Annotated in this window: 38 protein-coding genes and 3 pseudogenes; 18 read left to right on the top strand and 23 right to left on the bottom strand. The window is 68.6% G+C overall.

The features are described from left to right. Positions 1–123 precede the first annotated feature (123 nt). From AC16DP_RS31350 to AC16DP_RS31315, 8 genes are all read right to left on the bottom strand, one after another. Complete coding sequence (locus AC16DP_RS31350) at positions 124–510, bottom strand: peptidoglycan-binding domain-containing protein (RefSeq protein ID WP_329733582.1); 387 nt, start codon at positions 508–510, stop codon at positions 124–126. A gap of 230 nt (positions 511–740) precedes the next feature. Then, positions 741–1,562, bottom strand: coding sequence for an ATP-grasp domain-containing protein (locus tag AC16DP_RS31345; protein ID WP_329733581.1), 822 nt, complete (start codon positions 1,560–1,562; stop codon positions 741–743). Between the two features lie 3 nt (positions 1,563–1,565). Next, positions 1,566–2,072, bottom strand: coding sequence for an SMI1/KNR4 family protein (locus tag AC16DP_RS31340; protein WP_329733580.1), 507 nt, complete (start codon positions 2,070–2,072; stop codon positions 1,566–1,568). Positions 2,073–2,092: 20 nt separating this feature from the next. After that, the gene (locus AC16DP_RS31335; RefSeq protein ID WP_329733579.1) at positions 2,093–3,133 is read right to left on the bottom strand and encodes an HNH endonuclease; all 1,041 of its coding nucleotides are present in this window, start codon (positions 3,131–3,133) and stop codon (positions 2,093–2,095) included. Further along, positions 3,134–3,562: a hypothetical protein gene (locus tag AC16DP_RS31330; protein ID WP_329733578.1), complete on the bottom strand. Its 429-nt coding sequence runs from the start codon at positions 3,560–3,562 to the stop codon at positions 3,134–3,136. A 196-nt stretch (positions 3,563–3,758) separates the two neighbouring features. Beyond that, positions 3,759–3,884: a hypothetical protein gene (locus AC16DP_RS31325; RefSeq protein ID WP_329733577.1), complete on the bottom strand. Its 126-nt coding sequence runs from the start codon at positions 3,882–3,884 to the stop codon at positions 3,759–3,761. A 129-nt stretch (positions 3,885–4,013) separates the two neighbouring features. After that, entirely contained in the window at positions 4,014–4,412 is a 399-nt protein-coding gene (locus AC16DP_RS31320; RefSeq protein ID WP_329733576.1) for a hypothetical protein, read from the bottom strand. Continuing rightward, positions 4,409–5,107, bottom strand: a complete 699-nt coding sequence (locus AC16DP_RS31315) for a type VI secretion system amidase effector protein Tae4 (RefSeq protein WP_329733575.1) — start codon at positions 5,105–5,107, stop codon at positions 4,409–4,411. The genes AC16DP_RS31320 and AC16DP_RS31315 overlap by 4 nt, the downstream gene beginning before the upstream one ends. A 583-nt stretch (positions 5,108–5,690) precedes the next feature. Here AC16DP_RS31315 and AC16DP_RS31310 point away from each other — a divergent pair. The 3 genes and pseudogenes from AC16DP_RS31310 to AC16DP_RS31300 form a co-directional block, all read left to right on the top strand. Then, positions 5,691–5,945, top strand: a pseudogene (locus AC16DP_RS31310) (PAAR domain-containing protein); the annotation flags it as partial. Between the two features lie 6 nt (positions 5,946–5,951). Next, the gene (locus tag AC16DP_RS31305; protein WP_329733583.1) at positions 5,952–6,326 is read left to right on the top strand and encodes a hypothetical protein; all 375 of its coding nucleotides are present in this window, start codon (positions 5,952–5,954) and stop codon (positions 6,324–6,326) included. 169 nt (positions 6,327–6,495) lie between these two features. Next, a pseudogene (locus AC16DP_RS31300) lies at positions 6,496–6,930 on the top strand (GNAT family N-acetyltransferase); the annotation flags it as partial. A gap of 178 nt (positions 6,931–7,108) precedes the next feature. Here the strand turns inward: AC16DP_RS31300 and AC16DP_RS31295 are convergent. Beyond that, positions 7,109–8,206 (bottom strand): glycosyltransferase family 4 protein, encoded by a 1,098-nt coding sequence (locus tag AC16DP_RS31295; RefSeq protein WP_329733574.1) that lies wholly within the window; start codon positions 8,204–8,206, stop codon positions 7,109–7,111. A gap of 22 nt (positions 8,207–8,228) precedes the next feature. After that, positions 8,229–9,254 (bottom strand): NADP-dependent oxidoreductase, encoded by a 1,026-nt coding sequence (locus tag AC16DP_RS31290; protein ID WP_329733573.1) that lies wholly within the window; start codon positions 9,252–9,254, stop codon positions 8,229–8,231. Between the two features lie 150 nt (positions 9,255–9,404). On the opposite strand from AC16DP_RS31290, the gene AC16DP_RS31285 reads away from it, so the two are divergent. From AC16DP_RS31285 to AC16DP_RS31265, 5 genes and pseudogenes are all read left to right on the top strand, one after another. After that, positions 9,405–10,178: a hypothetical protein gene (locus AC16DP_RS31285; protein ID WP_329733572.1), complete on the top strand. Its 774-nt coding sequence runs from the start codon at positions 9,405–9,407 to the stop codon at positions 10,176–10,178. Positions 10,179–10,245: 67 nt separating this feature from the next. Continuing rightward, a pseudogene (locus tag AC16DP_RS31280) lies at positions 10,246–10,719 on the top strand (SDR family oxidoreductase); the annotation flags it as partial. A 727-nt stretch (positions 10,720–11,446) separates the two neighbouring features. Continuing rightward, a complete protein-coding gene (locus AC16DP_RS31275) occupies positions 11,447–11,761 on the top strand; it encodes a hypothetical protein (protein ID WP_329733571.1) in 315 nt (104 codons plus the stop codon). Between the two features lie 14 nt (positions 11,762–11,775). Next, positions 11,776–13,329: a hypothetical protein gene (locus AC16DP_RS31270; protein ID WP_329733570.1), complete on the top strand. Its 1,554-nt coding sequence runs from the start codon at positions 11,776–11,778 to the stop codon at positions 13,327–13,329. Positions 13,330–13,807: 478 nt separating this feature from the next. Beyond that, the gene (locus AC16DP_RS31265) at positions 13,808–15,535 is read left to right on the top strand and encodes a protein kinase domain-containing protein (RefSeq protein WP_329733569.1); all 1,728 of its coding nucleotides are present in this window, start codon (positions 13,808–13,810) and stop codon (positions 15,533–15,535) included. Positions 15,536–15,567: 32 nt separating this feature from the next. Here AC16DP_RS31265 and AC16DP_RS31260 read toward each other — a convergent pair whose 3' ends face one another. Then, positions 15,568–16,569 (bottom strand): GFA family protein, encoded by a 1,002-nt coding sequence (locus AC16DP_RS31260; protein ID WP_329733568.1) that lies wholly within the window; start codon positions 16,567–16,569, stop codon positions 15,568–15,570. Positions 16,570–16,745: 176 nt separating this feature from the next. On the opposite strand from AC16DP_RS31260, the gene AC16DP_RS31255 reads away from it, so the two are divergent. Then, on the top strand, positions 16,746–18,230 hold the full coding sequence (locus AC16DP_RS31255) for a hypothetical protein (RefSeq protein ID WP_329733567.1): 1,485 nt from the start codon (positions 16,746–16,748) through the stop codon (positions 18,228–18,230). 55 nt (positions 18,231–18,285) lie between these two features. Here the strand turns inward: AC16DP_RS31255 and AC16DP_RS31250 are convergent, their stop codons facing one another. Beyond that, a complete protein-coding gene (locus AC16DP_RS31250; RefSeq protein WP_329733566.1) occupies positions 18,286–18,993 on the bottom strand; it encodes a pirin family protein in 708 nt (235 codons plus the stop codon). A 31-nt stretch (positions 18,994–19,024) separates the two neighbouring features. Continuing rightward, a complete protein-coding gene (locus AC16DP_RS31245) occupies positions 19,025–19,936 on the bottom strand; it encodes an NmrA family NAD(P)-binding protein (protein WP_329733565.1) in 912 nt (303 codons plus the stop codon). Positions 19,937–20,005: 69 nt separating this feature from the next. Between AC16DP_RS31245 and AC16DP_RS31240 the strand changes: the two genes are divergently transcribed. The 5 genes from AC16DP_RS31240 (at position 20,006) to AC16DP_RS31220 (ending at position 25,570) form a co-directional block, all read left to right on the top strand. Further along, a complete protein-coding gene (locus tag AC16DP_RS31240) occupies positions 20,006–20,917 on the top strand; it encodes a LysR family transcriptional regulator (protein WP_329733564.1) in 912 nt (303 codons plus the stop codon). 216 nt (positions 20,918–21,133) lie between these two features. Then, positions 21,134–22,903 (top strand): DEAD/DEAH box helicase, encoded by a 1,770-nt coding sequence (locus AC16DP_RS31235; RefSeq protein WP_329733563.1) that lies wholly within the window; start codon positions 21,134–21,136, stop codon positions 22,901–22,903. Beyond that, on the top strand, positions 22,900–23,967 hold the full coding sequence (locus AC16DP_RS31230; RefSeq protein WP_329733562.1) for an RING finger protein: 1,068 nt from the start codon (positions 22,900–22,902) through the stop codon (positions 23,965–23,967). Before AC16DP_RS31235 ends, AC16DP_RS31230 begins: the two co-directional genes overlap by 4 nt. A 243-nt stretch (positions 23,968–24,210) precedes the next feature. Further along, the gene (locus tag AC16DP_RS31225) at positions 24,211–24,837 is read left to right on the top strand and encodes a hypothetical protein (RefSeq protein ID WP_329733561.1); all 627 of its coding nucleotides are present in this window, start codon (positions 24,211–24,213) and stop codon (positions 24,835–24,837) included. Between the two features lie 334 nt (positions 24,838–25,171). Further along, complete coding sequence (locus AC16DP_RS31220) at positions 25,172–25,570, top strand: hypothetical protein (protein WP_329733560.1); 399 nt, start codon at positions 25,172–25,174, stop codon at positions 25,568–25,570. Positions 25,571–25,676: 106 nt separating this feature from the next. Here AC16DP_RS31220 and AC16DP_RS31215 read toward each other — a convergent pair whose 3' ends face one another. Together AC16DP_RS31215 and AC16DP_RS31210 are read right to left on the bottom strand one after the other, a co-directional pair. Next, positions 25,677–28,772, bottom strand: coding sequence for a serine/threonine-protein kinase (locus AC16DP_RS31215; RefSeq protein WP_329733559.1), 3,096 nt, complete (start codon positions 28,770–28,772; stop codon positions 25,677–25,679). A gap of 11 nt (positions 28,773–28,783) precedes the next feature. Next, positions 28,784–29,305 (bottom strand): MBL fold metallo-hydrolase, encoded by a 522-nt coding sequence (locus AC16DP_RS31210; protein ID WP_329733558.1) that lies wholly within the window; start codon positions 29,303–29,305, stop codon positions 28,784–28,786. Positions 29,306–29,523: 218 nt separating this feature from the next. On the opposite strand from AC16DP_RS31210, the gene AC16DP_RS31205 reads away from it, so the two are divergent. Further along, entirely contained in the window at positions 29,524–30,339 is an 816-nt protein-coding gene (locus tag AC16DP_RS31205) for a hypothetical protein (protein WP_329733557.1), read from the top strand. 107 nt (positions 30,340–30,446) lie between these two features. Next, positions 30,447–31,592: a golvesin C-terminal-like domain-containing protein gene (locus tag AC16DP_RS31200; RefSeq protein ID WP_329733556.1), complete on the top strand. Its 1,146-nt coding sequence runs from the start codon at positions 30,447–30,449 to the stop codon at positions 31,590–31,592. A 144-nt stretch (positions 31,593–31,736) separates the two neighbouring features. Here AC16DP_RS31200 and AC16DP_RS31195 read toward each other — a convergent pair whose 3' ends face one another. The 6 genes from AC16DP_RS31195 to AC16DP_RS31170 all read right to left on the bottom strand — a co-directional run bounded on the left by AC16DP_RS31195 (position 31,737) and on the right by AC16DP_RS31170 (position 44,561). After that, complete coding sequence (locus AC16DP_RS31195) at positions 31,737–33,194, bottom strand: DUF4114 domain-containing protein (RefSeq protein ID WP_329733555.1); 1,458 nt, start codon at positions 33,192–33,194, stop codon at positions 31,737–31,739. A gap of 96 nt (positions 33,195–33,290) precedes the next feature. Then, positions 33,291–36,668: a PA14 domain-containing protein gene (locus AC16DP_RS31190; RefSeq protein WP_329733554.1), complete on the bottom strand. Its 3,378-nt coding sequence runs from the start codon at positions 36,666–36,668 to the stop codon at positions 33,291–33,293. A 137-nt stretch (positions 36,669–36,805) separates the two neighbouring features. After that, positions 36,806–39,544 (bottom strand): protein kinase domain-containing protein, encoded by a 2,739-nt coding sequence (locus AC16DP_RS31185; protein WP_329733553.1) that lies wholly within the window; start codon positions 39,542–39,544, stop codon positions 36,806–36,808. Positions 39,545–39,568: 24 nt separating this feature from the next. Further along, positions 39,569–40,498 carry an FHA domain-containing protein gene (locus tag AC16DP_RS31180; RefSeq protein WP_329733552.1) on the bottom strand — a complete coding sequence of 310 codons (930 nt, stop codon included), beginning with the start codon at positions 40,496–40,498 and terminating at the stop codon, positions 39,569–39,571. Positions 40,499–40,647: 149 nt separating this feature from the next. After that, a complete protein-coding gene (locus AC16DP_RS31175) occupies positions 40,648–43,020 on the bottom strand; it encodes a YncE family protein (protein WP_329733551.1) in 2,373 nt (790 codons plus the stop codon). 38 nt (positions 43,021–43,058) lie between these two features. Then, positions 43,059–44,561 carry an RCC1 domain-containing protein gene (locus AC16DP_RS31170; RefSeq protein WP_329733550.1) on the bottom strand — a complete coding sequence of 501 codons (1,503 nt, stop codon included), beginning with the start codon at positions 44,559–44,561 and terminating at the stop codon, positions 43,059–43,061. A 364-nt stretch (positions 44,562–44,925) separates the two neighbouring features. Here AC16DP_RS31170 and AC16DP_RS31165 point away from each other — a divergent pair, with 364 nt between their 5' ends. After that, positions 44,926–46,575: a peptidoglycan DD-metalloendopeptidase family protein gene (locus AC16DP_RS31165; protein WP_329733549.1), complete on the top strand. Its 1,650-nt coding sequence runs from the start codon at positions 44,926–44,928 to the stop codon at positions 46,573–46,575. A 118-nt stretch (positions 46,576–46,693) separates the two neighbouring features. Here the strand turns inward: AC16DP_RS31165 and AC16DP_RS31160 are convergent, their stop codons facing one another. Continuing rightward, positions 46,694–47,791 (bottom strand): amidase domain-containing protein, encoded by a 1,098-nt coding sequence (locus tag AC16DP_RS31160; RefSeq protein ID WP_329733548.1) that lies wholly within the window; start codon positions 47,789–47,791, stop codon positions 46,694–46,696. 254 nt (positions 47,792–48,045) lie between these two features. On the opposite strand from AC16DP_RS31160, the gene AC16DP_RS31155 reads away from it, so the two are divergent. Continuing rightward, positions 48,046–48,603: a hypothetical protein gene (locus AC16DP_RS31155; protein ID WP_329733547.1), complete on the top strand. Its 558-nt coding sequence runs from the start codon at positions 48,046–48,048 to the stop codon at positions 48,601–48,603. A 64-nt stretch (positions 48,604–48,667) separates the two neighbouring features. Here AC16DP_RS31155 and AC16DP_RS31150 read toward each other — a convergent pair. After that, on the bottom strand, positions 48,668–49,512 hold an 845-nt coding region (locus tag AC16DP_RS31150; RefSeq protein ID WP_483956909.1), incomplete at its 5' end, for a hypothetical protein.

The raw sequence follows: 49,512 nt of genomic DNA, 5'->3' as shown, positions 1-49,512 counted from the left end.
CTCGGCCGCCGCGCTGCTTCCAACCACGCCGGCTCCGTCTTCGTCGTCGCTGTGTTCGTCGTCATCGCGCCGCGCACTTTGCGGCCCCTCGCGCACCTCTACTACCTGGGCTGGATCGGAGGCTTACGGCGTGCCCTTGTAGCGGGGGATGGGCAGGTGCTGGCTCTGTCCACGCTGTCCCGGGGGCGGGGCGAGCGCATCGAGGGCGCGCAGGGTGGCGGCGTCCACCTTGCCGGTGGCCAATATCGCCGGGAAGGCCGGGCGGGCATGCACCTGGAAGTTGCGCACGGCCTTGGTCGACTGCGAGCCGAAGGAGCCATCCACGCCTCCGGGCACGCTGAAGCCCATGTCGGCGAGCGCCTGCTGCACGGCGCACACGCCCGGCCCCTTGGAGCCCACGCCGAGCGAAGTCTGTCCGGCGAGCACTCCCGTCAGCTCCGGTAGGTTGAGGAAGCGCTCGTTGCGCAGGACGGTGGGGGGAGTCGAGGATCCAGTGGAATCTGCGGTCATGGTGCACCCGGAGTCACAGGAGAGCGATGGCCCTTGAGCTTAGCCCTCCTGTCGTTGGCGGGGACACCTCCGTCTGGAGCCGCTGGCGATGGGCCATGCACCCGCACTGGCCGCAGTGACCGAGCCCGACATCTTCGAGTCGTTCAACGTGATGCTGCGCGCCGGTGGGCAGCCTTGCCTGGCGCCTCTTCAATCATGCTCGGCTCGCGAACGGTTTCCGGGTTTGTGTTCTAGAGGGGGATGCTTTCGATGCGCTCGCCGGAGGATGAATGCGCTAGGTAGCGGAACGCCGGGTCACCCCGGCCGATCTCGCTCCAGGTGAAGAGGCCGGCGTGCGTGGCGGCGCCAAAGGGATTTGTTTCGATGACGACGACCTCCTGACTTGCAGGGCTAGGCGTGACCGCGACATCCACGACCAGCTGTGCCATCGGCAGGGCCGCGGCAATACGGGCAGAGGCAGCGCTCAGCGCGGCAGCAAGTCGCGAGGCAGCGGGCGCTATTTCAGGAAAGAGGTCGCGGTAGTGGTATTGGGAAGCCGCCACGAGTCGCCGGCCGTAAAAGAAGAGCCGAAACTCGCTTTGCGGTGGGATGTCGCGCCATTCCCGGACAAAAAGTGAGACGGGCCGGTGATGGTGAAGGCAGAGGCTGGCGAGTCGAGCGACGCGAGGATGGGGGAGCATGAGGCGCTTGAGCGCCAACTCCGCTTTGAAGATCGGCCGCAGTAGGAATTCGTCGCTCTTGAAGCTGGCGCTACCCGTACGGAGGAAGACGCCAGCGGGAAACTCGCGGAGGGCGGTGGCGAGCGCGGAGCGGAACTCGCCGGAGAAGGTGAGCCGGCCATCCAATTCGAGGGGAGGACGTGCCTCGGGAGTCTGGGAAATGAGGGCGAGAAGATCCGGCTCGGCCAAGGGGATTTGCACCGAGCGAAAGGAGAGCCCATGGAGCGTGGGCGGCCAAGCTTCCATGAAGCTGGGCCAGACGTTGGCCAGCGGGGTACGAGGGCCCTGAACTCCCTGCTGGCTTTCCAGATCTTCATCCCCCGGCGAGCTCACGCGCTATTGCCGCTTCTGCAGGGAGTTGAGGAAGGTCTCGAAGGTGGGGGCGATGAGCTCGAGGCCCGCAGTGTTGTCGCCGCCAGCAGCATAGGGATCAAACGAAAGATGCCGGTAGTAGATACCTCCGGGGCGCGGTGCCTTGTCGCGTAGATCGCAAAAGATGCGTGCCTCGTCTATCTCATCCACGGCCGAGCCGATGACGATGATGCCGCGCGGCAGGGTAGGACGGCTCTTTTCGTCGTAGATGCTCGAATCCCAGAAGATCTTGGTTTGGGAGCGCATTTCATCGTGCGCGAAGATCCATTCCAGCCGTGGCTGCAGGAACTTGTCTTTTCGCTTCACACGGAAGCGATGCGTCTCTTCACCAAAAGCAGCGCCATCGCTCTGCTTGAGGAAGGCGCGCAGTTCCATCGGGAGCACGACGTCGAGCGCTTGCTCGAGTTCGAGGATGTCTTTGTCGTTCGCGGGATCGAGATAGCTGGCATCTGAATATTTTTTGAGGCTCATGGCATGGCTCGGCTTCGTGTCTAGAATTCGGGATTGCCCCACATGGAATCGCCGCCGACGTGCGGGGTGCCTGAGTTGGCGGTGCCATCGGCCTTGCGCATGGCGGTGTGGATGTCTCGATCAATCAGCGTCATGGTGACGCCATCTGGCTCATGATGCCAGGTGACGTTCTTTTCGTTCTTGCCCTTGTCCCATGCACCGTACTTCTTCTGGGCGGCCGCGCGGGCGCTGCTGAAGTCTGTATCGTTCCCCTTCATATCTATCTCCACCCGCACGGGTTTACCATCCGGCCCTTTCTGGGCGAAGCTGGTGAAGTCCGGATGGCCATCCTTGAAAGGAATACCTTCGTTTTCCTTGCCGTACTTCTTGAGTGCGGCGTGGAGGGACGGGTTCTTTTCCGGATCGGGAACGTAGTTTCCCGTGCCGGGCGGGACCGGCTTCCCCGTCTTGGGATCCACCCACTTGCCCTTGTCGGAGGAGGGCAGGCGGCCAGGATTCGCCTCGCCCTTCCGTGCATTGAGTGCATCCACCTTTTTCTTGGGGCATTTCTTGACGGCGCATTTCGCGAGTTCGTCATCCACCTTTTTACGGTTGGCCGCGACGACCTTGTCCCAATACTGCCGGGCTGCGGCTTTGCGAATGTTGTAGAGGTCGCCTGTGGCCTTGAGCGCCTCATCGAGGTGGCTCATGGTCTTGGCGGCCAGGAGTGATTTCTGGCGGGCGAGGGCGGTCTTGGCGGCACTGATGGCTTGGGCAACATCGTCCATCTTGGCCGCAATCTTGGTGCCGCGAATGCCGCCCTTGGCCACGATGTCCACGACGGGGATGAAGCCGACGATATCGAGGAGCGCCCCGCCCACATCTCCTTTGGCGACGGACTTGGCCAGACTGGCGATATCGGCCGCCGTGCCAAAAGGAGGCGGGGCAAAGCTGCCGGCGGTGAGGGCCGCATCCGCAGCCAGCTCGGCGTAGGCGGCGTCGAGTTTGCCGAGCTCTGCCTCGGCTTGGCGGACCTTGTCAGCGGCGTGTTTCTGCCCCAGCTCCTGGTAGACCTTTCCCACTTACTCACCTCCGCTGGTTTGCCCCGGCACGCGAAACCAGGCGCGATCATCGGCCTTGAGGATGACCTCGGACGCCACGGCTCCATCCACTTTGTAGAGGCGGTCAATTTTTTCCGTAGGCGAGAGCTTGGGATGATTGACGATGGCGGCGAAGACCGGGAACTCGAAAAAGTCCGCACCAACGGTCCACATGAAGGTGATGAAGTGCGCTTGGGTCGAGGGGTCGGTGAATCCCTTGGATACCGCGACGCGGCGTCCGTTCAAGACCATCCGGCGCAGCATGGCGTTTTCGATGTCGTGGTAGAAATGCGGGAGGTTATCCGGCATGAAGCTTTCGGTGTACCACTCGACGAAGGCTTCGTCGGGCTTGAGCAAGGCTAGTCTTTGCTGGCGGGAAATTTTCAGCACGTCGCGCTCCTTTGTTTCCACGACAAGCTCGATGAGGTGTTGCCCACCAGGAGTGAAGGGAGAGGCGGGGACGGTGTCTTGGTCCGTCTCCCTTCGGTGTAGCCGCCGTCAGGGCCTCCTGATGCGTCGTCTCGGCCCAGCTTTTCTTGCCGTGAGCTTGTGCGCAGGGGGGCCTGGGAGGTTTTGCTCGAAGATGAACACTCCGGTGACGGCGTGCTCAGCCCTTCCCGGCCAAGCGTAAGGGCACGGAGACCTGCGTGTTCTCCCACGAGATGTTCAGCGTGGATGCCTTCTCATCCAAGGCGATGGTGAGGGCCTGGGCGGTTTCCGTGCTCTTCGTCACCTTCATGTCCACGCGCGGATGTCATTGTCCTTGTTGTACTTGTAGGCGCCCCACTGACCGACGTCCTTGTTGATGATGAGCGTCCACTTGTCCTTGAGGAACGCAACAGAGCGACTGCGCATCACCGCCTCACCGATCGCGCGCGAGGAACTTCTTCAGTGCCGGCGAATGATAGAAGTCCATGCACTGTGCGAAGATCTTGTTGAACGGACCGACGTTACCCTCGTCCTTCATCGGCACTTCCGCCAGGTAGTAGTCGGCGGTAGTGGTCTTCACGAAGCTCTCCAGGCGCTGCCGTGCCTTGGGCCGCGAATTGTCCAGCGCGTACTGCAGCAGCAGGTAGGAGCGGTCTTTCTCGGCCCCCGGGCCGAGCGTGCCCACCTTGGCGTAATTGCTGTCCAGGCAGAGCTTCAGCGCATAGGCCTTGAGCGCTTCCGGATCTGGCGCGCGATTGCCGGCCGCGCCGCTCACCGTGGCACCAACGACCAGCGTGGCCAGCATCACCAGCGCGAGAAGACGTGCGTTCATTTCAACTCCCAGAACGAGACGGACGTGGTTTCGACCAGCTTTTTGCCATCGTCGGACGGCTTCACCAACCAGAAGTAGTACTCCGGGCTGGTTGGATTCTTCTCTGCGGTATTGGCACCGACGTACAGCAGGTTCTGCGTGGCGCCTTCCCACAGCGTGAAATGTCCGGTGGCATCGGACCATCCCGTCACATTGAACACCACGATGCCGTTCTTGTTGCTGATCTTGGACAGCAGCGTGTCCTGCGCCAGCTTCTGCCGTGCTAGGTATTCCGTGGGATGCTGCTGGACGTACGTCTCGGCGGTACGCGCCGTGCCACCCGGCTTCGGCATCGGCGTGGGATAGGTCAGAGTCAGGTCCGGCGCCTTGAACAGGCGGTTCAACTCGGCCGCCAGATCCTTGACCCGCAGCCAGTAGTTGAGCTTGTCATCGCCCTTGAGGTTGCCCCCCTTCGATGGCGCGGGCTTCAACTTCACACCGCTGTGGTTGAGCGCGTAGCTCATGCGCAGCGCGCAGGTATTGGCGTACGCCGGCTCGTCCGCGTCCTTGGCCAGCGCCTTGGAGATCTTCGGATAGAAGACATACCTGTCCTGCCCGTCCGGCGGGTAACTGGCCTTCATGTCCTTCCACGACGGCCGATGGACCACTACTGGCTTGGACGACGTGCCGCCTGCGCTTGCGACAATGCCCGTCATTGTTCCTCCTTCTCAGATATGGCCGGCCAGGATGTTGACCGTGCCCTTGTCGCGCAATTTGTTCTCGATGACCGCCTCGCCATCCTCGCCATCCTCGCCATCCTCGCCGACGACCGCGCTGAGTTCGAGCATCTGGCTCCGGCGAGCGGGCTGTCGTCGGCGACCTCGACCCGCACCGTCACCGTGTTACCGGGCGGATGGTTCTCGGTCAACACATGCGGGTTCAGATCGACGAGGAGCGTGGCAGCACCCGAGACGATGATCGCCGGGCGCTGGTGGCGTAGCCCCCACCCGCGCGCCCGCCTTGCCATCGATATACGTGAAAGGACATTCGGTCAGCACCCGGCCGCCACTGTCAGTGGCATCCCCACCACGATTCATGCCCAGGGCATGCCAGCTCCTTTGTTGTTGCGTCGTGGACGCAAATATCGCACTGGAGTGCGGGGTGGTCAAGCTGTGCGTGAAGGCGCGCCTTCCGCCCCGTTTGGCCTGCTGGCGAAACAATCGCGTGAACGCGCACCTCTCTGCTACATTCAGTGTCTCTCAGACGTCTGTCAGCCATGCTTGACGGGGAAAATACGCGATGCCTCCTGCCGCACGTATCACAGACCAGCACGTTTGCCCGAAAGTAAATCCAGGTCCAGTCCCTCACGTGGGAGGCCCCACGACGTCAGGTGAGGCGACCGTTTTTATCGGCTACCAACCTGCCGCAAGGGTGGGAGACTCCCTGTTGTGCGTTGGCCCGGGAGCGACAGATTCAATTTCTCAGGGTGAGCCAACAGTTATTATTGGAGGCAGCCCTGCTGCGCGGCTGGGGGATCCAACCTCTCACGGTGGCGTTCTCGTGGCGGGATGTCCCACCGTCCTTATCGGTTCATCAGTACAGTCAAACGTCATCCAACTTGCTGCCCGCGACGGCACACCATTCTGCGAGGAGTGTGAGAAGAAGCGGATCGTCCGGATGTATTGGACTTACGGCAAAGAGGAAATACCTCTGACCGACCAATCCCGGTTTTATGTCGATATGAATTTGCATATAGAAACAGAAAATTACGCACCAGGAGAGTCTGTCGCCGTAACAATATCCAGGGACGATGGCAGTGGTATTTCCGAAGGCGTCCAGGAACTGAGCTTCACCGCCATCGTCAAAGAGGGAGGAGAGGCGAAAATCGAAGACATCTTCAACAACAGCCGTGTTGACATCGTCATGAAAGATTGAGGCGAGGGAATTGGTACACGCTCACGCGACAGGGAAAAGGAGGAGTCGATGAGCCAGTGGAATCCGCGGTCATGGTGTACCCGGGGCTGCGGGAGAGCGGTGGCCTTCGAGCCTGGCGCTCCTGGCGGTGGCGGGGACATTTAGCTTGGTGTACGTGTCGCCCACCGACATGAGCTCGAACGATCCCATCCTCTACCGTGAGCCCACGCCACTCGTCGTTCCGCCGGTGACGATGGAGGGCCAGACCGTCCGTCTGGATCCGCTGGCGATGAGCCATGCACCCGCGCTGGCCGCGGTGGCCGAGCCCGGCATCTTCGAGCACTTCAACGTGGTGCTGCGCACGCTCGGGGACGTGGAGGCGTACATCGCCGACACGCTGGCGGTGGCGGAGCGCGGGGTGGAACGTGCCTTCGTCATCATCGAGAAGGAGACGGGCTCGCCAGTAGGTAGCACGCGCTACCTGGACATCCAGCGCAATCACCGCACCCTGGAGATTGGCAGCACCTGGTTGGCGAAGCTCGTGTGGCGCTCGCGGGTGAACACCGAGTGCAAGTACCTGCTGCTGCGCCATGCCTTCGAGGAGCTGAAGGTGATGCGGGTGCAGCTCAAGACGGACCGGAGCAACCTTCGCTCGCGGACGGCCATCGAGCGCATCGGTGCGCGTTTCGAAGGCATCCTCCGGCACCACATGCTGGTGCGCGGCGGCGTGGTCCGCGACACCGCCCTCTTCGGCATCACGGATACCGAGTGGCCCGAGGTGAAGACGCGCCTGGAGGCGATGCTCACCGGGCACTGCGCTCGAGGGTGTCCTCCAGCAGGCGCACCCGGATGGAGGGGAGGTAGAGGCTCTCCGCCCGCTGGCGGCCCGCGCGTCCCAGGGCCCGCCTGGCTCCGGGGTCCGCCACCCAGCGCGCGAGCACCTCGGCAATGGCGTCCGCCCGGGGCGCCACCCGGGCTCCACACGTCTCGTCGACGATCTCCCGCGCCCCGCCCATGTCCGTGGTCAACACCGGCAGGCCCGCGTACATCGCCTCGACGAAGACGATGCCGAAACCCTCGGGGACCACGTTGGGGTGGCAGAACAGGTCCGCTCCGGCGAACAGCCGCGGCACGTCCGTGCGCTGGCCGAGGAAGCGCACCCGGTCCGTCAGCCTCCCCTGCGCCGCCTGGGCACGCAGGCGCTCCACATAGGCCTGCTCCTCCGGACGTTGCGCGCCTCCCACCACCAGGCACTCCCACGCCGCGTCGCGCCTCAGCTTCGCCAGGGCCTCCAGCAACAGCGCATGCCCCTTGCCCGGCTCCATCCGGCTCAGCTGGAGGATGACCGCCGTTCCCTCGGCGATGCCCAACTCCCGGCGCACGGCCTCGCGCACCCCGGGCTCCTTGGGGGTGCGGTCCTCGACGGGACAGCCGGCGACGAGCGGCGTGGGCCGGGGCACCAGCGCCGAGACGGACCCGGCCGTGAACTCCGAGTTGGTGAGGAACGCATCCGGAGGAAACCGCGCCATCAACCGGTCCAACGGATGGTGCGGGTCCACCCGGCTGTGCACGAAGAGCGCCTGCCGGTAGCCGAGCAGCGCCGGGGCCGCGACGAGCTTCAGCCACGTGGAGTGGTACACTACCAGGTCCGGGCTCCACGCGCGCAGCAGCCGGCGCAACCTCAGCTGGGGCCCGACGAGCGTCCACGGCCGTCCCAGCCTCGCCGGGCCGAGCACCTCCACCGAGGCGCCCGCGGCCCGCAGCTCCGTGGCCAGCCGGCCCTCGAAGAACAGCGCGAAGCGGTGCTCCAGCCGCCGGGGCGACTTCGCCAGCGTCACCAGGAAGGTCTCCACGCCTCCGTACAGGTTTCCCGCCGCCAGATGGAGCACTCTCCCGGCCACATTGCCTCCTCGCCGCCGCGTCCTACCCTCTCCCCGAGGGCTCCGGCGCGACGCGAATCATCCGCTTGCCGATGTTGGCCCCGTGCAGCAGGCCCATCAAGGCCCGCGGCGCGTTCTCCAGCCCGTCGATGATGTCCTCGCGCACCTTCAGCCGTCCCTCGGCCACCCAGCCCGCCAGGGCCTGCTCGGCCTGGCTCCGGCGGCCGTAGAAGTCCATGACGATGAAGCCCTCCAGGCGCAGGCGGCGGATGGTGAGCAGTCCCGGAACGCCGAGCAGCCTCGGGGGTGGCGTGTCGGTGTCGTAGATGGACACGGCGCCGCAGCAGACGATGCGCCCGTGGGTCTTCATCCGGAACAGCGCCGCCTGGAACACCGCGCCGCCCACGTTATCGAAGTAGATGTCCACGCCCTCGGGGCAACAGGCCGCCAGCCGCTCGGAGAGGTCCCCGGACCGGTAGTCGAGGGCCGCGTCGAAGCCGAGCTCCTCCGTGAGCCATCTGCACTTCTCCGGGCCTCCGGCGATGCCGATGACGCGGCACCCGTGGAGCTTCGCGAGCTGCCCCGCGAACGAGCCCACCGCCCCCGCCGCCGCCGATACGAGCACCGTCTCCCCGGCGCGCACCTTCCCGACCTCCAGCATGCCGAAGTACGCCGTCTTCCCCGTCACCCCGAGCACGCTCATCCAGTGGGACAGGGGCCTCCGCGGCTCCAGTTTGTAGAGCGCGTCCCCTGGGAGCAGGGCGTAGTCCTGCCAGCCGCCATCGCACTCGACGAGGTCTCCGGGGCGGAAGCGCGTGTCCCGCGAGTCCACCACCTCGTTGAGCGTGAACCCGGCCACCACCTCGCCCAGGCCGATGGGCGGACGGTAGGTGGGGTCGGGGAACATCCACGCGCGGTTGGCCGGATCCATGGAGAGATAGACGGTGCGCGTCAGCACCTCTCCGGGACCGGGCTCGGGCACCGGGGTCTCGCGGTAGTCGAAATCGGACTCGCGCAACCGGCCCTCGGGCCTGCGCGCCAGGAGGAACTGGCGGTTGATGGCGGACATGCCGTGCGTCTCCTTCGCGGTTCCAGGAAGGAGTGCCCGGGACGCGGCATGTGATGGGCACCCGAGGGCGGGCTCGCCCGTCCGCCCGGCTGGCGCGGGAGATGGCGTCGTGAACCGGGCCATTCCCGAGGGCGGTGGTAGGGTGGCGCGATGGCTTCCGCTTCCTCTCTTCGTTTCGTCGTGGGCGCGCTCGCCGCGTGGGGGCTGCTCGCCGGCTGTGGCCGCACCGTGGCCCAGCCCGCCACCCTCGTGGACCTGAAGGACCGCACCCTGAAGTTCACCCTCACGGACGTGGACTCCCTCGAACGGGACTCCTCCGTGGGCGCGCATCGCTTCACCCTCATCTTCTCCGAGGGCCTGTCCTGTGTCCGGCTCGCGGACGGCGTCACCGCCACGCTCAATGGCCAGCCCATGAAGCTCGAGCCCGGGGGCGTGCCCGACACCGGTGTCGGCGGGCGCGAGGTATGCGAGCCGCCGCGTGCTACCTTCGACTTCGACCCCGAGCGCTGGGACAGCGAGCCCGTCGAGGACCTCCGCATCATCCTCCAGGACGACAGCCACTCGATGGTGCTCGTCCTGCGCGATGCCAAGGCCAAGCGGCGCTTCCTGCGCGAGAGCGGCTCGCCGGGCACCCTGCGGCGCGGACAGACCTACGCCTATGCGTGGCTGCCCGAGACGGATGTCCTCCAGGAGCCCGCGAAGGCCAGCCTCATCCACAAGAACAGCGGCGCGTTGGCCGTGCTGGACGTGCGGCAGGAGGGCAACACGGCCCGCTTCACCGTCCCCTCCGAGACGGTGGAGGGCCAGTACCTGCTGAGGCTGAGCGGCACCGCCGTGGCGCAGGTGCTCACCTGCGAGGGCGTGGCCGGCTGCGAGGGCGGCCTCTTCCACTCGGGGGACGTGGACGTGACCGTCAGCCCCTGAGCCCGCCCGCCTCCCTGGCGAGGGTTCCTCCTCCGTCGGTTGCCGGGGTTCCGCCCCCTCCCCACCGTGGCAGGGCAAGAAGGTGGAGAAGTTCGAGGCGCTCACGGCCGAGCGCGTCGAGCGCACCTTCCGCACCAACATCCTCGCGATGTTCCACCTGGTGCGGTACGCGCTGCCGCACATGAAGGCGGGGGCCTCCATCATCAACACGGCCTCCATCCAGGCCTACCAGCCGTCACCGGGTATCCTCGACTACTCGTGCACCAAGGGCGCCATCGTCACCTTCACCAAGGGCCTGGCGCAGGAGCTCATCGAGCGCGGCATCCGCGTCAACTGCGTGGCGCCGGGCCCGGTGTGGACGCCGCTCATCCCGCAGTCCTTCGACGCCGAGAAGGTGAAGAAGTTCGGCCAGCAGTCGCCCATGGGCCGGGCCGCGCAGCCGGTGGAGCTCGCGCCCTCGTACGTGTTCCTGGCCTCGGACGAGTCGCGCTACGTGAACGGGGAGATCCTCGGCGTCACGGGCGGCCAGGTCCTCGCCTGAGCCGCGGGGCCTCGCGTGGGGGCGGCGGGTTAGATTCCCGCTGCTTCCAGGAGAGGTTGCCCGCCGCCACGAGTCGAACACACTCCTAAAAAGGAGGCACGGCTCGCATCAGGGGACCAAATCGATCCTTGTCGGACCAAATTTGGACCAAATCCGGAGGCTTATAAGAGGGATGGGGGCCGTGTTGAGGGAGAGGGCTTGGAGCCGAGGGGTCGTGGGGGCTGTTGACGGGTGCCACAAGGGATGTGCGCCGGGCCGGTGCAGACGCGGTGCAGCCCCATTGGGCACACGCCGGCCCAGGTGGCCCCCCTCCAGGGGGACGCCGCAGGGGCGTGGGCGTCTGGGGTGGCGTGACTGCTTGAGGCTCAACACCACGTGTGCTGGGGTGGCCCCTGCGCTGCAGCCAGCTGAGCAGGTCGCGTGGACAGTGACAGGTGCTCCACAAGGGCGCGCACTCCATTGGGTGCTGTCAGGTACGCCAACACCCGGTGCTTGCCTCCACCGATCCCAAGTCGGCCATGCGCTCGCCCGCTTCATCCGCCACGGCCTTCAACTCAGCGCCCGCCTCCTTCTCGCCGAACGTGTCCCAAGCCATCCCTCTTTCTGCTCTAGCGTCAGCGCCCCGGTTGCTGGCTGCGGAGTGGGCACGTTATAAAGCGACAGCCCTTGACGATTCCACGAGTCCCGACGCTCTACTTTGCAGCCAATCTGGAAAGGTGAGTTCCGTATGGAAGAGGACGCTGAAATCATTGAGGAATGGACCTTGCGAGGCGTCGAAGCCGAGATGGTCGCAGTCCTCTCTGAGTTGCAGAAGGAGCATCCAGAACTCGGCATACATTGGGAGGTCCAGTCGGACGAAGACGCGGCTCTGACGCGTCGTGAGCCCCTGCGCGATCTCAACTTCGCCGAGATCCTGGTGACGGCCGTAGTTTCCCAGGCGGCGAAGACCGCGCTTGAGCAGGCCTTCAACTACCTGCGGAATCAGCTAGCCAAGGGACGTTCCAAGGTTGAGAAGCGCAACCGGCGGGACAAGAAGCGGTAGCAGGAGCAAGCGGAGTGACTGTTCCCAGGGCGGCCATTCTCTCCAGGAGAAGCCTGCGCTCCTCGTCCGATGAAGGTGAGTACAGTCCATACACTCAATACTTCACGCTCAACGGTCCCGGCTTCGAGGAGTGGGTCGAGGATCGCAGCGGCGGAAGGCGCCAGGTCGAGCTGAGCTTCGGTGCTCAGTCCATCCTCCATCACGAACTCGCTCATTGGATCCAGAGCCACGGAACGAGCATCGGCGCCTTGCTCTCGTCGCTGCGGGGCCTTCAAGCGGATCTGCTTTTCCGGAGTGCCAAGCGGCTGAGCCCGCAGCTCTGGCACTTCCTCATCTATAGACGTTTTGGCAAGGACGATCTGCCATTCATTCCAGTCGACAAGAATGGCATGGTGGATGATCCGCTAGCTCGAACCGACGAGGCGTTCGCCGCTTTTCGAAGCGTGTGGTGGGCGTTGCAGGTGACCCAGCGTGTGTTCGATGACCCGAGTGCCTTCAAGAAGAAGCACCTGCCGCTCGCCCAGGAGTTGCGGCACGCACTGTCGCTGCTCTGGAGCACCCGCTCGCGCGCGGTCCCCGATGCTCTGTTCGGGAGCGCTATTGCCGGAGCCTCTTCGGCTGAAGAGGAGTGCGCCATTCGGGAGCTGCTGTTCCGGACGGTCAGTGTCAGGTGTCTTCTTGAGGGCTTCGCCTCGGTTAACCAGTTCCTATACTACCGCCTGTATCGGAGCATCGACGATCCCGACTGGCTCAAGCAACGCGTCCAGCTGACGATCCAGTCCCTCTCTGAGACCCAATACGGCCTGGCCCTCCGCTCCTTCACGGACCTGTGTCCCGCCGCCAAGGCGAGCATGAGCGATGGCATGGCCAGCTTCTGCGTGCTCGTTGATCTGGCTCTGAATCCAGCATTGGACTCTGCGCTCGCGGAACTCGTGGGTGGTGGCGAACTGACGCGGTGTTTGTCCGACATCTACCCGGGAGCGAGATTCGAGCGGTTGTGCAGGGCAGCCGGGGAGTGCAGCTTCATCTCGATGAATGCCGACTGGGACGTCGTCCTCCAATACCAGGAGGATCTTCTGAAACGAGCCGGCCTCTCCGTCGCTGAAGGGGCTGTCGGCCGCTCCGAGCAGCCTCGACTGAAGTCCATCAACGCTCTCTCCTACAAGGCCGAGACGCTCGGGGGCTTCACGCTGGCGGATGTGGAAGCGTTCTGGCAGAGCCGAGCCACCATAGGACGTAAGCGCTACCCGACGCTGTTCGTGCTGCCCTCCGTGCAGTACCTCTATGGGAGAGACTGGCTGCGGGAGCTGAGCAATGATTCCGAACTCAATTTCTTGGTACAGCCACCGCTCTGGTCCGACCGTAAGCGGCACATCTATTTCGGGTTGGAGCACAGCCCAAGTCATTGCCTGATTTTCTGGTCGATCGTAGCCACGATCGCCTACGACGTGATCTGTGGGACGGGACGCATCGACCTGTCCGACTACCCGGAAGACACGCAGCACAGCGGAATCGCCCAAGACGCTCTCGGCGCCGTATTCAGGCATTTGGGCTTGGAGGTGAAGTGACAGCCCATTGTCACCGCTGAGGACTTCTCATCAACTGAATCCGCCATCCTACTCAAGGAGCAACCGATTGAAGATACGTAAGCCTCCGCTCCAGCCCAGGTTGAGATGGTGCTCGAGGAGCCGCAGAGTGAGCGGCGCGATGACGACGAACACAGCGACGACGAAGGCGGAGCCAGCGTGGTTGGAGGCAGCGCGGCGACCGAGGTGTGCAGCGCCCCCCGCGCACCAGCGCGCGTACAGCCTCTGACTTGGTGCAATTCAGGACCTGTTAGGTCCTGGCGGCCTTTCTGAGTATGGCGGTGCGCTTCGCCAGTGCCGAGGCTGGCCGCATTGGTAGCGCTGCACCTTGAGCTTCCATGCTTCCCCGGAGGGCCGCCTGCGTACCGTGCGGCGCCTTCGGGCTCCCACACATCCAGGGGACTGACCTCTCATCTTTTAGCAAGGGAGGGGTGTGCGTGAACGAGGCCCGGGAGGTCAGATGCGCGAGAATGCAGAAGAGAAGGACTCCTCCCTGTGCTCTGAGTCGGATGTCTCCTTCTTGAAGGAGTTGCTCCAGGGCGAACAGTGGTGGCGGTTGCCACTCCCCGGGGAGTGGCTCGGGGGGGTGGATGGCCGGCGCTTCGAACTGCTGGAGCCGATGGGATGCGGGGGCATGGGACAGGTCTTCCGCGCGCGCGACACAACCCTGGGACGCGAGGTTGCGCTCAAGTTCCTCTTGCCCCGTCCTGGCTTTGAGGAGTTGGTACTCGCCGAGGCACGTGCCGTGGCCCGGCTCGACCACGAGAACATCGTCCGCATCTTCGACATGGCGGAGTGGAGCCGCCCACCCGAGCAGACCCGTATTCCCTTCCTGGTCATGGAGTGCCTGGCAGGCAGGTCGCTCGCTCGGTTGCTCGAACACGAGCGCCCGGAGTTCCGGCGCGCGCTGGCATTCTTCGAGGCCATTACCACGGGTCTGGCCCATGCTCACGAGCGGGGCATCGTCCACCGGGACCTCAAACCGGGCAATGTCTTCGTTACCCGGGAGGGGTCGTTAAAGCTGCTGGACTTCGGCTTGTCACATCTGACTGTGGGGTCGGCCCGCGCTCCGCTCCAGCCCGCCGGAGGCACCCCGGCCTACATGGCACCAGAGCAGTGGCTCGGCGAGGCGCAGGACGCGCGCACCGATATCTGGGCTGCGGGTGTAGTGCTGTATGAGTTGCTCACCGGCGAGTTGCCCTTCCAGGGCGCCACACTGAAAGAGCTCCGCGAGCGGGTGGTGTCGCCGGAGCCCGTGCCTCCGGTGTGTCTACGCTACCCGGAACTGCCTCGGCAGGTGGAGGCGCTGTTGGCCACCGCGCTGGCTAAAGAGCCCGCCCGGCGATTCGCCTCGGCGCGGGAACTGCTCAAGGGTGTGAGCGAACTGCGCGAGCGGCTCTTCGGCACCGGGCGTGGGCGACCGGGCCCCACCGCCGGCTCTCCTCCTCGGCGGTGGGTGTCGCTGGTGTCCTGCCGGCTCTCGGGACTCGTCGAGGGCGAAACGCTACTCGATGCCAGAGAGCTGACCGAGTTGGAGCGGGCCTTCCACGGAGCATGCCTTGAGGTCATCGAGCGACATGGCGGCAGCGTGGTCCTCTCCACAAGTGGCGAGGTGCTCGCGAGCTTCGGTTGGACGCAGGGGCACGATGATGACGCGGTGCGCGCGGTGCGCGCGGGGTTCGAACTCTCCCAGGGCCTGCGCGATACCCTCCAGCACATACTGCCGCACCTGCCTCTCTCCCGACTGTCGGTGGGCGGTGGTGTCCATACGCAGCGCATGGCAGTGGGCACACTGCTCCCGGGAGAGTCCTCGAAGGTGGCTGCGGTGCTCGCACGCCAGGCGGCGCCCGGAATCCTGCTCGTCAGTCACAGCACCTGGAGGCTCGTGCAAGGCTCCTTCCTCGGCAGGTTTCTAGGGTTCCAATCCTTCGAGGAGCACTCAAGCCACGCGCTACTGGCAGCTCATCAGGTGCTGCGAGAGCGGGAGGGCTCCTCCAAGGTTGAGTCGGAGCAACCGTTCGCGTGGGTCGCGGGGGTCACGGCGGAGGCGACGGTGCGGAGCCAGGCACGAATAGAGAGAGCCGTTCAGGAGCTGGTGGCGAAGCAGGTAGATGGCATTGCCTCCCTCATCGAGAAGATGGTGCGCAGGGTGCTGGAGTCCACGTTCACGGCCTTGGAGCAAGACTGACTTGGGCAAGAGAGCGCACGAGAGCATGGGCTTCAGCGAGTGAACTCTTCTCGCCGCAGGAGGCCGTCTTCAGGTACTTCGTAATAGTCGCCTTTGCTCCCCAGGTAGATATGGGCCTTCGGCCTCAGCCCGGTCGGGGCATCGAGGGTCCCCGCGCAGATCGACATCTTCGGCGCGCCCTCTTCGTCCCAGAGCAAGCTCGAGCCACACTCGCCGCAGAAGCCTCTCCGCACGGTCGGCGACGCCGCGTACCACCTGAGCCCTCGCTGCTCGGTGAGTTGAAGACCGGGGCGGTCGACGGCGGTGTACGCCCCGACGTGTCCATGCCAGCGACGGCACTTCGAGCAGTGGCAGAACGTGACAGGGGTCAGCTCGAGGGTGAGCGCGTACCTCACGGCGCCACATGCGCATCCGCCTGTTTTCATCGCTCCACTATACCCACAGGTCCGAAGCTCAAGCTCCCATCTGGAGGAGCACGGTGCCCTGCTTGTGTCCGAGTCGACGCGGTGGTGGGTCTGGGCGCTGTCCTCCCAGGGATAACGGCCGTCGATGACCGCGCGGATCCGTCCCGTCTCGGCGAGCTCCTTGAGAAAGCACAGGTCCTTCTTCTTCTCGCCCGGCGGCTGCAGGCCGGTCAGCGCCAGGACCGCTCTCTTGTTGCCGAAGAGGCGCGTCCAGAGCATGTCCGCGAACACGAACATCCCCAGGGTGGGAACGGTGGAGAGGTAGATGCCCCCATTCGTCAGCGCCTCCTTGCAGCGAGAGAAGGCGCTCTTTCCCACGGCATCGAACACCACGTGGTAGGCGCCCCGGCGCCGGGTGAAGTCCTCCCGCGTGTAGTCGATGACCTCGTCCGCTCCGAGGGCTCGAACCCTGTCGACATTCCCCGTGCTGCAGACCGCGATGACATGCGCGCCGTAGTGTCTGGCCAGCTGCACCGCGGCGGAGCCCACGCTCCCGGAAGCGCCGTTGATGAGGACCGTCTGCCCGCTCCGCACGCGCCCGTGGTCGCGGAGGAAGGGCAGCGCCGTCATGGCTCCGTCACAGAGAGACGCCGCCGGAGAGGTGTCAAAGGACTCGTTCCGGCGCCTGGGGTTCCAGGGTTCCAGGGTTGATTGGACTTTCCGCGCGGTCACATTTTTCCAGAGCTGTCTCTACCCGGGCCGAGGGGCCTGCTTCCGGGCCCTCCTCTCTTTGGAAAGGTGTGGAAATGAAAGAATTGAAAAGCCGATGGGTGCTGGGGGCATGGATGTCGTTGCTGGCCGTGGGGGCCGGTTGTGGCCCGGCCCCGAGCGAGCCCGTCCCCGCCAGGCAGGCACGGCTGGGACGCGGCGCCTCCGCCCTGGCGTCCCCCAACGTGATGGGCTCCTTCGATGGCGCCTCGGCCTCGGGCGCTTTCGGCTGGGCGTATGACCCGGATCACCCGGACGCTCCGGGCCAGGGGTGCACCTCCGTCCAGAGCCCGGTGAAGATCCTCCTGCACGTGGACAAGAACCCCCACAAGGTCTTCTACGCCAACACGTACCGCGGAGATCTTCCGGGCGGCACCGGGGGCATGGTGGGGTGCTACCACGGCTTCTCCAGCCCGTCGTTGGCGGCCCTCAGCCCGGGCACGCACACCGTCGATGCCTATGGCTTGGATCCGGAGGCCGGGACCTGGGTGTTGCTGCCCGGCTCGCCGAAGACGCTCTCCATCCCCGCCGGCGCGGACCACGTGCTCTCCTCCACCTACGGCAACGTCACCGTGCGGTTGGACCTGTACCGGGGCGGGATGGTGGACAACATCCTCATCAACGGCCTGCCCGAGCCCGTGCTCATCAATGACCAGGATGGGCGTGGGCTTGGCACGAGCGGCTTCAACTTCATCAACAACCTCTACCGCGGCGGCGCGCGGTGGACGCCCCTGTTCAACGAGAGCGGCAACGCCAACGCGGTCGACGATGCGACCCAGGTCTACTCCGGAGATCTGGGCAACCGCTGCGGCCTGCTGCAGACGGCGCGGGGCATGGAGTCCACCGGGCGCCCGTGGCTATGGGCCAACTGCACCAACACCGTGGACTGGCAGACGCTCGACTTCCTCTCCTACGACAGCGACTTCCGGGTGAATGAGCCGGGTGGCCCGGTACTGGACCTGCACATCGCCCACCGGGCGAGCTGGCCGGACGTGTATGACGGCACGCTGAAAATCGAGCAGACGCTCTACAACGGCACGGCCACCGCCCTGGCCCCGGCCGCGTACAACGATACGTACCTCTTCCCCATCTCGCCGCAGCTGCACCTCAACCGCCGGATGTTCTCCACGGCCGGGCAGAACGGCGGGGCGGGCTACTGGTACTACCGGGAGGCGAGCGGCAACTGGATGCCTTTCACCCCCGCGAAGGACGGGGGCTGGCTGGCCAGGCCCGTGCCTCCCAGCAACTACAGCGCCGACTACTACGCCGCGAGCGGCCATGCGATCGCCGTCTACTCGAACGCCAGCCGCACCTGGGGGGTGGGGGTCTCCTGCCCGGGTGGCCAATACGACTCGGGCTTCTACGTGAAGGACATGGATGCCCAGGGCATCATGTTCATCGGCAGCCGCTGGCCCCTGCCGAGCACGATCGGCGCCTACCAGTCCCTGAAGAAGAGCTGCTACGTGGTGTTCGGCTCGGAGTCCGTCATCCGCTCCATGATAGACCGCTACCCGCAGCAGTAGCGGATGGGCGGGAGGGGGGGAGCCACCACGGCGAGGCTCGCGCGCGTCAGGCCGCTCAGACGCGCACCCCTCGTGCCATCGGCACCTCGACGAGCACCAGCTCCGCCAGCGCGGCCGCCTCCACGTCGACGCCGCCGGTCTCCCAGAAGCCGGCGGCGTCGCCCTCGCGCAGCCGCAGACCGCTGACGAGCACCTCGCCCCGCGCGCAGTGCACGTACACCCCGTTGCCGGGCGCCCGGAGCGCGTACCGCCCCCGCTTGCCCGCCTCGAAGGCCGCCACCGAGAAGAAGGCGTCCTGCCCGATGAGCGCGCTGCCCTCGCGCCGGTCCGGCGAGAGCGCGAGCAGGAACTGGTTCTGCTTCTGCTCGGGCCGGTACGAGAAGGTGTCGTAGCGCGGCGCCGTGCCCTTGTGCCGCGGGTACACCCACACCTGGTAGCTGTGGAACGGCGCGTGCTCCGAGTCGTTCATCTCGCTGTGACTCAGGCCCGTCCCCGCGCTCAGGGTCTGCACCGCGTGGGGGCCGAGCACATGCGCGCCCCCCGTGGTGTCGGCGTGCCGCTGCGCGCCTTCCCGCATGAGGGTGGTGATTTCCATGTCCCGGTGCGAGTGCATGCCGAACCCGCGCCCGGGCGCGACCACGTCATCGGCGAAGCCGCACAGCTCGCCAAAGTGCGTCTCGTAGGGCACGAACGCGTACGCGCTCGTCTTCCAGGTGTCGGCGCGGTGCATCCGCGCACCCTCGGGCCGATACAGGGTCTTCATGGTGTCCTCCTCCGAAAAGCCGGGCGGCGGCTCAGATGGCCCCGCGGCCGATGGCGTCCTTCACCGCCTCGGCCTGGATGTCGGGGTAGCGCGCGTTCTGCGTGGGCCCCAGCAGCGCCCGCCCTCCGAACACGGCGTGCGCGTACATGAGCGGCAGCCACGCGAACATGTTTTGCGGCTCGGCGGCCAGGCGCCGCTTCGTCTCCGCCTCGAGGTCCTCGAGCGAGCCCAGCCGCTCGAGGGTCACCTTCCGGCCGCGCGCCGCCTCCCACGTCCTCGCCATCGTGAGCAGGTCCATGCGGTCCCCGGAGACGAAGAGCTTCTCGGGCACCGCCCGCTCGTCGAGCGCCGCCGCGGCCGTGAAGCGCGCCGTGTCCTCCCACGTCGTCCAGTCGATGGGCGTCATCCCATCACCCCAGTAGCGGGCCACGCCCTTGTCCGGGTCGAAGGCGCCGAGGAAGCCCAGGACGTCCTTGTCCGCGAAGATGCCCTGCAGCACGTGGACGACCTCGAAGGAGGCGGTCACCTCGCGGCGGGCCTGCTCGCCGAGCGTCCGGCGCCAGTCCGAGTTGAGGTTGACGCCCGCGGGCAGCGCGAAGAAGTCATACGAGTAGTCCGAGGGGATGAAGCGCCGGGCCCCGGCGGCCTTGGCGGCCCTCAGCAGCGCCAGCTGCGCATCGATGATGATGTCCGGCCCGCCCTGGAGCGCCGACACCACCGCGAACGCCCCCCGCACCGCGAGCGCCCGCTCGGCCTCGCTCGCCGCCACCGCGTCGAAGGCGGCCAGCTCCACCTTCGGACCGGCCAGGCTGGCCACCTCCGGCTTCCGGGGCTCCCTCACGAGGGCACGGACCCGCACGTCCGGCTTCGACGCCAGCGCCCGCACGATGAGCTGGCCGAGCTTCCCGGCCGCACCAACCACCACGATGAGTTTTTCGTTCATGGGTCCAACGTGCCTGAAGGGTAGTCTCCAGACAATGCGGACCCTTTCGAACACTCTGTCAGGTACACCATGACAATCCCGGTCTCTCCCGCCGACATGCTCCTGTTCGCCGCCGTGGTGCGCGAGGGCAGCTTCACGCGCGCGGCCGCCCAGCTCGGTGTGACCAAGCAGACGGTGAGCGAGCGCATCGCGAAGCTGGAGGCGCGGCTCGAGGTGCGCCTGCTCGAGCGCACCACGCGCCGCCTGCGCACGACGGACGCCGGGGCCGCCTACGCCGAGCGGTGCGCCGCCATCGCCGTGCAAATCGAGGAAGCCCATGCCGAGCTCCGGCGGCGGCAGGGCGAGCCCGTGGGACTGCTGCGGGTGTCCGCGCCCGTGCTGTACGGCAGGCGGTTCCTCGCGCCCGTGCTGGCCGACACCCTGGTGCGCTACCCGAAGCTGCGCGTCGAGCTGCTGCTCGCCGACCGGCGCGTCGACCTCATCCAGGAGGGGTTCGATCTCGCGATTCGCGTCGGCGAGCTCGATGATTCGACCCTCACCGCGCGCAAGCTCGGCGAGGGACACATGTACTACGTGGCCAGCCCGGCCTGGTTGGCGAAGCACGGGATGCCCACCGCCAGGACACTGCGGGAGGTGAGGTGCATCGGCGTCCGCGCCCACGAGACGTGGGAGGTGGGAGGCACGCCGGTGCGCATCGAGCCCCACCTGGTGGTGAATGATCTCGAGATCGCCTGTGACGCCGTGGCCGCGGGCATCGGCGTGGCGCGGCTGCCCGGCCTGGTGTGCCGCGACCTGGTCCTGGCGGGCCGCTTGCGCGTGCTGTTCAGCGAGGAGACGGCGCGCGTACGGCCCGTGTACGCCGTCTACCCCAGCCGCCAGTACCTCCCTCCGAAGGTGCGGATCTTCGTCGAGGCCCTCGCCAGGCTGGTGGAGCCGATGCGCCCGCTGGACAAGCGCCCCGCGAGGGCCTCGCGGCGCTGAAGACGTTGAGCGCGAGGGCCGCTCGTTCGGGCCGGTGGAGCTGGAGGCCGTTGGGCCTGGCTCCTCCACGAGGTCCAGGTCTGGCGGCTGCACGAAATCGCGTGCCCGCCTGCCCAGCGTCCCGCCCTTGGACGTCACCTTTCGGGTTGAACTTTCCGAGTAGGGTCTTATCGTGCAAGGAGAGCCGCCGTCCGTCCTGGCCGAAGTGGAGGCACCATGTCCAGCCCCCCTGTGGAAACGGGCCTCGCGCCCACCGACTTCGCACCGCTCGCGCCGCAAGCGCTGGGGCCGCTGCTCACCCATCCCCGCGACTCCGTGGCCTGCGTGGCCCATACCCTGCGCGCCCATGCGCTCGCGGCCGCCGAGCAGTTCGAGGAGCTGCTCGCCTTCTCCTCCCTCCAGGGGGTGGAGCCCCACACCTACCAGCTCGAGACGGTCCGGCGCGTGCTGCGCCAGCACCGGGGCCGCGCCCTGCTGGCCGACGAGGTCGGCCTGGGCAAGACGGTGGAGGCCCTCATGGTGCTGCGCGAGTACCAGCTCCGGGGCATGGTGCGCCGCGTGCTGGTGCTGGTGCCGCCCGCGCTCGTCCTCCAGTGGAAGGGCGAGCTGGCCGGGAAGGCCGGGCTCGAGGCCCTCGCCTCCACGGACCTGCCCCCCGGCACGCCGCCCGAGTCCTTCTGGGGGCGCGAGGGCGTGCTCATCGCCTCGCTGGCCCTCGCCCGCGGCGCCCGCCATGCCCCGCTCGTCCAGGCGCAGCCGTGGGATCTGGTCATCGTCGACGAGGCCCACCACGTGAAGAACCGGCGCACCCTGGCCTGGAAGCTGGTGGACGGCCTCAAGAGCCGCTTCCTCCTGCTGCTCACCGCCACCCCGGTGGAGAACGACCTGGAGGAGGTCTACAACCTCGTCACCCTGCTGCGGCCCGGGCAGCTCGCCACCCCCGCCGACTTCCGGCGCCAGTACGTGGACCCGAAGGACCCCACCTCGCCGCGCAACCGCGAGAAGCTGCGGCGCCTGCTGTCCGAGGTGCTCATCCGCAACACCCGGGCCCGGTGCGGGCTGAAGCTGCCGCCCCGCTACGTGACGACGGTGGCGGTGGAGCCCCTGGAGGCGGAGCGGGCGCTCTACGCGGAGGTGGTGGACTTCCTGCGCCGCCACGCGGGCGAGGCCCGGGCCCGGCTGTCGGCCTCGACGCTGCTGCTGGAGGCCGGCTCCAGCCCGCATGCGGTGCGCGCCACCCTGGAGCGGCAGCGCGAGCGCCGGAGCTCCGGTGAGGACGTGCTCCCCTCGCCGCTGGCCCGCGAGCTGGAGCGGCTGGGACGGTGCGCCGGAGCGGTGCGGGAGTCGGCCAAGGCCCGGGCGCTGGTGGACATCCTCCGCGCCCACCGCGAGCAGGTGCTCGTCTTCAGCCGCTACCGCGAGACGCTCGGCTACGTGGAGCAGGTGCTGGAGGAGGCCGGGGTGCCCCGCGAGGTGGTGCACGGGGGGATGAGCCAGGCCCACAAGCACGCGGCCCTCGAGCGCTTCCGCGGCGGGGCCGTTCCCGTGCTGCTGGCCACGGACGTGGGCAGCGAGGGGCACAACCTCCAGGCCTGCCACGTGCTGGTGAACTTCGACCTGCCGTGGAACCCCATGGTGATCGAGCAGCGCATCGGCCGGCTGCACCGCTTCGGGCAGACGCAGGAGGTGCGCGTCTACAACCTGTGCGCGCGAGGCACGGCGGAGGACCGGGTGCTGGACGTGCTGGACCGGCGCATCCACCTCTTCGAGCTGGTGGTGGGGGAGATGGACATGGTGCTGGGCAACCTGGCCGACGAGAGGGATTTGGAGGAGCGCATCCTCTCCATCTACGCCGAGTCGCGAGGGGAGGACGAGGTGGCGCGGGCCTTCGAGACCATCGCGGAGGAGCTGGCCCGGGCGCGCGGGCAGTACGAGCGGACGCAGGCGCTGGACGCGGCGCTCTTCGGAAAGGACTTCGAGGCATGAGGGAGATGCGGACGCGGGCGGTGCCGGATCCTCTCGCCTTCGCGGCGCGGGCCCTGGCGCGGCGGGGGGCGCTGCTGGAGGAGGAGGAAGGCCACGAGGTGCTGGCGCTGTTGCCGCCGGAGCTCTCCCGGGAGCTGGGCCTGACGGAGGAGGTGCGGCTGTCGGCGGCGGGGGAGGGGGGCACGGTGGCGTGCGGCCTGGGGACACCGCTGCTGGAGGCGGTGGTGGGCGAGGCGCGGCGGGAGGTGCCCGTGGCGGGGGCGCGGCTGGTGCGGGAGCCGGCGCCCAGGGTGGGCCACGCGCGCAACCTGGCCGGGCGCTATGTCATCCGCAACGGCGTGGCCGAGGTGCTGGAGGCGGCGGGAGGCGAGGCGACGTACCTGGTGGCGTGGCTGGCCTACGTGGCCGAGGCGGACGAGCGGCACGAGGGCGTGGGCGTGCTGGGGGTGTACCCACGGGACGGGGCCCGGCCCGGCGAGGGTTTCCTCGCCACGTGTGACGTGGAGGCGGAGGGCGCGCTGGCGCCATGGCCCAGGCCCGCCGTGGAGCCCGGAGCGGAGCAGTGGCTGGCGCGCTACGCCCCGGAGGTGGAGGAGCGGGTGCTGCGAGGGGTGCGCGAGGCGACGGCCCGGCGGCACGCGAGGGACCGTGAGCGCATGAGCGAGTACTACGCGGCGATGGTGGCGGAGGCGCGGGCACCGCGGCGGCGGGTGGACGCGGACGCGATGGAGGCCAAGGTGCGCCACCTGCTGGCCGAGCGCGACAGCAAGCTGAGGGACCTGGCCGAGCGCTTCACCCTGCGTGTCCACACCCGGCTGGCGGCGGCGCTGTGGGTGGCGGCGCCGGTGGCCCGCGTGCGGGTGCGCGTGCGGCGGCGCAAGGGAGAGCGCGAGCTGGTGCTGCGGCTGCCCGCGGGTGCCCATGGCTTCGACTGGCTGCCCTGCGAGGGCTGCCCGGGCACCACCGAGCGGCCCGCCCTCTGTGACGAGCGTCTCCACGTGCTGTGCGAGACGTGCGTCCCCCTGGCCTCGGGCCGCCCCCGCTGTCCCGCCTGCGGTGCGTGAGCGCCCACTGCCCGAAGACTCCGCTTACGCGGTTTTATCTTTTATTTCGCGAAAAGCTGTTCTACGTGCCTCCTGCTTCAGCGGACGAGGGGAGGCCGGTATGCGTGAGAAGCCGTGGGTGGCCGTGACGTGGAACCTACCCCGGCCTCCAGATTTCCGTGGTCAACAGCGACTGGACCGCGCTGACGCCGTGAGCCCGGGGGCTCGGAGGGAAGTAGGATGGAGGTGAAGGGGAGGACCAACATGCCGAGCCAGAGCCGCCTGCCGTACTTCAAGCCGTGGGATGCCGCCTTTGTCTTCCTGCTCCTGGGGGTGCATGGCGCCGCCGGGTACGCCGTGAGCGTGCTCGGCATGCGGGGGCTGCTCTGGTTCTGGGTGGCGTACGAGTGCCTGCTGCTCTTCACCCACCTGCCCTTCCCGTTCTCCAACACCCTGTACCGCGCCGCGAGCTGGCTCTACGGCAACGTCAATCCCACGCTGTACTGGGGCCTGGAGACCGCCTCGGCTGTCTTCGCCTTCGCCACCGTGGGTGCTCCCGTCTTCGTCCTGCTCAATTCCCTCACCCACGGCCTGTTCCTGGCCAGGGCCTACCAGCACGGCGCTCTTCGCAGCAGCCGGTTCTACACCCCGCCCCACAAGACCCCCCGCATCAACGCCATCATCACCTTCGACAACCTCTGCCACCTCACCTGTCTCTGGTTCTACCTGCGCTTCGCCCTGCACGACGCGACCACCGCCACCGGCGTGGGGCTGGGTCTGCTGGCGGGGGTGGGCCTGCTCACGGCCTGGTACCACCGGGGGGAGGTCCAGTGGGGGCACTTCTTCCACTACCTGAGGCTGGGACTGGCCCCCACCCGCCGCGGGGCCTGAGGCCGGCTCCTCTTGAGCCGTGAAACGATGGAACCTCATCGTTTCACGGCATGAAGTGTCGAGGAGGCCCTCTCCGCTGCCGATGAGGACCGACGACAGTCCCCCTGTGACGCCTGGGGGTCTGGTCATTCGAGCCTCATGGCGCCAGAGCCACAGGGCCGTGGCCTGGGTGCCAAGGCCTACCGCCAGGTAGAGCCCGTGCAGCCAGTGGAAGGAGCGCAGCATCGCCATCTCCGTCACGATCCACACCGTGAGCGCGCTCCCCGCCCCCAACGCGAAGACTTCGCCCCACCTGTGGCGCCGAAGGGCCAGTGCGCCCGCCGCGAGGTTGGGGATGCCCACTCCCGAGAAGAGCAAGAGCCCCGGCACGAAGAAGTCACGGAACGGGGCGTGTTCGAGCACCGACAGCGGTACCGTGAACCCCGGCGCGCCGCCTTCGGGCCAGCCGAACAGCTCGATGCCGCCCCAGGAGGCGGTGGCGCCGGTGAAGAAGCAGAGCCCCGTGAGCAGGCGGCGCGCGGTCCGGTGGGCACGGCCCGGCGGCGTGACGATGCCCTCCCGCTCCGCCCGCTGGCTCCGAGAGCGCGAGAGCAGGCGAGGGAGGCTCCGCGCCCTGGTGCCCAGCCCCGCCAGGGCGAGCGCTCCGCCGAGCCAGCGCACCATCTCCTCTCGTTCCATTTCAGCACCTCGCATGTCCTTCGTGGCTGCCAGCGGTGCCACGGCCGTCCACTGAGAAAATGGAACCCCAAGATGGGGAGGACAAGCCTGCGCGCTGCCTCGCCCGGGGAGGCGGGCGGACGCGCACTCCCTGCGCACGGTCCGCGGGGTGGATGACGCGGTCACTTCTGGTGGGACGAGGCTCGGGGCGGGGGGTGCTGCGCCAGCCAACGTGAGAGCTCGGCCACTTCGTGCGTCTGCTGCACCTGCTGGTAGTAGCGCAGGGCCTGGGTGGCCAGCTCCACCGCGCGTGCGCGCTCCCGGCCCACCGCCCACAGCGCACGCGCCAGGGCCTGGCTGGCCTCGGCCTTGTCGTCGTCCTGGCCCAGCGCCAGGGCACGCTCCAGCAACGGCAGGGCCTGCGCGAGCCGCCCGCTCGACCGGGCGAGCTCCCCCAGCCCCAGCAAGGGCAGGGCGAGCTGTGAGTGCTGGGGGCCCAGCTGCTTCTCGTACACATCCAGGGCGCGCTGGTAGTGGGCGCGGGCCTCGTCGTGGCGGCCCAGCTCCCTCAGCGCGTCCCCCAGCGCACACATCGAGAGGGCCGTGGAGGGGTGCTCGGGCCCCAGCGCCTTCTGCTTCACCGCCAGGGCGCGCCGCAGCAGTTCCACCGCCTCCCCGGCGCGCCCCATCAGGTGCAGCACGTTGCCCAGGTTGCCGAGGGTCCGGGCCGTGGAGGGGTGCTCGGGCCCCAGCGCCTTCTGCTTCACCGCCAGGGCGCGCCGCAGCAGGGCCACGGCCTCCTGCTTGCGGCCCACCTCGTCGAGCGCCAGCGCCAGGTTGCCCAGGGCCAGGGCCACGTCCGGGTGCTCGGGGCCCAGCACCTTCTCCCAGATGGACAGGGCGCGCTCGTACGGGCCCACCGACTCCGCGTAGCGGCCCGTCTCGTAGAAGAGGCTGGCCAGGTTGTTGAGCGAGGAGGCCACCTCCGGGTGCTCGGGGCCGAGCACCTTCTGCCGCAGCACCAGGGCACGCTCGTGCCAGGCCCTGGCCTCCTCCGGGTGGTCCATCTTCAGGGCGACGTTGCCCAGGTTGCTGAAGGTGGTGGCCACGTCCGGGTGCTCGGGGCCGAGCACCTTCTGCCGCAGCGCCAGGGCGCGCTCGTTCCAGGCCTTGGACTCCTCGTAGCGGCCCATGTCGTAGAAGAGGCCGCCCAGGTTGCCGAGCGAGGCGGCCACGTCCGGGTGCTCGGGCCCCAGCGCCTTCTGCCGCAGCGCCAGGGCGCGCTCGAGGCGCTCCCGGGCCTGCTCGTAGCGGCCCATGCGGTAGAGGGTGAGCCCCACGCTGCCGAGGGCGGAGGCCAGGGTGGCCTCGTCGGCGGCGCGCCGGGCGGAGACGAGCAGCGTCAGCTCCAGCTGCAGCGCCTCCTCGTAGCGCGCCTGCCGCTCCCCCACCAGCGAGCACAGCAGCGTCCACGCCCGCAGCACCATCCGCTCGTCGCGCGCCCCGGCCAGCAGCGGCAGCGCCTCACGCACCCGCGCCTCGGCCCCGGCGTAGTCCCCGGCCGCCTCCTGCAACCGCGCCAGGTGGTAGAGGGCCTCCGCCTTCAGTGGAGGCCAGGGCACCGCCTCCAGCGACGCGAGCAGCGCCTCGCCCTGGCGCACGCCCTCGCGGTAGCGGCCCGCCGCGTACAGCGCCGCCAGCGCCTCCAGCTCCATCCGCAGGGCCGCCACCCGGGCCCGCAGCGCCGCGTCCTGCGGGGGCGCCGCCCCCTGCGCCTCCGCGTCCGCGCAGGACTCCAGCGACTCCAGCGCCTGCACCGCCTGCACCGCCCTGGGCAGCAGCTCCGGGTCCGGACCTCGCGCGAAGAGCGCCGTGAGGGCCTCGAGGCGGCCGCGCCGCCGCTCCAGGCAGGCCTCCTCCTGCAGCCGCAGGCTGGAGGCGTTGCCCCCCCGCAGCGCCTCGCACACCGCCTGCCCGCGCCGCCCCCACTCGGAGGCATAGGCATCCAGGGCGGCGGCGGTGCGCTGGAAGGTGTCCTCCGCGTAGGCCAGCCCCGTCCCCAGGAAGGCCCGCCGCACCCGGGCCTCCACCGTCTCGTCCCAGACTCCCGCCAGCCGCCGCGGCATCTGCTCGCACCGGGGCCCCTGCTCCCGCTGTCTCAACCAGCCCACCGCGGCCAGTCCGCTCAGGGCCAGCACCAGCGCCCCCACCCCGGCGGCCCGCAGCCGGGCCCGGCTGCGCTGCTCCGGGTCATCCTCCAGCGCCCGCAGCAGCGCCCGCATGGAGTCCGGGCGCCGCCGCGGCTGCGCCTCCAGCCCCTGCCGCACCACCCGCCCCACCCAGGCCGGCACCTGCGTCTGCGCGGGCAGCGGGTTGAGCCTCCCCTCGCGCTGCGCCCGCATGCGCTCGGCCGGGGTCTTCCCCGCGAAGGCGGGCTGGCCATGGAGCGCCTCGTGGAGCGCCACGCAGAAGGCGAACATGTCGCTGCGCGCATCGGCGGCCTGCCCGTCGAGGATTTCCGGGGCCAGGTACTTGGGCGTCCCCACCATCCTGCCCGGCAGCGTCAGGGGCGTCTCCCACACCCCCGGGGAGGGCGTCTCGTCCGTCTCGTGCGCCTCCGCGGGCGGCGGGGCGTGCGGGCCGTCCACCCGGGCCACCCCGAAGTCCGTCACCCGCGCCCGCCCATCGCTGCCCACCAGCACGTTGTCCGGCTTGAAGTCCCGGTGCACCAGCCCCGCCTCGTGCGCCGCCACCAGGCCCCGGCCCGCGGCCACGTACATCGCCACCACCTCGCGCCAGGAGCGCGGCTGCTGCTTGCACCACGCCCGCAGCGTCTGGCCCTCCACCTGCTCCATGGCGATGTAGAGACTGCCGTCCTCCAGCGTGCCCGCGTCGTACACGGCCACCACGTTGGGATGCGCGAGGCGCGCCATGGCCTGCGCCTCCCTCAGCATGCGCGTCCTGTGCGCGTGGCCGCCGCCGGAGCCGCTCGGGTCCTGGTGCCTCACCTTGAGGGCGACGCGCCGGTCCAGCCGCGCGTCATAGGCGGACAGCACGACGCCCATTCCCCCCTGTCCCAGCAGCGCCAGCACCGTGTACCGCTCCGCCACCACCTGCCCGGGCGCCAGCACCGCGCCGCCCCGCGCCGGGGAGGGGCCCGGCAGGGGTTGTGTCGGGGCCTCCGGGGGGGAGCCCACCCGCCGCGGCCGGACGTCGGTCCGGGTGGACTCCTCTTGCGTGGCCTGGCCATTGCCGGGGGGCGTGCGTGGCTCGTCCATGCGTGTCAGCTTCACAGCAAGCACTCCGTCCTGGCAATCCTCACCGCCTCCCCGGCCGGCCCCTCACCGGGCGCCCGCCTGACGAGCGTCACGAGCTCGTCGACGGAGAAGAGGATGTCGCCGCCCAGCCCCATGTTCGCCGCGCCCGCCGGGGCGATGATGACGTCGGGCCGCAGGCGCTCCACGGCCTCCAGGCGCTCCTCCGTGAGCACCGCGTCCGAGGTGAGGTACACGCTCGGCTCGTCCGGGTGCGCCAGGTCGTAGCCCGAGACGGGCCCCATCAGCCAGGAGAGCAACCCGCGGCCGTGCCGGGCTGGGATGCGCTCCACCGCCATCCCCAGCGCGCCGTCGTCGAGCTCGTGCACGGTGAGTCCCTTCCTCCTGAGGTTCGGCGCGTCCACGCGGCTCGCCCACACGGGCAGCCCGCGCTCCTGAATCCACCGGATGCCCGCCGTGTCCAGGTGATCCGGGTGCTCGTGGGTGACGAGCACGCCCGTCACCTCCTCCAGCCACGAGTGCGTGCCGGGTGGCAACGGTGCTCTCCCAGTGTCAGCAGGGTGGTGGCATTGCGCAGGTGGCGGATCTTCATGGGGGGAACTCCTGTGAAGCGGGGTTTCCCCACGAGCGAGGGGCCGCGGGAACGGATGAAAGCTGGTATTCCTTGAGAATTCGGTATTGCCACCTTCGCGGCCATGGCTCGATTTTGTATCATCTGCCGCGGGCCCACATCCCATACCCGAGGAATACAACCATGAGACCTGCGCTGATTCGTTCTCCCCTTCGTGCCCTGCTGTCTGGAGTGATGCTGGCCGCCTGTGGCGGCGCTCCCGGGAGCGAGCAGGTGGCCTCCGAGGAGCCCGTGGGCACCCGGGAGTTGGCGCAGTGCGCCGGCACGAGCGTGTCCACCCTCACCATCCTGGGCGTCAGCTCCTACGGCAACGAGGTGGCCGGCAGTGGAAGCTGGGCGGTGTCCTACCCCGCCAACGCCATCCATCTGGACTACTACATCGACGGCGTGAAGATGAGCTCGGAAGAGCGCTGCAACGCCTCGGGAGGCCTGAGCTCCTGCACCGGCTCGGGGGATTGGAACTTCAGCTACGACCACACCGCGTTGAGCTGTGGCTCGCACACCTTCGAGGTGAGGGCCTATCCCATGGTGATCGACAGCGCCGGCAACCGCATCCAATGCCAGACGTCCGGCCCCAGGTCGGCCTCCAGGAGCTTCACCCAGTCCTGCCCCGGCGCCTCGCTCTCCTGCTCGCGCTCGGGTGACTACGTCGTCTGCGAGGGGAGCGGCAGTGGGGGCACCGGCAGCCCCTACACCCCGTTCTGGCAGCTCGAGGCCTCGTCCACCCAGAGCGATTACTACCTGAGCACCTGGAGCAGCGGGGATTGGAGCCGCTCGTATTACTGCCCTCCCACCTACGTCTATATTCCCTCCGAGACGCTGAACATCTCCTTCAAGGTGCGCGACAGCGCCGGAGCGGAGTCCTACTCCGTCGGCAGCTACGGCTTCACCTGCCAGGCCGGTACGTATTTCTATTACGACCCCGGCTTCGGCTGGTAGCCCTGGTGGCGCCTTAGTCTTCTTATCTCGTAAATCGAGAATTCGAGGTATGATGGCTCCTGCCCTCCGGCGATGATCGCCGCCGTGCAATTCCAGGAGCCACGTGCATGCAAACGAAACACAAACACCTCATGACGCTGTTGTCGGCCATGGCGCTGGCGGCCTGCGGCCCCCTCGAGGAGGAGAAGGACTTCGGCCTGAAGGACGGCCCGAGGGAGCTGGGGCAGGTTGAGGCCGAGCTGACGGTGACGCAGCAGCGCGCCCGCGCTGACGCCATCAAGGCGAACACGGCGCCCAAGGGCATCACCAACCCGCTCGTGTACGCGGGGGTGTCGTACCAGGAGACGGGGCTGGCGCATTGCTGGTCCGAGGCGACGTGGGCCTGTCAGGGCCCGTACTCGTCCGACTGTGGGGGGCCGGTCATCGCGGGCTCGGGCGACGGGGCGTGCTCCCTGCAGCAGGGCGGCCTGGGCATGTATCAGCTCGACTCCGGCACCTACTCCCAGACGCTGGCCCAGCACGGCAACGGCATCCTCAATGTCGCCGGCAACATCGACAAGGGCAGCAACTTCATCATCTACAAGGTCCGCTACTGCCCCAACACGCCCAACTTCAACAGCGACGCCGAGGTCATCGCGTGGATCAACTCGGCGACCCCCGGCACGGCCAACTACGAGACGTTCATGGCGGCGATGGCGTGGTGCTACAACGGCTGCGCCCCGGGCTCGACCTCCTGCAGCCATGAGACGATCAAGCAGAAGTACAAGGACTCCACCAGCTACCTGTTGAACACCTTCGGGTCGAGCTACTGGTACGGCGGCACCACCCCCACCACCGTCATCGTCGATGACAGGAGCAGCGGCTTCACCCTGCAGGGCCCGTCGTCCTACTGGAAGGAGGCGGCCATCGGCTACAACGGCCACATGTGGTGGACGTATGTGAATGGGACGACGCTGAGCAACTCCGCGCGCTGGACGCCGGCGCTGAGCGGCTCGGGCAGCTACACGGTGTCCGTGTACATCCCCAGCAACTACGGGACGACGCAGCAGGCCAGGTACCGCATCTACCACAACGGCATCAACGACTACGCCACGGTCAACCAGAACAACTATTACGACCAGTGGGTGACCCTGGGGACCTATACCTTCGCGGCCAACGGCACGGAGTACGTGGAGCTGGGAGACAACACGGGGGAGGCGGCCAGCTCCTACCGGATGATCGGCTTCGACGCGGTGCGGTTCGTCAAGAACTGAGAGCCGCCGCGTCCGGCCAGGGCTTCCAGGGGGGGCGCGGGGCAGGGCCTCGCGGCCCCCGCCCGGCGTGAGCACGCTGAAGAAACGAGCGCCCGGCGAGCGCGGGGCTCACCGGGCGCTGGAGACGCTCGGGCGGTGCGCGGCTCAGCGCACGCCGATGCCCCACAGGTAGTCCTCACCCACGTGCGTGCAGGTGGTGTTGTTGGCCCAGGCCCAGGGGCGGTTCCAGTCGTAGTTGGGGTCCTCGTACGCCGGAGAGGGATTGCAGTTGTATTCAATGGCGTAGTCGGCGATGTGGCCGCGGGCGGTGCCGCCCACGGTCCAATCCGTCACACAGGCCCACTCGGCGAACAGGGAGCCGTCATAGTTGTAGCCCACGCAGGCCTGGGTGATGTTGGAGTTCGAGGGGCCGTAGGAGCCCTGGTTGAAGGAGCGGCCCGGCTCGCCCAGCGCGTAGGGGGTGCTCGTCACCTGGAACTGCGAGCCATTCAGCGTCTCGGTGAAGTACTCCCCCGAGGTCTTGTTGAAGACCATGGTCTCGTTGAAGGGCAGGCACTGGAGTCTGCGCGACCAGCTCCCGGTGTCCGAGGGGGTGCCCCAGTTGCTCACGCCCAGGTTGGTGGTGGCCGAGGCGTGCTGCCAGCCCGGCACCGTCCAGCCGCCCTTGATGCCGTTGGCGCCCGTCTTGTCCATGTCGCAGTAGAAGGTGTTCTTCTGCGCGCCCTGGGTGCCGCACGGGTCCAGGAAGTAGTAGCCGCTGCTGGCCGCGGGGTTGCGCGTCTTCACCGCCTGGCAGCTCGCATCCGGGTCGATGTCCGGGTTCTGGATGATGAGACAGCCCGCGGGCTCCCAGTTGATGACGAAGACCACGTCGTTGAAGTCGTCATCCGAGCTGCCGCCGCGGTTGAGGTCCTCGTAGCCCATGACGAGACGCTGGGAGTCCGCGTGGCGGACGATGAGGGCGTGGCGCCGCTTGGCCGCGGTGGACTCGGGGTTGAGCGCATCCACCGTGTAGTAGGTGGGCCTGGAGAAGTCCACGGCGGTGCCATTCCAGCCATCGGCCACCAGGTAGAAGCCGATGCGGCTGCCCGCGGAGAAGGTGGTGTTGGTGCCGGAGCCGAGCAGGTAGCGGTTGCCCTGCACGAGCGTGCCGCCGCTGCCCTGGGCCGAGGCGTTCGCGAAGATGACGTTGGACTGGCGGGTGCTCAGCGGGACGCTGAGGGGAGGCTGCCCGTTCGGGTAGGTGAAGTAGCCCAGGGTGTTCTTGTAGCCGGCGCCCTCGGAGTAGAAGGACACCCACACCTTGCACAAATCCTGGGCCACCTGGAGATCCGGCACCAGGTTGGGAGGCAGCAGCTCGGGGTGCTTCAGCGGCACGGACTGACTCTCCTTGAGCGCGGCGGCGATGTCGTCCTTGAGCTGCTGGCTGTAGGTGTCATTGGGGGCGGCGGTCACGCCGGTGGGAGCCAGGGCCTGCTGCACCTGGCTGAGCTCCGGGGAGGTGCGGGGGGGGTCGCCCAGGGCGCCGCCACAACCCAGGCCCTGGAGGCCGGCCACCGCCAGCGTGCCTGCCATGAGACGGTTCTTGAGGCTCTTGTGCATGGATGTCTTCCTGTCTGCTCGAGGTTGCCAGAAGGGGGGAGAAGGAAACTCCGGGGCGGAGCACTGCGGGCCTCCGCCCCGGAGAGAGGGGGGGTGCTACTGGGAGGACACGGTGGCCGGGTAGGCGCGCGTGCCGGGGACCAGGCTCTTGGGCTCGCTCTGGCTCTCCCAGAAGAGCTTCATCAGCGTCGCCGTGCTCGAGTTCTTCACGTACTCGACCTTGACGGGCACCCGCTCACCGGCGCTCAGGCCCACCGGCGCGGAGGCCGTCTGCCCCGGGTTGGCCTGGGTGTCGATGACGAGCGTGTTCTTCACCCACACCCGGGCCGGGTGGTTGGCCTGCACGGAGAAGGTGTAGGCCTGCGCGTAGGCGGGGATGACGGTGCCCGTCCACCGGACGCTGAAGGCGTTCGGGTCGAGGATGTCCTGCGGGAGCGGGTTGTTGATGGCCCCGTCCAGGAAGAGCGTGTACTCGGAGCGGGTGAACTCGAAGGTGTTGAAGTTGGTGCCGTTGAAGTAGTCCGCCAGCAGGCCCTGGCCCACGCCGGTGCCGGCGGGCGAGGGCAGGACGCGGACGGCCACCGGCTTGGACGTCTGCGTGAGCGCCACCGTGCCGGCCGTGGTGGTGACGGTGGCCGTGGTCCGGGCGCTGAAGGTGTACACCCCGGCGGAGGCGAGGCTCACCGGCCAGCGGTAGGGAGGCGCCGTCTTGGTGCCCAGGCTCACGCCGTCCTGGAACAGCTGGATGCCGTCGAGGGAGGCGTACAGGCCCAGCGCCTCCACGTCCACCAGGACGCTGGCGGGGGCCAGGTACGAGGTGCGATCCATCGGGCTCTTGATGCGCACCGCCACCGGGCTGTTGATGGCCGGGGTGAGCATTCCGCGGGTGAGCGTCTCCGTCCACCCGTCGGGCCGCGTCCACTGCAGCTGCACCTGGGCGCTGCCGGTCCCCTCGAAGTACTCGAGCATGATGCTGTAGCGCTTGCCCTGCTCCAGGTAGATGGAGCCCTTGGAAATCATGCTGACGGGCACGTTCCAGTTGTCGATGATGCGCTTGCCATTGACGTACAGGCGCACCCCGTCATCGCTCGCGAGGGTGAACTCGTAGCGGCCGGTGTAGTTGATGCCGCTCGGGGTGGAGACGTCGCCCGTCCACCGCACGGAGAAGTTGTCCGCGTTGACGGAGACGCCAGGCGAGCCGGTGCCCCAGTTGAAGCTGAAGGGCGTGGTGAGGACGCCGGAGGGATCGATGCGGTTGAGCGCGAAGGGCTCGGTGAAGGTGGTGTTGTTGTAGTAGCGGCCGTTGAGCCCCTTGGGAGGCACCGTGCAATCGCCCACGGTGTTGCAGGCCGCGGAGTTCAGGCCGCACGAGGTGCCGGAGGGGCGGACCACGTCCGTGCCGCAGGTGGTGCTGGAGCCGTTGCACACCTCCTCGAAGTCGCAGACGCCCTTGGCGCTGCGGCACACCGTGCCGGCCACTGCGGCGCCGCAGGTGCCGTCCGCCGTCGCGCCCGCGAGCCGGCTGCAGGCCTGGCAGTCCGCGGCGTCACCGCCACCGCACGCGCTGTCGCAGCACACCCCGTCCACGCAGAAGCCGCTCAGACACTGCGCGCTGGTGGAGCACGAGGCGCCCTGCGAGTAGCCGATGGAGAAGGTGCCGTCCGCCTTGGAGCCCTTGTAGTTGATGAGGAACTGGTTGGTGTTGGGATCCTTCTTCGCGTAGCCGTTGTAGGTGGCGGTGAAGGTCTGCGGGCCGAGCGGCGCGCTGGCGGGCACCGGCCAGTTGTAGGCGAACGTGCCGTTGGCATCCGCCTGCACCGTGGCGATGACGGCGCCTCCCGAGTAGAAGGTCACCGAGCCCACGTTGAGGAAGTTGCCCGTGGAGTCCAGCTTCACCTTGGCCGCCAGGTTGACGGAGGTGCCGGGCGCGAAGACGGAGCCGTTGACCGGCGAGAGGATGCTGGTGGTGGTGCTCAACCCATTGGCATCCGGCTGCGGCGGGATGAAGACGTTGAAGGTCACCGCCTTGTCCACCATGCCGCTCTTGGTCAGGTAGGACACCTTGACGGACACGGGGATGATGAGGCTCTCGGGAAGGTTGGCGGGCAGGGTGACGGTGACGACGTCCGTGGCGGAGCTGCCCGGGGCGAGGGTGAGCGAGGGGTTGTTGTGGCTGATGACCATGCCCGGCCAGCTGCCGCTGGGCACCAGCGTATAGGTGTTGAGGGTGTAGCCGGTGTTCGTCACCGTGACGTTGAAGCTGGTGGTCTGCGGCGAGGAGATCAGCGGGGCCAGCGTCACCGAGGGCGGATCCAACGTCACCCGCATGTTGAGCGAGCCGTAGCAGGCCATGGCCAGCGTGGCGAAGGTGCTGGGCACGTCGCCGCCGAGCGTGGTGCCGTTGGGACGCGTCATCTTCCAGCTCCCGTTGAGGCTGGCGTTGCCCGTGGCACAGGAGTTGTTGGCGCTGGTGCACTGCTGGCTGGCCAGCCAGTTGAGGGCGTTGAACACCGTGGCGTTCTGGTCCGAGCGCACGTCCATCAGGCACAGCGAGTAGAGCGCCACGCCGGTGGAGTAGATGTTGGGGCTGCCGTTGGTGGTGTCACCCCAGCCGCCGCCGCTGTAGCGGTTGAGCAGGTCATCCCGCATGGAGGCCACGCTGACGTCGGTGTTGGGGGTGCGGCCGTCCTGGATGGCGCCAATGGCGGCGAACGCCACCTCCGCCGACCGCCAGCCGCCGTTGGAGCGCACGTACTGGCCCACCACCGAGTCCGCCAGGCCGCGCAGGAAGGTCTTGTAGTTGTCCCGCTGCAGCGGGGGCAGGCCGGGGGCCGAGTCCAGCAGCGCCCGGGTCGCCAGCGCGAAGTAGGCGGTGGGCATCTGCCAGCCATAGGTGACGGGGTCCGAGCCGTGATCCTGCGGCACGTACACGCTGCTGACACCCTGGAGCGGCTTGCCGTCCATCGGGTTGTTGAACCGGGTGCCGGCGGTGGCGCCAATGGCCCAGTCGATGACCTTCTCCACCTTCGTCTGGTGCACGGTGCTGTCGAACTGCGTGTAGCCCGCGAGGCCAAACGCGTTGTAGGCGGACTTGATGAAGGTGTGGGAGCCCGCGCCGTGCGTCCAGTAGCCGGCCGGCAGCTGCTCATTGGCCAGGAAGTTGGCCAGGTAGCCCGTGCCGTTGACCGTGCTGGTGTTCACCGAGTAGCCCGTGTAGGCACCCAGCGAGCCGGCATAGAGGGGCGCTCCCACGCGGTGGCAGGCGCCGCAGCCGTTGCTCTGCGTCCACGCCACCGTGTCTGGCACGATGAAGTCCAGGCCGCGCTGGGCATACTCATCCAACTCCTGGGCGGTGAGGGCCGCCTGGACCCGCCCCACCTCGCCCGCCTCTTCCACGGCCCCTTCCCCAGCCCCCTGCTCCATGTCCGCGGGGTCGCAGCCCCACAGCGTCAGGCCCATTGCGAGCGAGGCCATGGCGGACCACCTGCTCCAGTTCGTTTTCATGCGTCTTCTCGTCTCCCTTGGACTCACGCTTTCGCGCGATTTCCGGTGGGCTAACAGAGAAGTCCGGAGTGCGGCGATGACAGCCGATGACAGCGGGGGACGGGAAGCTAGGGAGGAGCGGAGGGGGAGCGCCCGCCGCAGCGCGCCATGTCCGAGAGGAGGGAGAGGAGCAAGGGGTGGCGGGGGCCGAGGGCGTGGTGGCGGATGAGGCGGGCCCGCTCCCAGACGGGGAGCGCGGCGGCGCAGCGGCCCTGGCGCGCGTGGAGCTGGCCCAGGAGGTGGAGGGTGGTGGCCAGGTCCGGGTGGGAGGCGGGCAGGGCGCGCTGCTGGAGCTGGAGGGCCTGGTCGAGCACACGCCGCGCGCGCTCGGGGCGGCCCAGGTGGAGCCAGGCGAGGCCCTGGGTGGTGAGGAGGTTGGCCTCGAGTGGCGCGGCCGGTGGGAGCCCCTGGCGGCGCAGCTCCTCGAGCGTCTGGTGCAGCAGCTCGCGCGCGCGCCGGGGCTGGCCCTGGGCCACCCGCAGCCTGCCCAGCAGGTTCACCCCCTCCAGGTAGGGCGGAGCGGCGCGCTCGCGCGGCCCCTCCTCCAGGGCCAGCAGCTCCGTCAGCGACGCCTGGGCCTCCTCGTGGCGTCCGAGCCAGAACAGCGCGTGGGCCCGGACGAGCTCCCCGAGGCGGACATGGGTGTGACGGGCTCCCAGCTCCGCGCGCAACGGCACCAGGCTGGCCTCCGCCTGCGCCAGCGCCCGGGCGTACTGCCCCAGCTCCACCAGCACATGGGCCTCGTTGAGGCGCAGCAACAAGACCTTCGGGTGCTCGGCCCCGAGCTGCCGCTCGCCCAGGTCCAGTGCACGCGAGAGCACCTGCCGCGCCAGCGCGTACTGGCCCATCATCTTGTGCGTGGCGGCCAGGTTGTTGAGCAGCGTGGTGCCGGACAGGCGCTCGCGCCCCCTGTGCCGCTCGTACAGCGCGAGCGCCCGCTGGAAGTGGGTCAGCGCCTGGGCATGCTCACCGCGGTCGAAGGCCCTGCCGCCCTCCGCCGTGGCCAGCAGGGCGCGCAGCTCCTCGCGCCCCGAGCGGAGGATGGCCGCCTCCGCGCGCTCGCGCAGCTCCTCGCGCTCGGTGTCCACCTGATACATCAGGCTCAGCGCGTAGGCCGCCACGCCGTCATGGTGGCTGGCCTCGGCGGCCCACACGGCCTGGCCCAGGTGCTGGCGGGCCGGCTCGAGCCGCAGCAGCGAGAGGCAGGCCCGGCCGCGCAGCAGCTCGAGCTCGGCCCGCAGGGGCAGGTAGCCCAGGGCGAGCACGTGCCCGGCCTGGGCGCTGGCCTGCCGCAGGGCCTGGCCGTAGCGCCCGGCGTCGAGCAGCACCTGGGCCCGGGCCAGCTCGTGCCGCAGCGCACTCACCTGGCGGCGCGGCCCGGGCGCGTCCGGCAGCGGCTGCGCGTCGAGGAGCGCCTCCACGTCGGCGCACGTCTCCAGCTCCGGCAGCTCCCGCAGGGCCTCGGGGGCCGCGCGCACCAGGGCCCTGTCGCCCTGCTGGAGCAGCTCCACCAACGCGGCCACGCTCCGCAGCCGCCCCTCCAGGCACGCCATGCGGTGATCCAACAACCGGGAGGACTGCACCTGGCGCACGTGGGTGGCGGCGCAGGCCTCCGCGTAGGAGGCCACCCAGCGCGTGGTATAGCCCTCGAGCACCTGCTCCACGCGGGCCCAGGTGGCCTGGGCGTGGGGGCCGCCGTGGGTGAGGATGGCCGAGCGGGTGCGGTCCCTGGAGGGCTCGTCCCAGATGCCGGCGAGCCGGTGCGCCCCGTCCTCGCAGGGGGCCGGGGAGGTGTGCTCGCGCAGGCTCCAGGCGGCGGCGAAGCCTCCCAGGTGCGTGGCCACCAGCGCGCCCGCGAGCAGCCAGCGGCGCCGGGGGCGGCGCGTGTGCCGCCGCAGCTCGGCCAGCAGGGCCTGCATGGAGGGCCAGCGCTCCCCGGGCGCCGCGCGCAGCCCGCGCACCACCACCCGGTGCACCTGCGCGGGCACCTCCGTCTCCAGTGGCGGCGGCAACCACGCCTCCGCCCGCTTGAGCATGGCCAGCCGCTCCACCTCGCCCGTGCGCTCGAAGGGGCGCTGGCCGTAGAGCCCCTCGTACAGCGCCACGCAGAAGCTGTACTGATCGCTCCGGGCGTCCACCTCCCGCCCGGGCTCGTGCTGCTCGGGCGCCATGTAGGCCCACGTGCCCGGAGCCGGGCCCGGGGGCGCGCTGCCCACCCCCGGCTCCTCCCCCAGCAGGGCGATGCCGAAGTCCAGCACCCGCACCCGCCCGTCCCCGCCGAGCAGCACGTTGTCCGGCTTGAAGTCGCAGTGCACCACCCCCACCGCGTGCGCCGCGGCCAGGCCCTCTCCGGCCCGCGCGTACACCTCCACCACCTCGTGCCAGGAGCGCCGCCCCCGCTTCAGCCATGCCGCCAGCGTCTCCCCCTCCACCAACTCCATGGCGATGAAGAACTCCTCGCCCACCACGCCCGCGTCGTACACGGTGATGATGCGCGGATGGGACAGGCGGGCGAGGGCCCGCGCCTCGCGCAGCAGGCGCCGCTGCTCGCCGAGGCCGGGGCGCAGCACCTTCAGCGCCACCTTGCGTCCCAGGTGCGGATCCCACGCCGCGTATACCAGCCCCATTCCGCCCGCCCCCACCAGCCCCCGCAGCTCGTAGCGCCCCAGCCGGTGTCTTGGCTCCAGCTCCCCACGCCCCGTGGCCCCTCCACCGGCTCCCTGCTCCGTGGGGCCTGTCTCCAGCCCGCCCGTCGCCTCCCCCAGGAGTCCCTCCTCCTCCCTGTTGTCTTCATCCGGGCCGGACATGGAGCTCTCCTGACGAGGGAGGGGTCAGGTGCCGCCCGCCGAGCGGAAGGAGAGCCGTTCCGGAGGCAGGCCGAAGCGGAGCTGGCCGGTGCTGCAGCGGCGCTCGATGAGCCGGGCGGCATCCTGGAAGCCGAGCGAGGCGATGAGCCGGCGGGCGCGGGACAGCTGGGTGTTGAGCAGGAGGCGATCCACGGCGAGCATGGCCTGGAGGGCCCTCGGGTAGATCCACCCGGCCTCCTGCGGGGGCAGGCGGCTGGCCTCGTCCACGCGGAGCCGGGCGAGCAGGAGGAGGGCGTAGTTGTGGGCGCGTGCGGACAGGGAGTGGTCGGCGCCATTGCAGGAGAGGGTGAGCTCCACGTGCTCCTCATCGCGGCTGACGGTGAAGCGGACGAAGGCGTGGCGGAGCAGGAGCGGGGGCGGGTGGAGATCCGCGGTGCGCTCGAGGACGAGGGGCAGGTGCAGGCGCCAGCGCAGGCCACCGGCTTCCACGAGCTGCCCGTCCTCCACGGGGGTGAGGCCCCGGGCGGACTCGGCCACCCAGCCGTGCTCGGCGCCGACATACACGCGCAGCTCGGGCTGCTCCGCGCCGGGCAGGAGCAACAGGCCGTCCTCCGCGAGCTGGCGCACGTTCGTGTCTGGCTGGGAGGCGGACGCCACGGGGGGCGTGTCCTCCACCAGGCGCCAGGGGTCCTCCTGGTTGCCAAAGGCCAACAGCGCCGCGGGCTTGAGCGGCAGGGGCAGGCCGGGCTGGAGGTGCTGGTTCTCGAGGAAGGTGCCGTTGCGGCTGCCCAGGTCGCGCACGAGCCAGGAGTCACCGTCCCAGTAGAGGCTGGCGTGCTCGCCGGACACGCGGCTGTCGGTGAGCCGCAAGCTGCTCGTGCGCGAGCGGCCAACGAGGCAGCGCGGCTCGAGCAGATGCCGGCGGTGACTCGCGAGGTGTTCGATCAGAGCCATGGGGCCGGGGACTATAAGGGACCGCCAGGGCGATCGCGCGCGGCCGCGGACTGTCTGACGCGGCGCTGACGCGGCGCTGACGCGGCACTGACGCGGCGCTGACGTGGCGGCCCGGGCCCGTTGGGTCCGCCACGTCATCCCGCGTATCGCTACTCGTCCGCGTCCAGCACCCCGTCCGCGTCGCGGTCGATGCCCATGCGCTTGCCCGTACCCGGCGGCACGCCCATGAGCGTGAACTGCGATTGGCCCGAGGCCGCCAAGGACTGCAGTTGCGTCCAGCTCAGCGTGGGCGCGCCCGCCGCGTCCTGCTCATACACCCGGCTGAGCCTGTTGTAGAACAGGCCGCGCGCCACCCCGTTGAGCTTGCCCTTGACGATCAGATCGATCTTCCCCGCCTGGGCCTGCGACTCGAGCAGCGCCACGTCCGTGGTCACCGCCGCGCTGGTGGCGTTGGCCGCGCTCACCGTGCGCGAGTAGCCCACCGCCGGGGCCATGCCCGTGGGGAAGTTGAGCAGGAAGGCGTTGAGGTTGGCCCGGGCCGTGGGGTTGGTGGTGAGCGTGCCGAACACCGGGTGGGAGAGGAACTCGTCGAGGGTGGCATCCGCGCCGTCGTGCGAGAAGCCGTAGCCGCCCACGCTCTGGCCGCCCACCGTCTTGCGGAAGCTGTTCTTGTGGTACATGTTGCGCAGCTGCGCCGTCTTGAAGGGCTGCGTGGTGCCCAGCACCGTGCCCGGGAAGATGACCTGGTTGGTGCCCCCGTTGGTGATGGAGTGGCACTGGTTGCAGGTGAGGGTGCCGCGGAAGGGCGTGTTGAGGAAGAAGCTCTCGCCCGCGCGCGGATCCGCCCCGGCGAAGCTGGCCGGCAGCGTGTCATCCAGGTTGCGGTGGGGGTTGGGGGACATCCGCACGGTGAGGATGAAGTCGGTGAAGGCCTGCATGTCCGCCGCGGGCAGCACCGCGCCGCCCAGCAGCGAGTCGAAGGCGCCGTTGAAGTCGTTGAAGGTGGCCTTGTCCCCGCGCCAGTGCAGCGGCTCGGTGTTGCGCAGCCCCTTGAGCGTCTGCGTCGTCATGGGGCCCTTCATCGGGTGCATGCTGAAGTTCTGCCCGCTGTTCTGCACCGTCTGCATGCTGCCGCCCGGGTTGCCCAGGTCCCACGCCAGCAGATCCAGCTCCGCGTCCACGTGGCACGAGGCACACGAGCTGGTGCCGCGGCCCGACAGCATGGCGTCATACAGGAAGCCGCGCCCCACGCGGATGGCGGCCGGGGTGGGATCCACGCCGCCCACGTTCAGCTCCGCCACCGCGGCGGCGTTGGCCGTGTCCACCACCGAGAGCGTGTTGGAGATGCGGTTGACCACATACAGCGTGTTGGAGCTGGCATGCAGCGCCAGCCCGCGCGGGCCCCGCTTGGTGCGTGAGCTGGTGTTGGGGCCAATGGCCACCCGCGCCACCACCCCACCCGTGCCCGCGTCCACCCGCGCCACCCGATCCGTCCCGAAGGACGCCACCCACAGGTGCGAGCCCGAGCTCTCGAAGGCGAGGTCCGTGGGCTGCGCCAGCGCCGTGCTCCGCGAGGGGCTCGGGTTGAGCTCCACCGGCGTCACCGTGGGCGTGCTGCCCAGCACCACGCGGCTGATGCGGTTGGACACGAAGTTGTCGCGCAGGTTGGGCTCGAAGCGCACCAGGTTGCGCGCATCCGTGTTGGCCACGTACAGGTTGCCCGTGCTCGGCTGCACCGCCAGCCCCAGGTTCACCGTGCCCACCCGCGGCACGTAGCGCACCACCGACTGCGTGTTGGCGTTGATCTCCACCACGTCGTTGTCCGGCAGGGTGTAGCGGACGGTGGTGCTCCAGGTGGGATTCGTGGCGTCCACGATCAGCCCCACCTGCGGGGGGGCCGGCAGCAGGGGGTTGGTGGGCGCGGGAGGCGGCGGAGCCACCTCCTCGGGGATGATGGTGGTGCGGTTGCCCGACAGCGCGAACGCCGCGTACACCCGGTCTCCCGCCGCGTTCACCGCCAGCGCCCGCGGGTGCTCGCCCTGCAAGGGGATGGTGCCCACCAGCGCGCGCGTCGCCGCATCATACACCTTCACCTCGTTGCGCCGGGCCACCGTGACGAAGGCCCGCTGGGGCGAGCCCGCGAACACCACGTCCGCCGGCTCGTCCCCCACCCGCAGGGTGTCCACCACCAGCCCCTGGGACAGCGAGACGATGCTGATGCTGTCGGAGACGTAGTTGACCACCCACACCTCGTCATTGGTGCGGGCGTTGACGGACACCGGCTCCAGCCCCACCGGGATTTCCGCCATCAGCGCCGGTGAGCGCGGGTTGGACACGTTGAAGACGGACAGCCGCGAGTCGGCCGTGTTGGCCACCAGCAGCTTCGTCCCGTCCGGCGTCAGCCGCGCCGGGTGCACCTGCGGGCTCTCGAAGTGCTCGTACGCCGTCTGCGCCTGGGCCCGCTCCGCCCCCAGCACCATCAACGCCGCCGACAGAAATACCGCTTTCGCTCCTCGTCTCATGTGACTTCCTTCCTGGAGGTTTGAACTTGAATCACGGCTCACGGGCTGAATTTCACCGCCCGCACCGGCGTCTCGCGTTGAGTGGTCATCCCGTCTCCGAGCTGGCCGAAGACGTTGTCACCCCAGCCCCAGACGCTGCGGTCCTGCTTCAGCGCCATCGTGTAGGAGGAGCCCGCCTCGATGGCGATGACGCCGCCGAGGCCCACGGCCTGGACGGGCGAGGAGCGGTCCAGGGTGGTTCCATCCCCGAGCTGGCCGCGGAAGTTGCCGCCCCAGGACCAGACGGTGCCGTCACTCTTGAGCGCCACGGAGTGGTAGTAGCTGGCGGAGATGTAGCCGACGTTGCTGAGGCCCGGCACCCTCACGGGAGTCAGGCGCTGGGTGGTCGTCCCATCCCCGAGCTGGCCGCTGCCATTGTTTCCCCAGGCCCAGACGGTGCCATCGTCCTTGCGCGCCAGCGTGTGCAGGCGGCCGGCGGCCACGGCGACGACGCCGCTGAGGCCCGGTACCTGCACCGGCGTCAGGCGCCGCAGGGTGGTCCCATCCCCGAGCTGGCCGTTGGTGTTGTCTCCCCACGTCCAGACGGTGCCGTCCGCCTTGAGCGCCACGCTGTGGGAGTAGTCGGCGGCGAGGGCGATGACGTTGGTGAGGCCCGGCACCTGCACGGGCGTGGTGCGGCTGGTCATCGTCCCATCCCCCAGCTCGCCGTAGTAGTTGCTGCCCCAGGCCCAGACGGTGCCGTCATGTTTGCGCGCCAGCGTGTGCCAGCCACCCGTGGTGATCCGGGCGACATTGCCGATGCCCACCTGCACCGGCGAGGTGCGTTTGAAGGTGGTCCCATCCCCGAGCTGGCCGCTGCCGTTGTCGCCCCAGGCCCAGACGGTGCCGTCATTCCTCAAGGCCACCGTGTGGTGGTAGCCCGTGTCGAGCGAGAGGATGTTGCCGAGGCCCGCCGACACGGGCGTGGTGCTGTGGGTGCTGGTCCCGTTTCCGAGCTGGCCGGAGTAGTTGTAGCCCACGCTCCAGACGGTGCCGTCACTCTTCAGGACCGCCGTGTGGAACGCGCCCGCGGAGACCGCGTTGATGGTGGTGCAATATGAGGTGACGCTCTGGGTGAGAGACCTGACGTTGGCGTAGCAGGTGGTGCGGTTGCCGGAGCTGTCGATCACCATCGGCCAGGCCTTCACCACGAAGGTGTGCGGGACGCAGGAGACCCCCGACTGGCTGAAGTACCAGCCGCCGGAAGCGCCGGTGCGCTCCTCGCCGCTGTAGAGGGCACCATCCAGGTAGTACTCCAGGCGCACCGCGTTGGCGCCGCCGGAGACCGCCCAGTTGCCGCTGCCGGCCATCTCGCCCTCGTAGTTGCTGATTCCCTGCAGGCTGAGGGTGCTGACGCTCGTGCCGGAACACAGCGCCGCTTCCTGGGTGCCCAGGGGCTCCTCGCGCCCGTCCGGCGCGGTCTCGGGGGCGCCGCCACAGGCGGCCAGCAGCAGCCCGCCCAGCAGGGCGAAGAGGGGGGCGCGGACCAGATGTCGTTTCATCGGAGATTCCTTGGTGCGGGAAGCGGTGCGGGAAGCGAACCTCCCGGGGGGGAAACAGCGTGAGCAAGATATTGCAGAATAGCTGTTTTTTCAATGATTGATAATCTTGGGCGTATTTCCAGGAATGCCAGGGTGGAGAGGCTTCACGCGCGGCGCCAGGCCCGAGACAGAGCGGACCGCCCCCCCAAAGAAAACCAGATGGTCCGTATTTTTTATCGAATTCTCTTAATTTCGTATGTCCGGGTCTTGCGGTTTTCTCGCAAGATTGTGAAACTCCGTTGCTGTTGGGACGCGGCTACTGAAGTCATGGGTGTCCCAACAAGAGAAGAGCGGTTCCCCCCCCAATGAAGGAAGGAGTCCCCCCATGTCGAACGGACGTTTCACGCTGGGAAAGACCCTGGCGATGTGTCTGGCCTCGTCCCTGCTGCTCGCCGGCTGTGGTGAGAGCGGAGGCGGAGCGATCGATGGCCAACCCTACGTGGTGGATGGAAACATCGTCCTGATGAGGGACGGCGGGAAGTCGCCCGTCATCGATCTGGAGCTGGACGTCCAGGTGAGCTTCGGCGTGGCGGGGGACCGGGTGCTCTTCGGGGCCGAGCGGCAGGTGAAGGAGGGCACCGATGAGCTGGTGGGCTTCAACCTCTGGTCGGTGGGAGCGGATGGGAGCGGCGCGCGGAAGCTGGTGGATGGCCAGAAGGTGCTGAGGGCCATGTGGAGCCCGGAGCACCAGGCGGTCCTCTACTCCACCACGGACATGGAGGTGTTCCTCCTCAAGGGCGGCAAGAGCGAGCTGCTGGTGGGCCGGGCCACCTCGCCGGCCCTCTCTCCGGACGGCACCCGCCTGGCCTACGCGCGGCTGCCCGCCTCCTGGGAGCCGGGCAGCATGCCCGGGGCGTATGAGCTGCACGTGCTGGACCTGAGGAGCGGCGAGGACAAGGCGCTCACCCAGGGCCACGACGATGCCGAGCCGATGTGGACGCCGGACGGCAAGAGCCTGCTGTTCCTCTCGGGCGGGCGCACCGGGCTGACCTCGATGTGGCGGGTGGACGTGGACGGCGGCAAGCTGGCGCAGGTGACGAACATCGGCCGCGGCACGGTGGATGCTTCCTTCGTGCGCAACCCCTCGTCCAACACCGAGGTGTCCTGGTCGGCCGACGGCGGCAAGCTGCTGTACGGCACCCACTACACGCCGGAGGGCGAGGTGCTGGTGCTCGAGCTCGACGGCGCCCGGGAGCTGCGGCGGGTGGTCAGCCTCGGCCAGGGCCACTCGCCCCGGTGGGAGGCGGACGGGGACGTGGTGTTCGCGCGGCAGGCGGCGGGCCAGGTCACCTTCGTCGAGGCCAGCGCCACGGGTGGGCAGGTGAGGGAGCTGGCCACCACGGGCGGCAGCCTCGGCCTGATGGTGTCCGCCGCGGCCACCGGGCTCGCCCCGGATGCCAACGAGGGGCCGCAGACGGTGGCGTGCGGCGACGGCGTCAGCGCCATGCACGGCACCTCGGCGCGCTTCCGCTGGCCGCTCACCTACTGGCCCGGCTTCAGCGCCTACTACGACAACGACTCGGCCGGCGGCCTGAAGGACTGGCGCTGCGGCACGTACACGTACAACGGCCACCGCGGCACGGACATCCTCGCCTCCGCGGGCAGCAACATCTACTCGGGTGACAGCGGCACGGTGTCCGCGCGCAACGACGGCTGCGCCACCGTGGGCTTCGTGGGCAGCACCTGCGGCGGCGGCTTCGGCAACTACGTCAAGGTCAGCCACGGCTCCAGCTGGTTCAGCGTCTACGCCCACATGACGAACGGCACCGTGGCGGTGGCCCTCAACCAGGCCGTCTCCTGCGGCACCTACGTCGGCAGGTCCGGCAGCTCCGGCAACTCCTCCGGCTACCACCTGCACTTCGAGGTGCAGCGCTACGGCTACCCGTACGACGATCCGTTCGCCGGCAGCTGCAGCGGCACCGAGAGCTTCTGGACGAACCAGAACGGTGGCTCTCCGACCGCCACCTGCCACTGAGTCCAGGCGGCTGTCGCTCCCGCGGGCGTGAGTGTGCCCGCCCGCGGGTGCTCGAAGGTGGCGCCGCCGGACAGGGCGGGCCCCGGCACCGCGGACCCGCCCCGCCGGAACGCCCGCGTCAGGGCACGTTGAAGATGTTCGGCCGGTACACGCGGAAGCGGACAGCCTCCTTGAACTCGATCTGCACCGTCTCCAGCGACTTCTCGAAGGTGTTGACCGTCTGGTACGTCAGCAGCACCTTGTTGTCTCCCAGCGCGGCGGTGTCGATGCGCGTCACCATCATGAAGTGGTTGTAGCCGTCGCCGTAGAGGTTGGCGACCACCAGGTCTCCCAGCTGGAAGTTCACCTCGTTGACGATGGCGTCGCTCCAGGTGAACTCGCGGGTGCCATTGGGCAGGCGGGTGAACTCGATGCCCGCCGAGGTGGAGCTGGCGATGGCGTTCTGCGCGTAGGTCATGAGATCCGTCACGCCGGCCCACGTCGTGGTGCGGGCCGCGTAGGGCACGCCGTCGTACTTGAAGTACCACATGTCCGGGTTGAGGCCCCACTCATCCCAGAAAGCGGCCTTGTTGTTCCAGGTGAAGTCGATGTCCGAGTTGCGGGCGTAGAGGCGGCCCAGGAAGCCGGCCAGCATGGACTGGCTGATGAAGTTGGTGCAGTTGCCGCCGCCGGTGCCGCCGGTGCTGCTGGAGTAGTTGGGGAAGCGGTTGGTGCCCACCGTGGTGCCGTAGGGCGTGTTGACGTAGGTGCGCGCGTACCAGGCGGCCCGGCCCCCGTCGTACACCACGTCGCTGCCCACCACGCCCTGCAGCAGCGGCGAGGGCACGTCCTCCTCGGTGTCGTTCACCGCGTGGATGTACTCGTCATTGACGTGCAGGGTGATGGACTTGCCAGCCACCACCGTCATCGTCTGGTTGGAGAAGGTGGAGCGCTCCCCATCCTTCCGGATGATGGACGGCGTGCAGTAGTGCGCCGCGGGAAGCCGCACGGAGTCCTTCCCCGTCAAATCGATGCGCACCTCCTGCGCGCCCTCGGCGTCCCCACAGGCGCTCAGCTCGAGGGCAAGCGCCCCCTCGAACCTGCCCTGGAGATCCAGGTGGAGGGTGCCGGTATTCGCATCTCCGGCCTGGGCCTGCCCGGCGTCGGGCTCGCCGCCGCAGCCCGCCAGCAGGGCGGTGAGCGCCGCGGTGCAACCCAGTGTGCTGAACGTCTTCATCGTCGTTTCTCCTATGCGTCCCGTGAGGGCGCCAATTCATGGCGCGGCCGTGATTCAACCTGTTTCCAGGAAATGCCCTGAAAATGGGCCCGCAATCCCTAACGAGGTACCACCGGCGTGCAACCCGATGTGACTGGTTTTCACGAATGTGACGCTTCCGGCCCGCATCGAGGAATGCTTGACAATAATGAAATTCAATTGCATCTGTGGCGCGCCTTGCCCGGCAAGGTCTCACACCTCACTCAGGACACCTCATGAACACCCGTTCGCGCTTCGCTTCGCCGAGGGGCTGGCTTTCCGCCGCCCTGCTGATGTCTTTCGTCACCGCCTGTGGCGGTGAGCCCGTGCTGGAGGAGGGCGGCATCGCGGACGCACCCGAGACGTCGGCCGTGGACGTCACGCCGGGCGAGCGCACCGTGTCGGCCCAGGTGTATTACCATCCCATCAGCTCGGGGACGCTCACGTATAGCTCCTGGCAGCAGAAGTCGAGCTTCTTCAACTTCTTCGAGATCTCCTGTGGCGGCGTCCGCATCTCCTACGGACCCAGCAACGTGCAGTACAACCGCACCGTGCGCGCCAAGCTCTTCCGCTCCACCGACTCCGGCGCCACCTACACGAACGTCACCGTCAATGGCGGCAGGTCCTACGTGGACACCACCATCGCCCTGCTCTCCAACCTGACGCTGCAGCCGATGGAGCCGGATGTGACGGTCACCCACGCCACCTCGGAGCGCTGGTACGTGCTGCTGGAGCTGCTCAACCGGCGCACCACGGACAGCCAGGGCTGGAAGATCGACGGCCGCTGCGGGTGAGTGGACCGGAGGGGCGCGCGCCCCTCCGGCCCCGTCCCGGAGACGGCGTGTCTCCGGGGCGGCTTCAGCGCGCCTGGCGCCAGAACATGTTGTCGCTCGGCACCTCCGTGCTCATGCCGGCCCACTGGTACCAGGTGTAGGCGGAGTTCATCATCTCCCGCGTCCGCACGTCGGTCGTCTTGGCCGAGGCGGCGGTGCCCGTGCAGCTGTAGCCACCCGTGGAGAGGTCAAAGCACTCGGGCGGCGCGGTGTAGGCGAACGAGCGGAAGTACATGTTGGGGGCCGCCACATGGCGCGCCGACTGGTTCGTGTTGGGAATCCACTGGGGGATGAGCTCCGTCTGGCCAATCATGCCCGTCAGCGGGATGTTCGAGTCCCCGATGAAGAAGTCATTGATGTTGGAGGACTTGTAGCGCTCGAAGATGACGCCCCGGGCGATCATGTCGCCGATGTGCTCGCGCGCCACCTCTCCCGTCCAGCGGCCGCCCAGGTAGTCCTTGCCATTGTTGGACCAGAAGGGATCCATCAGCGCCACGCGGGTGGGCTGCAGGCGCGCGTTGATGCGTCCGGCCGCCACGTTGTCGCTCAGCATGTCGCCGGTGCGGTGCGCCATCTGCGCGCCCAGCGAGTGGCCGGCGAGGCGCAGGTGCGGGCCGCTGAAATTGGCCATGTTGGCGGTGATGGCGTTGTAGAACAGCTGGGCGGCGCTCACCGTGGGCGAGCCCACCGTGGTGTAGGTGCCGTCACACTGGCGCCAGCGCATGCCCTGCGGACCCGCGCCCGTCCAGATCTTCGTCTCCGCGTTCTTGACCTCGGGCTCGTCCGCGAACTGGTTCCAGTAGAAGATGCCGATGTTCCAGCCCGCGTTGATCCACGCGTCGGCCATGTTCACGTTGACGCCGTACGTGG

This window comes from Archangium sp., from assembly GCF_057119385.1.
This window is presented reverse-complemented; position numbering and strand designations above follow the sequence as displayed.

Excerpts from the sequence above, each read along its gene's own strand:
- AC16DP_RS31350 (WP_329733582.1), bottom strand. The coding sequence starts at position 510 with ATGACCGCAGATTCCACTGGATCCTCGACTCCCCCCACCGTCCTGCGC.
- AC16DP_RS31340 (WP_329733580.1), bottom strand. The coding sequence starts at position 2,072 with ATGAGCCTCAAAAAATATTCAGATGCCAGCTATCTCGATCCCGCGAAC.
- AC16DP_RS31320 (WP_329733576.1), bottom strand. The coding sequence starts at position 4,412 with ATGAACGCACGTCTTCTCGCGCTGGTGATGCTGGCCACGCTGGTCGTT.
- AC16DP_RS31315 (WP_329733575.1), bottom strand. The coding sequence starts at position 5,107 with ATGACGGGCATTGTCGCAAGCGCAGGCGGCACGTCGTCCAAGCCAGTA.
- AC16DP_RS31290 (WP_329733573.1), bottom strand. The coding sequence starts at position 9,254 with ATGTCCGCCATCAACCGCCAGTTCCTCCTGGCGCGCAGGCCCGAGGGC.
- AC16DP_RS31285 (WP_329733572.1), top strand. The coding sequence starts at position 9,405 with ATGGCTTCCGCTTCCTCTCTTCGTTTCGTCGTGGGCGCGCTCGCCGCG.
- AC16DP_RS31275 (WP_329733571.1), top strand. The coding sequence starts at position 11,447 with ATGGAAGAGGACGCTGAAATCATTGAGGAATGGACCTTGCGAGGCGTC.
- AC16DP_RS31265 (WP_329733569.1), top strand. The coding sequence starts at position 13,808 with ATGCGCGAGAATGCAGAAGAGAAGGACTCCTCCCTGTGCTCTGAGTCG.
- AC16DP_RS31260 (WP_329733568.1), bottom strand. The coding sequence starts at position 16,569 with ATGACGGCGCTGCCCTTCCTCCGCGACCACGGGCGCGTGCGGAGCGGG.
- AC16DP_RS31255 (WP_329733567.1), top strand. The coding sequence starts at position 16,746 with ATGAAAGAATTGAAAAGCCGATGGGTGCTGGGGGCATGGATGTCGTTG.
- AC16DP_RS31250 (WP_329733566.1), bottom strand. The coding sequence starts at position 18,993 with ATGAAGACCCTGTATCGGCCCGAGGGTGCGCGGATGCACCGCGCCGAC.
- AC16DP_RS31245 (WP_329733565.1), bottom strand. The coding sequence starts at position 19,936 with ATGAACGAAAAACTCATCGTGGTGGTTGGTGCGGCCGGGAAGCTCGGC.
- AC16DP_RS31240 (WP_329733564.1), top strand. The coding sequence starts at position 20,006 with ATGACAATCCCGGTCTCTCCCGCCGACATGCTCCTGTTCGCCGCCGTG.
- AC16DP_RS31235 (WP_329733563.1), top strand. The coding sequence starts at position 21,134 with ATGTCCAGCCCCCCTGTGGAAACGGGCCTCGCGCCCACCGACTTCGCA.
- AC16DP_RS31230 (WP_329733562.1), top strand. The coding sequence starts at position 22,900 with ATGAGGGAGATGCGGACGCGGGCGGTGCCGGATCCTCTCGCCTTCGCG.
- AC16DP_RS31225 (WP_329733561.1), top strand. The coding sequence starts at position 24,211 with ATGCCGAGCCAGAGCCGCCTGCCGTACTTCAAGCCGTGGGATGCCGCC.
- AC16DP_RS31220 (WP_329733560.1), top strand. The coding sequence starts at position 25,172 with ATGCCCACTCCCGAGAAGAGCAAGAGCCCCGGCACGAAGAAGTCACGG.
- AC16DP_RS31215 (WP_329733559.1), bottom strand. The coding sequence starts at position 28,772 with ATGGACGAGCCACGCACGCCCCCCGGCAATGGCCAGGCCACGCAAGAG.
- AC16DP_RS31205 (WP_329733557.1), top strand. The coding sequence starts at position 29,524 with ATGAGACCTGCGCTGATTCGTTCTCCCCTTCGTGCCCTGCTGTCTGGA.
- AC16DP_RS31200 (WP_329733556.1), top strand. The coding sequence starts at position 30,447 with ATGCAAACGAAACACAAACACCTCATGACGCTGTTGTCGGCCATGGCG.
- AC16DP_RS31195 (WP_329733555.1), bottom strand. The coding sequence starts at position 33,194 with ATGCACAAGAGCCTCAAGAACCGTCTCATGGCAGGCACGCTGGCGGTG.
- AC16DP_RS31190 (WP_329733554.1), bottom strand. The coding sequence starts at position 36,668 with ATGGCCTCGCTCGCAATGGGCCTGACGCTGTGGGGCTGCGACCCCGCG.
- AC16DP_RS31185 (WP_329733553.1), bottom strand. The coding sequence starts at position 39,544 with ATGTCCGGCCCGGATGAAGACAACAGGGAGGAGGAGGGACTCCTGGGG.
- AC16DP_RS31180 (WP_329733552.1), bottom strand. The coding sequence starts at position 40,498 with ATGGCTCTGATCGAACACCTCGCGAGTCACCGCCGGCATCTGCTCGAG.
- AC16DP_RS31175 (WP_329733551.1), bottom strand. The coding sequence starts at position 43,020 with ATGAGACGAGGAGCGAAAGCGGTATTTCTGTCGGCGGCGTTGATGGTG.
- AC16DP_RS31170 (WP_329733550.1), bottom strand. The coding sequence starts at position 44,561 with ATGAAACGACATCTGGTCCGCGCCCCCCTCTTCGCCCTGCTGGGCGGG.
- AC16DP_RS31165 (WP_329733549.1), top strand. The coding sequence starts at position 44,926 with ATGTCGAACGGACGTTTCACGCTGGGAAAGACCCTGGCGATGTGTCTG.
- AC16DP_RS31160 (WP_329733548.1), bottom strand. The coding sequence starts at position 47,791 with ATGAAGACGTTCAGCACACTGGGTTGCACCGCGGCGCTCACCGCCCTG.
- AC16DP_RS31155 (WP_329733547.1), top strand. The coding sequence starts at position 48,046 with ATGAACACCCGTTCGCGCTTCGCTTCGCCGAGGGGCTGGCTTTCCGCC.